Raw genomic sequence first — 56,860 nt, forward strand, 5'->3', positions numbered from 1 at the left:
TAGCTAAGTAGCTAAGTAGTTAAGTAAGCCGTGATCTCATAGCTAACAGCTGGAGCGACGCTGGTAAAAATACTCAGCACGAAGCGGTTTCAGGTTGTGATTGAGATAGTATTTTGCTACAAAACGCGCATAATCTCGCTATACAACATTTAAAGAAGAATTTACCTATGACTACCTTTCAATACTACTTTCACCAACTGCCTTGCTTCGACTGTAAAAAAACGACAGTAAGTACTGATCTTGGTTGGTTAACGCCTGCGATGAAAGACGATGCTATCGCACAAGTGACAGCGACACTTGCACAAGGCGAGGTTACTCCTGATCTTTCAGCAGACGTGGTTTGTACTAAAGATGAAGCGCGTGAGTATTTACTGCTTAACTTCTTTGGTTATTCAGAAGAAGAATTAGAAAGCGGAATCGAAGCGGATGATGAAAAAGAAGTGGCAGACGAAATCGCAGAGCTACTTGAAGAAGGTAAAGACACCATCACCTTCGAACATGAGATTGCTCTTCAGTGCTGCGCAGACTGCGATGTTGAAGACGAGTCAAACTAAGCTTTTGTATTAAGAATATTAAACTAAGTACTCTTATTAAGGTTCATCATGCAGCTATGATGTTCTAATGATGAAAGGCGTTAGCGAATTGAAGTTCGCTAACGCCTTTTTTGTCTCTCTGCTTCTTATATAAGCGACATTAAACCTTAAGATGTTGTGCCTTCTGTAATGCCTTGTTTGCTCAGTTGCGAAAGGATCTCAGCGGTTTTCTCTCTGAATAAATCTCTCAGTAGACGCACAGTAGGGGTGATGGATTGACGACTTGGACACACTAACCACAGCTCGGTAGGTGTCGGCTTAAATTCAGGCATAACTTTAACCACTTCGCCTGAAAGCAGGTGAGGAGACATGTCTAGACAAGATTTTATTGCCACCCCTTTACCTGCGATACACCAACGTCTTACAAGGTCTGCGTCGTTCGAAGCGCGATTTCCTTTTAGTTTCACTTTATGATCTTGAGTACCATCGTTAAACACCCACTCGTCTTGCAACATGTCATGGAGTTGGTAAAGCAAACCATTGTGCTGAGCTAAGTCACTCGGGTGTTTTGGTGTGCCCATTTCAGCCAAGTATTCAGGAGCCGCACACAATATCCTCGGCACATCGCATATCTTGAAACCATACATGTTCGCATCGGTCGGAGAGCCGTAACGCAGCGCCATATCGACGGAATCTCGGTAGAAGTCGATATTGCTATCGCTGATGCTAGTGCGAAGCGTCGCCTTTGGGTATTCAAGCAAGAACTCATCTAACCAAGGTGTGATTAGGTTGCGTCCTAGATCTGATGAAAGCGCTATGCGAATTTCACCGTCAAGAATACCAAGCTCTTCGCGCATGTTGAGCTTCGCTTGCTCCAACATCTTTAAGGCTTGTTCGCATTCCGGTAAATAACGCTCGCCAGCTGAAGAGAGCCTTAGGTGGCGCGTGGTTCTTACAAATAACTCCGCACCTAGTGCCGCTTCAACACGTTTTACCGCTGCACTTGCTGTGGCAGTGCGCATATCAAGGTTGGTGGCTGCAGCGGTGATACTGCGAAACTCCGCCACTTTCAAAATGACCTGTAAATCTTCAAGAAGCATGTTATCTACCTGTATTGAATTATGTTCTAAACATGGCGTTGGGATATTTCCCCATCACAATCTGCAAATGGGTTATCTCTACTTATCGCTTCTAAGTTAGCTTCAAATACTTAATTGTCAAAACTAATTTGATAATAATTCAAATATGAGGCTGTTTTTCATTAGTAATTTTCTCACTATCATTTCCCCATATCGACAACGTAGCGCAGTACACATCGTATGGACGAAACCTACGATCTAGGGGGATAAGATGACTAAGAAAATCACAATGGGTGTAACGGATTTGTCGTTCCACCGTACGACCGCATCATTGGTTGCCAATGTATTGAAATCCATGGGTTTTGAGGTAGAGCGTATTTTCTCTCCCCATCAGGAGAACTTTGAAAAGCTGAAAACAGGCCAAGTGGATATGCTTTCTTCTGCGTGGCTGCCATCAAGTCACGGTATCTACAAAGCGGGCGTTGAAGAAGTTGAGCCACTTATCAAGCTTGGGCTTCATTATGAACCTTATGCTTTGTGGGGCGTACCAGACTATGTGCCTGAAGAAGCGGTTTCTGAAGTCTCTGATTTATTAAAAGCTGAAGTGATCGAGAAAATGAACTCGACCATTCAAGGCATCAACCCCGGCGCTGGTATCACACGCTTCTCTATCCAGATGATGAAAGATTATGGCCTGAGCGATGCCGGCTACGAGTTCTTTCCTGGCAGTGAAGACGATTGTTTCAGTGCCTTTGAAAGTTCAGTCGCAAACAAAGAGTGGGTGGTAGTGCCACTGTGGAAACCTCAGTTTTTGCACTATCGTTACGATATTCGTGAGCTCAAAGAGCCAAAAGGCCTACTCGGAATAGTGGACAGAGCAGTGCTTCTTTTAAGAGACGACAAGAAGCATCTGTTCAGCGAACAACAGATTCAGAAGTTGGATTCCCTATGCTTCTCGAATGACATCATCGCAGAGCTGGATTACAAAGTTTGCCGTGAAGGTAAACCACAAGATCAAGTCACACATGATTGGTTGATTGAGAAAGGCCTGATTTAGCCTTTAAGCCGTTGGCAATGCAGTGAGACGTCTGCGTTACTCAGATAACGGCAATACCACTATCAAAAATTATTTGAGAATTATTCAAATATTAGGCGGTTTATCTAGAGTGAGAATTGACTAAGATTAACTCGTCTAATTCAAGGAGAAAGCACAATGTCAGTACCATCAAAAATGAAAGCTATCGGATTTACTCAATCACTTGCGATTACAGAGCAAGACAGTTTATTTGAGTTTGAAACGAGTCTGCCAGAACTAAAAAATAATGACTTGCTGGTAAAAGTGAGCGCGACTTCTATCAATCCTGCTGACGCTAAAATTCGTATTCGTAATGCCAAAGACAAAACTCTTGAGCAGCCAAAAGTGCTGGGCTATGACGCAGTCGGTGAAGTTGTTGGTAAAGGTGCTGACGTTGAAGGCTTCGAAGTCGGTGACCGTGTGTACTATGCGGGTGACGTAACACGCATGGGGGCCAACGCAGAATACCAAGCTGTGGACTACCGCATTACCGCTAAAGCGCCTAAGAGCCTTTCTGATGAAGCTGCAGCCGTTATGCCACTAGCAACGCTTACGGCTTGGGAAGCATTGTTTGACCGCCTGCGTGTTCGCTCTGAAGAGAAAAAGTCTATCCTGATTATTGGCGGAGCAGGCGGTGTAGGGTCGATCACTATTCAACTGGCTAAGCAACTCACCAACTTAAATGTTATCGCAACAGCTTCAAGACCTGAAACGGAACAATGGGTAAGGGATATGGGGGCGGATTATGTGGTGAACCACCGTAACCTTGTCGAGTCAGTGCGAGAGCAAGGCATTCAACATGTCGACTACATCTTCAATGTTGCTGATACCAAAGGGCACTGGGATGCGATGGTTGAGCTGATTGCACCGCAAGGCATGATCAGTTCGATCGTAGAGTTTGACGGTGGCATTGACTTATCAGCGCTGCAAGGTAAATCAGCAGGCTTTGTTTGGGAACTGATGTTTACACGTTCACTATTTAACACTGAAGATATCCAGAAGCAGCAAGACATCCTATTCCAAGCTGCGAACCTGATTGATGCGGGCCGTATTAAAACAACGCTAACCACGACCCTAAATGGCTTTAGTGTGGATACAATCAAAGATGCACACCAACGTATTGAAAGCAGTGCCTCGATTGGTAAAACAGCTATCAAATACTAATTGCTGATGTTTTAATCCGCCGTTGTTTTGAATTGTTGACGGTTTAAATAGAAGAAGCCCCTGATATCTGATTGCTAGTCAAAAGGTATCAGGGACTTTTGTTTGTTTTCAGTTTAGTCAGCTTCTGGTGATGTGATAGATTTCGATGTTTTGAAGTGAAGCTGTATTAGGTCTAGCTCAAAAAACGAGGGCTGTTTGTCTGCAATCAAAAAGCCGATTTGTTTGATGTCTTGTGCCTTAAGTTCCGGCGCATCGCTCAGTAGCCGACCTCTGAACACCGCTTGAAAATCATCGAAGTGGAACTCCTTGCTAAACTGCTCTCCCTTAATGGTATCAAAATCGTGCTTGTATTGAACTCGATGACCGTCCTTCGATGTTGTGAACCTCAGTTGGTAGGTGCGACCATCACCAACGAATACTAGTTCTACGCTATCTATTTCATGGGCCAGTGATTCAATGGAGCGCTTTACAGAACTGAAACCACCATTATTTTCTAACGATAGCTCACCCCTAAATCGACTCATATTATCAAGATAAATGAGCCCGCCCGTTGAGATGCCACCCATTACATCGTCGTTGGTCGCTGTCCAATTCTTGTGTTCGTTCGGTTGTATAAAATCAATCATACCTATGCCTGCTACAGATACTTGAGACCATAAAAAGGAGAGGCTGAGTACTAGCCAAAAAGGGTGTCTTCGCTTAAGCAATGAAGCCGTTTCGTTCATGATTGTCTCCGTTAGCCGTTAGCCGTTAGCCGTTAGTCTGTTCGCGTTTTATGGAGAAGGTTCAGTGGCAAGCATACCCAGACAACGCTCAATAAATTCAGAATAATTTGAAGCATTGTCGTACTCGATTTTCAATGAACCATGAAACATCAGCGTCACTGTTACGTCTTTATAGCTTAGCCAACAGGTGTAACCATCGTAATCGTGCCACGCTACCATCTCTCCCAATTGATATTTGCTATCCAATTGCTTGCCCGAGGAGCGAATGCAATCGAACACTCTGAGAAACTCTAAAATGGTGATTCTGTTGTCCATGTTTTGCTCCCGCTGAGTAGTCATTGATAATAGGCTGAATTTTGTTATCTAAACTTGTTACTGCTTGACCTCTGTCCCTACGGCTTGCCTCTATGTCCCGATCACTGAAAGGATCTTATCTTCTCGATAAACCTCTGTTTTCTAATATTTTCATCGTCATTCCATACATCCGATTAATCCTGAGCAAAACGGGTGTAACAAACTTGATAACGATGTTAACCCTCAAGATAAAGACGAGCTTAATTTGCGTTTATGGTGGTTAATTAAAATTAGAGTCGATAGGATAAATAGCGTCGGAGCCGGGTTATTGGCTGAAATAGAATCTACAGAAAGTGCGTGTCAACATGATAGAAAAACTTAAAAAGGAATGGTTTCTTGTAGGGATGTTGGTGGCTATAGTCGTTGCTGTTTTTACGCCAGATTGGGGTAAATCGGGTGGGGTACTTCACCTTGATAAGGTTACTGTTCTCGGCATCGCTTTGGTGTTTTTCTTACACGGTTTAGGCTTGTCTCCAAAAGCCATTCTTGAGGGGCTTTCGAATTGGAAGCTACACGTTTTTGTACAAAGCGCGACCTTCTTAGTTTACCCACTGCTTTGGGTTATATTTGGGCAAGGCTTTGTCGCTTATATGCCCTCAGCTCTGGCCTTTGGTTTCTGTTACCTCTTCGTATTACCGAGTACGATTTCGTCTTCGGTTGCGATGACGGTAATTGGAAAAGGAAACCTACCGGGTGCGATATTCAATGCATCACTTTCTAGTATTTTAGGCGTGTTCATTACGCCTCTACTGATCCAGCTCTTTATGGGATTGGAAGGTGCAGAGCTAAACCTGATGGAATCGGTGATCTCTATATCTAAAATGCTGCTATTGCCAATGATTGTCGGCCAGTTGATGCGCCCGTTACTGTTTGAATGGACTCAGAAACACAAGTCAGTGGTCAATAAGTTAGATAAATACGTGATACTTCTGATTGTCTACAGTGCTTTCTGTGACTCTATTGAACACGGTATTTGGAGCGACTTTTCACCAATGCTGTTGTTGCTGTCAGCGGTGATTTGTTTAGTGGTATTGATGGTGATGGTACACGGCATTCAATGGAGTGCCCGAAAGGTTGGATTCAATCATCAAGATGAAGTCGCGGCAGTATTCTGTGGTACTAAGAAGACCTTAGCGGCAGGTATTCCTATGGCTAAGGTGATCTTTGCTCACAACCCTAATCTAGGGATGATATTACTGCCAATCATGCTTTATCACCCGATTCAGATCTTTTACTGTGCAGTGCTAGCCAACCGTTACGCCAAGGTTGATACACAATCTAGTTAAACTTGTTTGTTGTTACAAGTACAACAGAAAAACGCCTTTCACTTCGCTGTGAAAGGCGTTTGTATTTGAATCTACTTCACTTTAACTAGAGTGCTTGAATCTGTATGAGCAAATGCGTTGTCGTAGATCTCTAAGCCTGTTGTTTGAGAGTACGTCAGCGTATCGTCTGAAATGCTAATGTTCATCGTGAAGCCTGTGGTGGTTGCGTTGTCCGTCATGTATTCAGACTCAGCGATGCCACGCTTTGACGCAACTAACGTCATTGTATCGCCAGCAGGGCCTTCTGCGGTGACACATGTGGTGCGTGGTACACAGTAAGAGTTGTAGACGATCTGATTTTTTTGATCGTAGATGAAGTAGCCACGTTGATCGTGGAATTTAGAGTCGTCGGCCTTTCTGAATACTTCTTGCTTGTAGTACAGAGCAACCAGATATTGATCGCTGGCGTTGGTTGCATCTGCCGCAACCTCAAATGTCATCACTTCATAAAATGGTGTGACCGCGGGGCCACCTTTGCCCACTTCTGTGCCTTCTTGACCTGGAGAAATATCAACGCCGCCAGTTTCGACTGATTTCCATGTGCCGACTAACTTTGCGAGTGGACCAAAATCCATACCATTGATTGTGCTGTGGTCGGCTACTGCTGGAGCCGAGATTACCGCTGCGATACCAAGTGCTAATAATTTTTTCACTTTAACTTCCTTTTTTGTAATTATCTGACCACATTAAAAGTAAGGTTATTGTGAAGCCAATTTATTAACCCAGATCAGTGTTCTTGGTTAATATGAAAGCGATTTGTAACTTGATGTATCAGTCAATAAGAGAATATTAATGCGGCTAAATATTGAACGAATAGCTGTGATTTGTTCATCGAGGTTTAATTCAAAATTGCATTAGTCTGAGCCTTATTAATTTTGCTATTACACATTTCAAATTCTCATGTATGATGTGCGCCCATAATTGTATGACAAATGTGTAATCTTACTTCTGTATGAATAAAGCTGTTAACCACGCCATTTTGCTTTTGGTGCTCGCAAACCTACTTGCGTCTTTTTCAGACGTATCATTGAAGATACTGAATGGCGAAGTCCCTACGTTCCAGTACGTGTTTATCCGTCAGCTATTGAGCGTGATCTTGTTGCTTCCATTTTGGTTAAAGTTACCGAGAGAGACGCGTATGAAAGGCGGTTGCCGAATCAACTTCTTAAGGGCTCAATTTATCTTAGTGGGGAGTGGCTGCGCGATGATCGCCATTACACACCTTACTTTGGCGACAGCAAACGCGATGTTCTACGTTGGACCAATCCTTATGCTGCCTTTGTCGATCGTGCTGTTGAAAGAAAGGCCGACATCTTCAAAAGTGATCGCGACCCTGATTGGTTTTGTGGGCGTATTAATAGTGTTACGCCCTGAACAATTTCATTGGGCGGCGATTGCTGGGCTAGGCAGTGCGCTTGCGATGGGCGTGGGTAATATCTTGATTAAACGCTTGAATGCAGAGCAACACATCATCTCAACTCTGTTCTGGACCAGCATTATGACTCTGCCACTTGCACTGGCATTAGCGCTGCCAACTTGGTCTGCGCTCGAATGGCGTCATGTTGGTTGGATCATGGCAATCAACTTGTTCGTACTTGGATACCATGCGCTTGTGGTGGTGGCTTACAAAAAAGCACCGGCCAACCAGATTGCGCTCGCCGAATATTCTGGGTTGGTGTTCGTAACATTGTTTGGTGTTATGTGGTTCGATGAGATTCCAGACATCCTGACGCTGGTGGGCATTAGTCTCATCGTTATTCCAATGATGCCGATTAAATGGAAGAAGGTTTTCAAGTGGAGAGACCGAGCCGCTTTAGAAGTTGAGGTTACTCCGCCTAAACCATAGCGGCTTGTCTCTCAGTCATTCTGGATTCCAAATAAACCACATCAGGGAAGGTCGTCTAAACTTAGGGTTTGTATCGCTTCAAAATACGACAATTTGGGCTCTAAAAACGTTCTCGAAATAAATGCAAATTAGTGCTTTACCTCAACTTAACTTGAGGTATTAGGATATGCAACGTTGCTTACGAGAATACTTTAAGGAGAGAAGAATGATCCAACTTGAACATGTGAATTTAGTGGTAAAAGATATCCCAGAAATGCTGGCTTTCTATAAAGCGGCGTTCCCTCATTGGTATGTCCGTGATGAGGGAAAAGGGGAGTGGTCAGGTAAGCCACGTAACTGGCTGCATTTTGGCGACGAGTACCAATACATAGCAATAAGTGATCACGGTGAAGGTGAAAATAGAGATTTGGCTGGGCATTCTGTTGGTCTCGCACACTTCGCTTATGTGACCAATAATATCGAAAGTGTCACTCAACGCCTTGTTGATGCGGGCTTTCCAATTGCCAAACCCGGTGCCGAAGAACCTTATCGAAAAAATGTCTACTTTGTGGATCCTGCAGGCTTTGAGATCGAGTTTGTTGAGTATTTGAGTGATGATCCTAAGTTACGAAATGCCACGAGTTAGTTACGTAATACGCCGCTTTGTTAAAGTTGGTTAGCTGAATGAAAGCGCGCTAGAGAGCATTTATAGAAAAGGGCATTGTGGAATAATCCGCAATGCCCTTTTTAGGTCTATGCAATAGCTGATTATTTAGCTGATGTTTAGCTCAGTTGTTGGGTTGTTTATTTAGCCTTAAAAGGCACCAACAGTTGTTTGCCAAACACATTAATCAGCGCGCCAGTCACAATCAGGCCACCGCCTAGATAAGTCCAAATTGATGGAATCTCATTGAAGATCCACACGCCTAACAGTGCTGAGAATACGATCTGAACGTAAGAGTAAGCTGAAGCCTTGCCTGCTGCTTGGGTTTGCATCGCTTTGGTCAAACCGTATTGGCCTATCTGAGTGAAAATACCGACTAACACGAGCATCACGGTTAAGAATAGACTTGGCCATACAAAGTCGTTCCAAATAAGGACTGTCGATATTGGCAGAGCAACCAGTGGGAAGTAGAAGATGATGACAGAGCTGTCTTCCGTCTGGCTCAGCTTTCTCACAATCACATAAGCAATTGAGCTACCAAACGCACCACATAACGCCACCATAATGCTGAATAGCGGTAACTCGCTGCTCGCGCCGCTGTTCATGCTTGGTTGAACCATCACCAATAATCCCGCTAGGCAGAATGCAATGCAGATCATGGTCGATTTCTGGACGCGTTCTTTCAGGAACAACACACCGAGCAACGCGGTAAAGACCGGATGTACGTATTGTAGAATGGTCGCTTCTGCTAACGGAAGAGTGGTTACAGCGTAGTAAACACACATCAGTGCTGCAGTACCTACTGCGCCACGAACAAACAACAAAGGTTTGTTATTACCCCAGATCGAAATGCCTTTTCGTTTTACGTCGATGTAGCTGATGATCAAAGACACCAACGCTCTTGCTGCAACGATTTCGAATACAGGAATGCCATAATTGCTGATGTATTTCACACAAGCTGACATCAGTGCGAATCCAAAAGCGGAGAGGATCATGAATCGAACCCCAACAGGGATTTGTGAAAAAGAGAAAGAAGACATAAAAATATCAATCGGTTGAGGGAACAGGAATCATAACTTAGTTTAGAAGAGCCGACCAAAGTCTTTGTCCTGTTCTATTACACCAAACCATTGATATTGCTGTGCGAGTACTTTCAGCAACTCGATCTCTTTTGTTGTCTCTTCTCTAAGCCATTCAATAAGGTCGTTGATGATAGGCGTGTGACTACGCTGGTGCATGAAGTAAGTCCAAGCACTGTGTTGGATTTTTGCATTTCTAGGGCAGTACAAGAAGCCTCGTTGGAGATCTTGTTGAACTAACAACAGATCCGTGACCGTAACCCCTTCACCGGATAGACAGGCACTGAGCGCCATATCTAAAGACAAGAAGCTGGTATTTCTGACAGGTTTCTTTGGTGGGAATTCAACATCGGCCAGCCACACTTTCCAGTCGTGATGATCTAAGGTTGGATGCAGCCTTGGCAAGGTTAAGATTGAATCAAGGTCGGTGTCTTTGGTGGTTAAACTAGTAGAGCAAACCGGCGCCATGAACTCTTCACGCAAGAAGGTAATGTCAGGTGCCTTGTCATAGCGTTTTTTGAAACGCGTGTGGAAGATCAGTAGATCATACTCACTACTATTAATCGATTCGTCTTCCTCAATCACAGGAACAATGACTATCTCATGATCTTGATAACGCTCGTTTAATTCCCGAACTTTGGAGATCAATACTCGCGTCGCGAAACTCAGAGTCGCTTTGATCACGATACGCTTCTGCTTGGGCTCACTCCAAGAGGCGATAACAGCTTCGATATTAACGTAGCTTTCTCGCAAAGCCACATACAAATCATGACCTTGTACCGTTAATTCTATGGCTCGATGCTTACGAATAACCAGTGATGCGTTTAACTCATCTTCAAGCTGTTTGATCTGTCGGCTGATCGCACTTTGTGTCACATGCAGCTCTTCGGCAGCCAGCGTAAAGCTCATCAGCCTTGCGGCAGCTTCAAAGGCTTTTAAGCCATTATGTGATGATGGCAAGCTAGGATATGGGGTCATAATTCGTTCGCATGAGTTTATGGAATGTTAGAGTCGCAAATTTATCAATTGAACGCTAGCCTCATCGATCGTATTTTGGGCGAAATTACCTGAGGCGCTCATGAAAAAAATACTCACTCTTGCATTCCCTTTGATCATTTCACAGCTGATCTCTATGGCTTTAGTCCTTACTGATGTTTGGATGATGTCGCGTATCAGTGTGTCAGCCCTTGCGGCTGGTGGCTTAGGTGCCTCAATCTACTTTTTCATCTTCATTATTGCGAGCAGCACCGTGGGTTGTGTCGCGAATTTGATTGCGATCGCTTATGGTCAGCGAGTAGCTCGCCCTGAGTTTGGTAATACACAAATCAGATTGGCGGTGAAAGGCGCAACCATGTTGGCATTCGTGCTCAGCGTGACCTTAATGGCCAGCTTCTGGTTTGCTCCGTTGGTATTAGAAGCAGCCAAACAGCCACCAGAAGTGATCACTTTAGCCATGGAATATGTCCATGCTTTGAAGTGGGTAATGTTGCCTTCGCTTATCTTGTTGGTACTTCGTGGCTTAACCAGTGCGTTTGGCAACGTGCGCTCCATTCTTGTGATGTCGATTATCACCGTAATTCTGAATGTGCCAGTGAGCTATTTTCTCACCTTCCAATTAGACATGGGCTTAACAGGTTTAGGGCTTGGTACGGCTATCGCGGCATTTATCGTGATGGTTGGATATACGGTTTGGGTATTTAAGCGTGACGAGTTTAAGCAGTTCGCCCCTTGGCTAAATACAGAAGAGTATTCAATCAAGTTGATGAGCCCATTGTTGTTGATGGGTCTACCTATCGGCTTGGCTGCTTTACTTGAGCATGGCTTGATTTACGGTGGCACCTTGATGGCGGGCACGATCAGTATTGCTTCGTTAGCCTTGCACCAAATCTTGCTGCAATGTTTAAGCTTTACTTGGAACTTCAATTTTGGTTTCTCACAAGCTGCGGCGATTTTGGTTGGCCGTGATTTTGGCGCGGGTAACTACGAAGGAATAAAAAGAACCTCGATTCAAAGCTTCATATTGGTGTCGGTGTTGAGTGTGGCGTTGTCGGCCGTGTTCATTATATGGCCTGAGATGATCGCTTCTATCTTCAAGTTAGACGATGGCACGGGTGCAATGACTTCACTACTGGCTTCTGTGATTTGGGTCGTTGCTTTGTGCTTTATTGTTGATGCTTGGCAGCTACTGGCGATTAACCTGCTAAGAGGCATGAAGATTGTCTCTATGCCAACCGTGATGACTGCCATCGGTTACTGGGTATTTGGCTTGCCTGCGGCTTGGTATTTGATGCCTAAGTTCGAATTGGCAGGGATTTGGGGCGGAATCGGTGTTGGCTTAGGCGTGACAGGTATTCTGCTGCTTATCCAATTGATGCGTGTCATTCAAAAGAACAACCAATCTCCAGATTTGTCGAATCATGCTTATACGTGATTTGCTTGTGATGCTCGCCTTTACCATGGAACCTTGAACGATAAACGTTGTATTGCTGACCGAGAACTATCAATTACCAACAATGACCTATAAGCCCTAAATTGCGTACTTCGTAATTTAGACCTTGGTCTTACAGAAACCGAGCTAAAAGGTGACTAGAATGATTTGAGTTGCTCACCGTTTTATCAAGGAATACACAAATGGAAGTTGGATTGTTCTGGGCTGAAAAAGGAATGTTAGTGCTTGGCGCACTGTTTGTTTTGACGAGCATGATGCAGTACGGAAGACGCAGTAGCGATTGGAAAGGCGTGATTACGATGTTCTACAAGCGTATCCCAATGAACATCGCCGAATACAAATGGTATCGCCTGGGGATCGCGTTGTTGGTATTTGCTGTGATCATACGTTTCGCATTACTGATTTTATGGCCTTCATATCAGTTCTAGTTCTCTTGCATTAGCTTTGTTGGATAGCTCTCTATCATGGCTACATAAAGCCGTTCAATGAATGAGTCAGTCGAGCCTTAATAAACCCGCTTGTTAAGGCTGCTGTTAAATATAATAGTGCTATTACTCAACAGCAAGGATTGGCTATTACCTTTGTAGCATATTGTTTTTCATGAAGAATAATGCGAAATAATAGCTTACCCACCTGTTTCATCATTCTTACTAATAATCTGCACATAAATCCATTCACCCCGTACCTGATACCATAATGTTCTGTTACACTCGGTCGAATTAGCTTTAATTTGTCAGTGGTGCATTTATGTCGTTCCCAGTTCTTATATGTGATGATTCTGCGTTAGCAAGGAAGCAGATGGCTCGGTCACTGCCTAGTTCTCTAAATGCAGATATAACTTTTGCTGTTCATGGGCTTAATGCACTTGAAGAGCTCGCTAAAAACCAATTCAAATTGATGTTCCTCGACCTAACCATGCCGGAATTAGACGGCTATGGCACATTGGAAGAGATGCAACGTTTAGGCGATACCACGCCAGTTGTCGTTGTTTCTGGTGACATACAACCAAAAGCACAACAGAAGGTGCTGGATCTTGGCGCCAAAGCATTTTTGAAAAAGCCGATTGATAAAGAAGCGTTAAAAGCGATTCTACGTGAGCATGTTGAGCCACCAAAACAGCCTCAACTTATTACGCCAGCACCGCTAGAGCTACCGATTCTGCGCCGACGTGACATCTATATGGAAGTTGCGAACGTTGCGATAGGTCGAGCAGCCGATGCATTGGCGCGCCATTTTAATGTATTCGTTCACTTACCATTACCGAACGTGAACATCTTCGAAGTGAGTGAATTGCACATGGCACTTCGTGACCTAGCGGATAACGACCAAGTGTCGGGTGTTTGCCAAGGCTTTAGTGGAGAAGGCATTGCAGGTGAAGCGCTAGTTTTGTTGAGTGATTCCAGTGTGAGCGATCTTAAGAAGCTCATGAAGGTGCCAACAGAAAGCGAGCAGCTAGAAGAATTAGAGTTGTTGATGGATGTATCGAACATCTTAGTCGGCTCTTTCTTGAATGGGTTAGGGGAGCAATCAGAAGTTCGTTTCTTTCAGAGCTCTCCTGTGCTGCTAGGTCAACACATCTCGATTGATTCGGTGATTGAAAATACCAGCGGCTCATTTAAAAAGACCATGACGTTCGAAGTCAGCTACAACATCGACGGCACGTCCATCCGTTGTGACCTTCTATTTATGTTTGTTGATGAGTCTCTGCCTCTTCTAGATAACAAATTGGCCTACCTAATGGAGGAGTTTTAATATGTTGAATCTTCCTGCTGAATTTGAACAGTTCCACTGGATGGTAGACATGGTTCAAAACGTCGATATGGGGCTGGTGGTCATTAACCGTGACTTTCAGGTACAAGTTTGGAATGGCTTCATGACGCACCATAGCGGTAAGCAATCGCATGATGCGATCGGTAAGTCGATCTTTGAGTTATTCCCTGAAATTCCTGAAGAGTGGTTTAGGCTTAAAACAAAACCGGTTTATGACCTAGGCTGCCGTAGCTTCATAACGTGGCAACAAAGGCCTTATCTGTTTAAGTGCCGCAACGTGAGGCCAGTAACTCAGCAAGCCGACTTTATGTATCAGAACGTCACGCTTAACCCGATGCGTTCTCCAACTGGGCAAGTGACATCCTTGTTCTTGTCGATTCAAGATGCGACTGCTGAAGCTCTGATGTCTCAGAAAAAGGCTTGACGTACCTTAAGGTGAAAATTGAATCGCCTTATAAGAGCACTCTGAAAACCAAATAAAAATGGCCAAGGTTAATCCCCTTGGCCATTTTTGTATCTGATCCTGTAGTAATGAGTTCGAACTAAAGAAAGGCGTTCCGTGTTCGTTAACTTTAGTCGAGTTGTTGTTAGGCTCTATCAACAGCGGCTTGTATCCGCTGGGTTCTCATAAATAAGCGCATCTAACCTGCCATATTTTGTGGACTTTACCCCGCTCATCCAAGTTTCGAACGTGCTAATCGATCTTGCCTTTGTACTTTATAAATTTCAGGGCTAATGAAAGAGGGCTGAGATCGGCACTCGAAGCGAAAAAAGTCAGAAAAAAATGAAATTATTTAAGAAAAAACGCATTTTTTGATTCAAGAAAAGTGTGATTTTTATGTGATTAAAGGGCACTTTTTTCACAAATTTGCCTTATCGAAGATTTTTTCGCCGAATTTGCAAGGGAAACGTTTGCGCAATAAACCGACAGCGTTTGCGTGAATATGTTGTTAAGTTATTAATTACTATGTATTTAGTAGGAAATGATGTGCGGGAAGCTTTTACCAGATATGGAATCTTTGAGAGGATAGCACAAAAAAAAATGAAATATCAGACTTGCTGTTAGTAAATCACAGCCTATAATGCTGAAAACCGGAGCGTCTGCCAACGCTCCGGTTTTTTTGTGTCCGAAACTCAGTAAAGCGTCTGCCAACGCTTACCGAAAACGCACGACACGTAATATGATTACAGGACAAATTATCATGCGTATCGAACAAGAACTTAAGTTAGGTTTCAAAGATGTACTCTTCCGTCCGAAGCGTTCTACCCTTAAAAGCCGTTCTCAAGTTGAATTAACCCGCGATTTTACATTCAAGCATAGCGGTCGTCAATGGTCTGGTACTCCAGTAATTGCAGCGAACATGGATTCGGTAGCAAGCTTTGAAATGGCAGCTGCTCTAGCAGAGCACGGTGTTATGACTGCAGTACACAAGCACTACACAGTAGAGCAGTGGGCTGAGTTCGCAAAAACAGCAGACAAGAAAACGCTGAACAACGTATTTGTTTCAACAGGTACTTCTGAAGCTGAGTTTGAGAAAACTAAGCAAATCATGGCGCTTAGCGACGAATTCGTATTTATCTGTATTGATATCGCTAACGGCTACTCAGAGCACCTAGTTGAGTATGTACAAAAAGTACGTGCTGAATTCCCGACTAAAGTTATCTCTGCTGGTAACGTTGTAACGGGTGACATGGTTGAAGAGCTAATCCTAGCTGGCGCAGACATCGTTAAGGTTGGTATCGGCCCTGGTTCTGTTTGTACTACACGTGTTAAAACAGGCGTAGGTTACCCTCAACTTTCTGCAATCATCGAGTGTGGCGACGCAGCACACGGCCTTGGCGGCATGATCATCGGTGACGGTGGCTGTTCATGTGCGGGTGACGTATCTAAAGCGTTCGGCGGCGGTGCTGACTTCGTAATGCTAGGCGGCATGCTAGCAGGTCACTCTGAGTCAGGCGGCGAAGTTGTAGAGCAAGACGGTAAGCAATTCATGAAGTTCTACGGCATGTCGTCACAGTCGGCTATGGACAAGCACTCAGGTGGTGTTGCTAAGTACCGTGCTGCTGAAGGTAAAACTGTTTTACTTCCGTTCCGTGGCTCTGTTCACAACACAATTTCTGACATCCTTGGTGGTGTACGTTCAACTTGTACATACGTAGGTGCAGCAAAGCTTAAAGAGCTAACTAAGCGTACGACTTTCATCCGTGTACAAGAGCAAGAGAACAACGTATTCGGTAAAGAGTAATCTGAACTGATTCGAATAGTTTGAAAATCAAGAGCCGCTAAAGCGGCTCTTTTTTTACGTGAAATTGATAAAATCAATGTCATTAAACCTGCGCGCTAATAATCTGTCTAATTTTCAGAAGACGCTGGATTTAGAATGTGACTAACAGATTTAATGATCGCAGGAACTATGATGGTTATTAGTACTAACGTGAATAATGATGCCTCAAACCAGTGCCAACCTAATATACTTGTAGTATAAAAGTAAGCGCCTAAAGAGAGTGGTAGCGTCAAATTAAACACGATTAAGACGATTAACGCAACTCCTGCCCATACCATACCAAACTGATTCTCAAGTCCTGAAAAACCTATAGATAGATAGCACGTACCAGATATTGTAACAAGTAAAGCACTAAGGCAGCCTGATCTCATTTTGTTGCCTAGAATATCAACGAAAAAAGCAAAACTATCAGAACGCCAATTATTTGAATTAGCATTCAAAAATTAATATTACTTTCAAATGCTATTAGTCTTTGTAAAACTCATTTATCGTCTCTTTAGTTGATTGTCACATGATTGTTTTTTCATTTGGTATCTTGAAAATAAGTTTATGCTTTGTAGTCGAAGTTTAATTCATGCCTAACATATGCTTTACAAATTCGCTGCGATCCAGAGTAACTGATTCAGGACTTTTCCCCGGCACGACCGACAGAGACACCATCGGATGTCGGTAAGGGTTCTTACAATAGCTATATCAATAGTATTGATATTTTAACTAGTGTGGTATCAGTTAATAGAAACAATACTATTGATTTTTAGATAGCTCGCCCAGTAATGAGCTTTCGCTCCACATCGTTTACTTCATGCTGAATTATTCGTTGATTGGGAAATTCGAAGGAAACAGTGCTCGTTTCGCTTCTTCATCACGTTCGGTTTTAAACTCAATGCCTTTGCCGATTTCGCGAGCACGCAGTGCAGCAGGGCGAGTGTTGATTGCGTTAAACCAACGCTTCAAGTTCGGGTAAGGTTCTAGGCCTTCTTCACCAAGCACGACTGGTGCTTTGTCAATCCAACCCCATGCAGCGACATCGACAATGGTGTACTCATTTCCTACGATAAATTCACGACCTTCCATATGCTTCTCTAACACTTCGTAGTGACGTTGTGCTTCACGTAGGTATCGGTTCACAGCGTAGTCTAAGCCTGCTGGTGCAGCATGGCGGAAGTGTACCGATTGGCCTGAATATGGACCAAGGCCACTCGCGATAAACATCATCCAAGAGAGTAGTTCAGCTCTGTCTTCTGGCTGACCGCCAAGCTTGCCTGTTTTCTCTGAGAGATACAGAAGGATAGCGTTAGAGTCGAATACACGTTGTCCTTCATCTTCAATCGCAGGCGTTTTGCCATTTGGATTGATTAAACGATATTCCGGTGAATGCTGCTCACCCTTTAAGGTATCGACAGGAACAAGTTCAAAATCTAGGCCTGTCTCTTCCAAAAACAGAGCGATCTTCATTGGGTTTGGTGTTTGGTGAAAATAGAACTTAAGCATGGGGTAACTCCTTGTATTGGTCATTTATTAAAGCACCACTTGAACGATCGTTCAATGTTTGATTTTGAATTATTTGAAGATCTTCTGACTCGCATTCCAACTCTATGTGTTGAAGACCTCGTTATTTGAGCGAGGGGTAAAATCGCGCGATTCAGTGTGTTGGATTTTAAGTTGTTGAAAAAATGAGCTTAAAGTGGTTTTTTTGATTCGTTGCTTTATGCGGAGTTCGGATTTGTGATGGGTGTTTTTTGGCGGGATAGGGCGTATGAAATCCGCAGTCAGATATTCCAACAAAAACGTTGAGCACTGGTTCAAACCAGAATTATCTGGATGCACAGGCTTATTGGTAAGTTCAAAATCGTGATCTGCTGCCACACCTTATGCAACAAATGAATATAAACGTTAGAGATTAAGGTGTGCTTCACGGTTTTTTAATCTTAGGGACTTACATTGGTGAGCAAATCTGATGTGAACACTTAACGACACAGGATCTTTCCATGAAAAAGAACATTATCGCCCTCGCTCTTGGTGGCATGCTGGCTTTTGGCGCAACACCTTATTCTTTTGCTGCTAACGATGGCGCAGTGCAGGCTTCTGCAGATTACGCGCAGTTGGTGACTAAGCGACAAGTTGTCGACCAATTACTTCTTGATGCGTTGCAGGCGTTTAAGTCTCCGGCAAGAATTTCTCACGCGGGCTTTACGGCTAAAATGCCAAGCAACATGGAAATTGTGACTAACCGATTGTTAGAAGCTTACCAACTAGAACCTTACCGTACTGATTTGCTTATCTCGGCAGCGAACGCTCAGATCTACAACAAGAATGCAGAGCGCGCTATTGAGCTGTTTGAGCAAGCGCTGACGGTTGCACCAGACGATGTTGATCTTCATGCTTACCTTGCGGTTTGGCAGCGATTTGAAGGCAATGAAAGTGAATCCAATAAGCACATGGAGAAACTGGAAAGCCTGAACAAAGGTAAAGCAGAAGACATCAAACGCATTTTTGCTACGGTCGACCGCGTGTTAGAAACACCGTTGAAAGAGTCTGCGGATAAAGGCTTGCTTGATCATCATGGCGCGATTGTCACTTTGGGCTATGCGCTTAATCCAGACGGCTCTATGCATCAAATTTTGATTGAGCGTCTTGAGACAACATTGGCGATGGCTAAAGCGAACCCAGACGCGATGATCGTGTTAACGGGTGGCGTGCCCAAGAACCACAAGACTGAAGGTAAGTTAATGGCGGATTGGCTTATCTCAAAAGGGGTAAGCAAAGACCGCATCATTGAAGAGAACTACGCGACCAGCACGGTAGGCAATGCCTTATTCAGTAGCTACGCACTTGCTCGCCATGATATTAAGCACGCGACCATTATTAGCTCGGCAAGCCATGTTCGTCGTGGTCAAACTCTGTTTGAAATCGCTAGCTGGCAAACCGGCCCTCAGGGCATTACTTTTGATACGGTTTCTTACCCAGACAAGCCACTCGCAGATCTTAAGAAGGCGAGTGATGGTGAGCTACTAGGTATCTACCGAGATGCGCTTAGAACCTATGGTATGTGGAGCTACCGCTCTTACCCATTAGAGTCTCGCTAGGCTTAGGGTTACTTCACAGTAGGCAAAGTATAAGTTGCTAGTACAATCGAGCACAGCTAGATGGTATGCTGTGCTCCTACTTAATTTAGTGTTTCAAAGGCAAAAAAATGAACCCGATTTTAGCAATGTTGAAAGAGAACAATATTAGCGACGAGCAGATCAGCGAGCTATTCAAGACGTTGACCGAGAACCCTCTTGCAGCAATGGCGACGATCAGCCAACTTGGCTTACCACAAGATAAACTTCAAATGCTGATGGGCCAGGTAATGCAAAACCCTGCGCTAATCAAAGAAGCAGTTGAACAGCTTGGCCTAGATTTTTCTAAGGTTGAAGCCGCTAAAGAGCAACTTCAAAAATAATAGAGTCTGAATGAGCGATTTTGTTAGGAAGTGATAGCCGATTCGGTTAACTGTTCTTGAGATTGCGAATTAGACTTGAGTAAAAAGCCGTTTGAGTATCAATACTTAAACGGCTTTTTTGATCCGACTTAGAAAGGCTAGAAAGAGATACGACAAAAATACTAGTCCGATGTGACTCCCTCGCTTAAATCATGTAATTTCTTTTTAACACTCATGTTTCAATAAACTGAATTCCGGCGTTGCTCATGAAATCTAGCCTAAGCATTCGATCTTACACCAAGCAATTTAATACTCATGCCCATGATGGCTACCATCAACTCGTGCTGCCTATTCAAGGGAGTATTAGTATTGAAATGGTGGGATATGTCGGCAAGGTGGCCGTGGGCGAATGCGTGGTGATTCCGGTAACCACAGCGCATGCGTTTAAGGCGGATGAAGCAGCGCGGTTTATTGTCGCAGATATGGCAGAGTTACCGCAGCACTTGTTAGAGCATGAGCTCTCGGTGTTTACTATCACGCCACCCTTAATGAGCTTCTTGCTGTTTGTTGAAAAGCAGTTGGAATACCAAGTGGACAGTGGCATTGAATCATCCATCTTGGATGTGTTTTCACTGTTATTAGAGCAACAAAAAGTCAGCAAGAGCATCGACCCTCGTATTCGAGCGGTCCAAAGGCTCATTGCGGATAATTACGCCCAGCCTCTCTCTATTTCTCAGCTTGCAGAAACGGCTTGCTTGAGCCCCACTCAATTTAAGAAGCGCTTTAAAGAGTGCATTGGAATCAGTGCGCTTAAGTACATCACTCGCTATCGTATGGAGAAAGCTCAAGCCTTGCTTAGCCATACCGATTTACCCGTTCAATTGGTCGCAGAAAATGTGGGTTATAGTGACTTGTCTGCATTCAGTCGACGCTTCTCTCAGCACTTTGGCATGTCTCCAAGGGCGTTTTTGGGCTCGATGAAAGAGAGTCTTCCAAAACAAGAATAGCGTCCTTTTGGCAAACTCAACTTAGTATATGTTCACTATTATCTATTTCAGAAATGAAAATAGACTAGGTAATAGAAATGAATCTTGCCATCAATCGCGTTAACGAATTCCAAACGGGCACTTTAGCCATCGTGTTTGCTTCTGTTTTATGGGGCACGACAGGCACCGCCGCAAGCTTTGCGCCTGATCTCAGCCCATTAGCGATTGGTGCTTTTTCAATGGGCGTCGGCGGCTTAATGCAAGCAGTCTTGGCGTATCGAAAGATCTTATCTTCACTTGATAAGCTTTTGCTCAACAAAAAGTTGTTAGCGGCGAGTGCGCTGGCTTTGGCGATCTATCCTCTGGCTTTTTACTCTTCGATGAAGTTATCGGGTGTCGCAATGGGCACAGTGGTGTCGATAGCTACTGCTCCTTTCTTTTCTGCACTTTTAGAGTGTCTTATTAGCAAAAAGAATAATATCAACAAACGTTGGTTAACGAGCTTTGCCATTGGCGTGGTTGGTATTGGGCTACTGGTATTTTCAGAATCATCATCAGCGAATGATTCTGGTGACGATCTGAAGCTTTTGGGCATTGGATTAGGGTTGATTGCTGGGTTGTGTTACGCCATTTATTCATGGGCGACAAAAGCTCTGATAGACGAAGGCATTAAGTCGCAAGCAGCGATGGGCAGCATATTTGGGCTAGGAGCGATGTTGCTACTGCCAACGCTTTGGTTTACGGGGGATAACTTGTTCGCATCGAATACCAATATATTGGTGGTGAGTTACTTGGTGTTACTTCCTCAATGTTTAGGCTATATCGCTTTCAGTTTTGGGCTACGCCATGTCACAGCGAGTAGCGCCAACTTGATTACCTTACTTGAGCCAGTCGTTGCCGCCGTGTTGGCCGTGTGTATTGTGGGTGAGCTTATTCCATTGGTTGGATGGCTAGGTATGTTCTTGATAGTGATGTGTTTATTCATCCAATCTCAGCCAACTAAAAAGCCATTATAAGTATTTGTTAAAACGGGATTAATTGAATTAAATTCATGCGTGATTCTTATAATTGAATAAAATGAGTATCTCAGTTGCGAGAGTGCTGTTACTATCGTTATCAATAGTCGGGGGGCATATACCTTAGTTGGTGTTTGCTGAGATCGTTATTCGAGACCCGTTGAACCTGATTCAGTTAACACTGGCGTAGGGAACTATGATTACTTTGCCTACGTGGTTCAACAATGATCTCTCATTGCTTTCACCTCCACACTCTCTTTGCGGCCAAAGTTCGGTTCTCTTACGTCTTTTAGACAGTAGGAGCGACCATGACACAGCATTCCAATTCTCAAGTATCACCTAACAGCACTCAAACACCAGAAAACCAATCTTCTTCGATCAATACTCCGATTGTTTTGACCATTGCGGGTTCTGACAGTGGTGGTGGCGCGGGCATTCAAGCTGATATTAAAGCCATGTCTGCAACGGGTAGCTTCGCTTGTTCGGTAATTACCGCGATTACATCTCAGAACACCCAAGGCGTGTCCGCTATATTTCCAATCCCACTAGAGCATGTCGCTAGTCAGTTAGATGCAGTGTTTACCGATTTGAATATCGTGGCGGTAAAAGTCGGCATGTTGGCGGATTCGCAAATCATCAAAGTCGTCGCGGACAAAATTAAACAATACCAACCTAAACACTTAGTGATTGACCCTGTAATGGTTGCGACAAGTGGCGATCTTCTTCTAGAAAACTCAGCTATCACGACGCTAAAGCAAGAGTTGATTCCGCTGGCAGACATCATTACTCCTAATTTACCTGAAGGCGCAGCATTAACAGGCAAGCCAGTACCTGAAAGCGAAGCTGAAATGCAGGACATGATTGAAGATCTGCGCGCTTTAGGTGCTAAAGCCATTCTGCTAAAAGGTGGTCATCTAGAGAAAGATGAAAACAGCAATGACTTACTGATTCTACCAACTGCATCTGCTGTGATTAGCGCGAAGCGTTTTCCTACCAAAAACACTCATGGCACGGGCTGCACGCTCTCTTCTGCTATTGCTTCTTTCTTGGCTCAAGGCAACACGCTCCCAGAGGCTGTAGACCTGGGTAAACAATACATTTCACGCGCGATCGCCCATGCTGACGAGTTGAAAGTCGGTCAAGGTCATGGCCCAGTAAATCACTTTTTCGCTGGGCACGGTAATGTCCGTTAATACGGTTGGCGTTCAACTTAGCAATGCGACGTTGCGTTACCGAGATAGCGAGCACGCGACCCTGTCGGGGCTGTCACTTAACTTAAGCGCAGGTAAGTGGACAGTGCTACTTGGACGCAGTGGTTGTGGGAAAACGACGGTATTGTGTTATTTGGCAGGTTTGTTGGAAGACAAGGTGGAGTGGCAGGGTACATTGGCAACGTCTGATGAACTGCCTCTAACTGATCGTATCGCATACATGGCACAGCAAGATTTGTTACTGCCATGGCTATCGGTTATCGACAATGTATGCCTGAGCCATCGCTTCCAGAACACCACGAACAAGCATCAAAACGCAGAGCAAAGGAACCGAGCGTTCGAGTTACTCGCTTCAGTTGGTTTGGCCGATTACGCGGATACTACGCCGGATCAGTTGTCTGGTGGTATGCGCCAGCGTGTTGCTCTGGCTCGCACCTTAATGCAAGACAAACCTGTCGTGTTGATGGATGAGCCTTTCTCAGCACTGGATGCAGTAACAAGACACAAATTACAGACCTTAGCGTGTGAACTGTTGAGAGATAAAACCGTTGTGTTGATCACCCATGATCCGCAAGAAGCGGTGCGTCTGGCGGATAACTTGTATGTGTTGCAAGGCATGCCTGCGAGTGCTCACTCTTTACCTGTGCCTCACACCTCAACGCCACGAGTGCTCGATGGTGAGTGTGCCGAGTTGCAACAGGCGATCTTAGATCAGTTGGAGCGTGATTATGAATGATCTAATGCGAAGTGAAGCTGTGACTCAGTCAACGAACGTGCAGTCTAGCACTGAACGTTCAAGTCAGATGAATCCCGTTATGCGTTTGCTTATCAGCAGTGTTGTGATTCTTGGCTTATGGCAACTTGTGGTCGTTGTTTTCGAAATGCCGAGCTTCATTCTTCCGGCCCCCGCAGAAGTCTTTCTCAAGCTTATTGAACGCTACGATGTGTTACTCAAACACACTTGGGTGACTGCGCAAGAGATCTTACTTGGCTTGCTACTCGGTTTGTCGATGGGGCTATTTTTCGCCCTGCAGATGTTGATGTTCGAACCACTAAAACGCTGGCTGTTACCTATCTTAATCGCTAGCCAAGCGATTCCTGTGTTTGCGATTGCTCCAGTATTGATGTTGTGGCTTGGCTATGGCATCGCCTCAAAAGTGGTGATGGCGGCGATCATTATCTTCTTCCCTGTAACTACCTGTTGCTACGACGGTCTGCGCAATACACCGACAGGCTATCTCGATCTTGCCAAAACGATGGGTGCATCGAAATGGCAATTGCTGCGTTATATCCAACTGCCTGCTGCGCTGCCAACATTAGCGTCTGGCATTCGTGTGGCTGTGGTGATTGCGCCAATTGGAGCGGTTGTCGGCGAGTGGGTTGGTTCGAGTGAGGGGCTGGGTTACTTAATGCTGCAGGCCAACGCGCGCATGATCATCGATGAGATGTTTGCTGCCTTGTTCATCTTGGCGGTGCTGTCTATCTCGCTCTACTTCGTTACAGATAAATTACTCAAAAAAGCTATCCCTTGGGAAAACCAATGATGGCTTCGCTCAACACAATAATAATATTCAAAAGGAAAGGTTAACCGTGAAAAATACAAAATTGATAGGTGCAGTGGCACTGCTTGCTTCGTTGGTTTCAGGTCAAGCTACAGCGGACTCTGAACAAAAGAAACTGACGCTGATGTTGGATTGGTTTGTGAACCCGAACCATGGCCCAATTGTGATTGCTCAAGAGCGTGGCTACTTCGCTGACCAAGGCTTAGAGGTTGAAATCCAAGAACCAGCAGACCCAAGCACGCCAGCGAAACTTGTCGCAGCAGGTAAGGTCGATTTAGCGGTAACTTACCAACCAAGTTTAACCATGGACGTGGCGGCAGGTTTACCTCTCGTTCGTGCATCAACTCTTATCGCAACACCATTGAATACGTTGATGGTTTTGGATAATGGCAAGAACGATTCGCTAGCTGATCTGAAAGGTAAAAAGATTGGTATCGCGGTTGCGGGTAACGAAGAAGCGACTATCGGAACCATGCTAGCTCAAGAAAACGTTGCATTTACAGACGTGCAAACCATCAATGTTGGTTGGGCACTTTCATCTTCATTGGCATCGGGCAAGGTAGACGCAATCTGGGGTGGCTTACGTAACTTCGAAACCAACCAATTAGCCCTTGAAGGCTTTAAAGCAAAAGCGTTTTTCCCAGAAGAACACGGTGTGCCAGCTTACGACGAGCTGATCTTTGTTGCGAACGCAAAGCAGCACGATGATGAAGCGACCAAAGCGTTCAACAAAGCATTGGAACAAGCAACAACTTACATTGTGAACCACCCACAAGAGTCATGGAGCGAGTTTGTCGCGTATTCACCAGATACGTTGAACAACGAACTTAACCAACGCGCATGGAACGACACGCTGACTCGTTTTGCACTTCGTCCTTCTGCTGTTGACCTGAAACGTTACGACGATTATGCACAGTTCATGTTCGACAAAGGCATCATCAAATCACTACCAAAAGCCGCTGATTACGTACCGACTTTTGACTAAGGAATCTCATGAAATACCAAGACTTAATCCAAGCCTGTCAACAAGATTGGCAAGACTACACCGAGCATGATTTTGTTAAAACGCTGGCAAACGGCACACTCGCTCAGCCGTGTTTTCTGCATTACTTGAAGCAAGATTTTCTGTTTTTAAAGCAGTATGCCCGCACTTATGCATTGGCAATTTACAAGGCTAAAACCTTGGCTGATATGCGTCGTGCACTGCCAAGTGTTCATGCGTTGCTAGATTCTGAAATCTCTCACCATGTGACTTACTGTGGTCAGTGGGGTTTAACCGAATCGGATTTAGAAAACGAACCTGAAGATTTCGGCACTGTTGCCTATACGCGCTACGTTCTAGATGCGGGTATGACGGGTGATCTTGTCGACTTATATGCGGCACTGGCTCCGTGTTCAATCGGTTATGCCGTGATTGGTAAAGCGCTGTTAGAAAGCAGTGATACTGTTTTGGAAGGCAACCCATACGCAAGCTGGCTGCAACTGTATGGCAGTGAAGAGTTCCAGTCTGGCGTAGCAACGGGCGCGGAATACTTCAATCAGTTGCTTGCTGAAATTGATATCAACAGCGAACGCGGTCAGAACATCGTTCATATCTTCAAAACCGCAACGCGTATGGAAGTGGCTTTTTGGCAGCAAGGGCTGAACGCTCTTGATGATTCAACAGCGGCTTAAAAGCGACTTTCACGAATAAAGATTTACCCATGCTTACTGAACAAATTATTCAATCGCTACGCGCAGTACGAGAGCAAAAACCACTGGTTGTGAACATCACTAACTATGTAGTGATGAACAACACGGCCAACGCGTTATTGGCGATTGGCGCTTCGCCTATTATGGCGCACTCGCAACAAGAACTGGCAGAGATGATGTCTTTCTCTGGTGCTTTGGTGATTAACATCGGCACGCTCGACAGTGTTTGGACGCCAAGAATGTGTTTTGCTGTTGAGCAAGCGAACGCGAACAATAAGGTTGTGGTTCTTGACCCTGTGGGTTGCGGTGCAAGTACGCTGCGTACTGAGACTTCTCGTGAAATTGCACGTTTAGCCGATAAGCTAATCATTCGTGGTAATGCGTCTGAGATTATCGCGCTAGCGGGTGAGCAAGCACAGAGCAAAGGCGTTGATGCGTTGGATAGCAGTGATGCTGCATTAGGCGCTGCGCAATGCTTAGTGGCTGAATACGGCGCGAATGTAGTTATTTCTGGTGAGACGGATTACGTTGTCACCAAAGACAGCGTGGTGACGTTAAACAATGGACACCAAATGATGCCGTATGTGACGGGTATGGGGTGTACTTTAACTGCATTGACGGGTGCTTTCGCGGCTGTTGGTGATGATAGTGGTTTAGCTGCAGCAGCGGTATTAGGCGTGGTTGGTGAAATCGCGGCTGAAAACTCTCGCGGCCCAGGTAGCTTGCAAATTAACTTGCTTGATGAGTTGTATCAGTTAGACGAAGAGACTCTGATTCAACGCTTGAAGATTCAGTAGGGCTAATCTAACTCTAAGCCACAAGTTAGAGTTAGATTAACTTAAAAAAGCCCCCGACACTTATGTGTAGGGGGCTTTTTATTACTGGTTTGGAACTGTGTCAGCTGTGTATAGACTGGCTGGCTAGGTTCTAAATCGGTTAACTTGGCTCTCTAGGTGATGAGCAACCTCGGTTAAGTCGCTCGCTGCACCTGAAATGCTGCTTACCGACTCTTGGTTGCTTTGAGCAATAGTGTTTGCACCTTGCGCGTTTTCACCCAGTGATTTGGTAAGACGATCCTGCTCATCAACCGACACCGCGATTTGGCTGTTGGCTTGGTTCAGATCTTGGATGTGTTGATTAATCACATGTAAGTTCTGAGAAGCTTGCTGCGCCTGCGTTGAAGCGTCTGAAACCGTGCTGTGGCTCTCTTTGATAGACTCTAACGCATCTTTAGCGCCACGTTGTAGTGAGGTGATGAGCTCATCAATCTGGCTAGCAGAGTCTTGGGTACGTTTAGCGAGCGTTCTTACTTCATCGGCTACTACTGCAAATCCGCGACCTTGTTCACCTGCGCGCGCAGCTTCAATAGCCGCATTCAATGCCAACAGGTTGGTCTGCTCAGAAACGCCTTTGATTACTTCAAGAATGGCACCAATGTTCATCGACTCTTTATGTAGGTCGGTCACTTTTTGGCTGCTTACCTGCATGCTTTCATCGGCGCTACCAATTTCATGCAGTGTCTTATCTACTTCTTTCAGTCCCATCGCCACATTCTCGGTGGCTTGGTTGGCAACTTGAGACGCGTGGTTAGCACTTGCCGCAATTTCTGATGTGCTGGAAGCTAATTGATCAACGGCAGAAGAGATATTGATCATTTCACTGTTCAATTGTGTTGCGTTGGTCGAGCTGTTATTTGTCACTTGATTGAGTGACTCCGACATCTCACCAATACGCACGCTAGAACGGTTCACTTGGCCAACAATATCGCGCAGAGATTCAATGGTGATCTCCATATTAGTCAGCAGTTCGCCAATCTCATTTTTGCTCTCAATGTTCACTTCCACATTCAGGTTGCCCTGAGAAAGCTCGTTGGTGATCTGTTTAACTTGTGCGATGCCTTTAGTAATAGAGCGAGTCACCAACACGGCGCTCGTCATGCCAATAACTAAAGCCACACCCGTCAACAATATGATGATTTGAATCGAGCGCTTTTCGCTGGCTTGCAGTTCTGGTGTTAATGCTTGTTTCTGTTGTTCTAGAATGCTCTGAGCATCAGCTACCGAAATCGCTAAGCTGTCACCAATAGAGGCGAGGGTAGCGGTTCTTTGCGTGTTCTCAATCATCTGTTGATGAACTTGCTCAAAGCCTTTCGCGTACGCTTCCCGTTGGTTAGAGAAATCTTCAATCAATTCACTTTGATAAGGAGATGATTTAAGAGATTCAATATCGCCTTCTATACCTGGCAGAGCATATTCAAAAATGTCTTTACCAGCTTCATAGGTTTTGAGGTCGTTGTTGTTTGAGTAACTCAGCACTGTGATCTTGGCTGCGAGGAAGTTCTCCATCAACATGCCTGCGTATAAGCTCGCGTTTGGATCATTGTTATTGTAAGACTCATACAATAAGCTCTGAGCCGCTTTCAGTGCGTTGGTTTCTCGTGTGACCATCTCCACGTTCACTAACTGGTCAATGAGCAGTTGGCTCTGTTTCATTGATCCATAAGCCGCATCAAAAGCTGCAACGCTGTCTTGCACTAATTGCAGGCTCGACAAGCTATCAGTATTGGTGGTGGTTTGGATTAAGTTGTTCAGCAGTTCATCAATCGCAAGTTTGCTCGATTGATAATTCGCTTCGTATTGATCATCCAATGACTCTAAGTAACGTTCAGAAGCTAAACGCATCTGAAGAAAGTGCACTTGAATATTGCCTGACAATGTCGCCTTGTGGCTGAGGTCACTGTACTGGCTAAAGCCGTTCGACAAGGTTTGAATACCTTTGTAACTCACAAGGCCTGAAATGACGAAAAAGAGCAAGCAGATGGCATAACCCAGCTTGATCTTGAGCGCTATAGAAAGGTGGCGCATAACTATCCCTATATTTACCTGATTCCTTCATAGGGGAGTATTTCATAAAACAGCATTCTGGGCATGCTAAAGCGAATAGTTTGTGTAATAAGTAACGCTTTTGTTAGAAAAATCGGGTTTTTCGACATGCTTTCAACGAGTTGCGTATTTGAATTCAACCGCCTAACTTAAGGAATTAAGTGCTAACTTCCATGCATAGGATGTGATTTGTCGGTAAAATGGCAGAAAACCAATTTTAGAAATCGACTTCAAAGGTACGCGATGAACCCTTATAAACTTTATCTGGTGACTGACGACCAACAAGATCTAGAAACGCTTAAATTCGTGGTTGAACAAGCGGTTGCTGGTGGCGTCACTATGGTTCAAGTAAGAGAAAAACATGGGGACGTAAGAGCCTTCATTGAACGAGCACAAGCGGTTAAGTCGATTTTAGCTGGCTCAGGTGTGCCGCTGATCATTAATGATCGAGTCGATGTGGCATTAGCCGTTGATGCCGATGGTTTGCATTTGGGGCAATCGGATATGCCTGCGGAGTTAGCACGTCAGTTGATTGGTTCAGACAAGATTCTTGGGTTATCAATTGAAACTGAACAGCAGCTACAAGAAGCAGATAGTTTGCCGATCGATTACATTGGTCTCAGTGCGATTTTTGCCACACCGACCAAGACGAATCTAAAGAAACATTGGGGTTATGAAGGCATTCAAATGGCTTTGGAAACAACGAAGTTGCCGATTGTGGGTATCGGTGGAATCAACGAATCGAACATTCCGCAGTTGGTTAACACAGGTATTCATGGATTAGCCTTGGTATCAGCGATATGTCACGCAGAAAGCCCAAAACAAGCGACGCAGGAACTGCTATCTCTGATGGGAGAGTGAAGGGGAGTAGAACTAGAAAACAAATGAGGTTGGTCATCTGTTTTCTAGTGAAAGCACAAGCACGGAGTCGTGCTAGATGTGCTTATCGATAGAGTATCTAAGCTGCTCTATCTAACACATCGTTTGGTCTATTGAATGCAAAGCGCAACCGTGCCGATGACCATAAGAACGATCGCAGCGTACCAACCGTATTGTGCTGTTTTATCAGCCACAAACACCTTAATGTAGTTGATCTCTTCATGCGCCATTGCGATGAAGTCCGTGTAGTTAATCGATAACTCACGGCTAGCTTCTTTTAGGTCTTGTTGAAGCTTGTTGAAAGACTCATCGATGAAGCCCTTTGTTTCCGAAGCAGACGGAGTAGCAGTTAACGCTAGGCTATTCCAAACCGCCATACGCGATTCATATTCGCTTTCACTGACACAATTAAGTACGCGTAAATCATACTCTCGTTTGTTACGCTCTTTACCCATTTTCTCAGGGCAAATATTTCTTAAAACGTTCACGACAAATTTTCCAAAAGGTTCATTTAGATATAAAAAAGCACTCAAAGAGCGCTCATAAACTGGGTGCGAATTAATATTCAAAAAGTGATCTATTTGAAACCGATATAAGCAACGGCAAGGCTGAGCGCTTATCTGGGAGATTTGAAGTTGGGTCAGTGGTGTTAAAGAGCGATTTGGGCCTGTCTATATTCGTTTGAAAAGACAAACCCGTTGGGATCGCATAGTAGTTATGTCACTTTGGGACATCAACTAGGGTGTTTTATCCACACGACAAAGATATTTATCGGCAAGATAAGCAGAAATGAGGTAGCGGTGGTGTGTTCCATGCCGATATTGAATCTCTGAATTGACGATGTTTTGAAAATAGAGATGTTTTGTAAACAGGGGAGGCTAGTTGGCTTGCCATTGATTGTACTGCAGTGAGTGCCCCTTAAGCTGCTCAATAAGGCTGGTGAGAACTGGGCCGTTGATGTGGCTGCGAGACACCAAACATCCCACTGGAGTAATCCAACCACCATGCTCGTGCGAAACAGGCAACGCCACAAGGTCGCCTTTTTGAATGCCTTCCATCACCATCATCTCGGGCACATTAGCCCAACCCACGTTCTGTTCAACGAGATCAACAATGGTCTTGTGGTTGTTGGCGTACCAAAGCATCGAGCTAATACCGTAGGTGAACCACAGTTCGCGTTGTTTTGAGCTGCGATGCACACATTGGCGATAGCGCTTTAGGTCTGAGTCTTGTACAACGGACATGCGACTCAGTTCGTGAGTGGCAGAGCTAACAGTTAGGAAACGCGCTTGGCCCAGCAAAAAGAAATCCATATCGACCTTCAGTTCGCCATCCGCGTAGATGATGCCAATCTGTGCTTTTCCTCGTCTTACTAGGTCTTCAACATCAAAGGTTGAGGTGGTAATGATATCGAAGTGTGTGATTGGAAATTGATCGGCGAGTGAGCTGATTATCTTAATGAAGTTCTTATCTATGATGCTTTCATCAACCGCAATGATCAGTTCGTGCTCATCTTCTTGGGTCAGCGATTCTACTTTTTGATCGAAGTACTTTTGCTGGTCAAGAATGGACTTAGCCACAGGCAATAACGCTTTACCTTTGCTGGTTAAAACGGGGATGTTTTTCTCTCGGTTAAACAGCTCTTGGTCAATGGCAATTTCGAGGTTGGCTATCGATTGGCTTACCCCAGACTGAGCGCGTTTCAGTTTGCGAGCGGCGGCAGAGAAAGAGCCACTTTCACACACCGTGACGAAGACTTTTAGTTGCTCAAAACTGTACATGTTATCTCTCGCTCAATACAAAATGGGGTACTTATACTTAAGCTATCACTAAACGTGATGGCTGTTAACTTTCTCATATTGTTTTCGGTGACATAATTTCGGTAAGTCCACCATGTTATAAATTGCTATAGGAATGTATGAGTACGTTAGAGAGAGTTTTCCACTCGGTGTTGTTTGAAGTATTGGCCGTCACACTGTCAATTATAGGTTTAGCGATATTTACTGATCACGATGTGAATGCCTTATCAGGAACCATGATAGTTGTTGCGACTATCGCGATGATTTGGAACTACTGTTTTAACCGTATTTTTGATCGTTATTTCACGGGTGAAAAATCAAAGCGTTCGCTCAAGTTACGTGTTTTTCATGTCGTGCTATTTGAGGCAGGCTTGCTGGTGGCGACGATCCCAGTTATGGCTTACTTACTTGATGTGGGGATTTGGCAGGCATTTTTAATGGATATCGGCGTGACCATTTTTATTACCATTTACGCGTTTGTGTTTAATCTGATTTATGATCATATACGAGCATTCTGGGTACGCAGAGCGGACTTAGCCGTTCAGTAATCTACCAAGTCAGTAAACACGAGTTTGGCTACTAACCGTTTGTTTATCCGTTATTTTGACGGAGACATCCGGTTAGTAGGTCTAGGTAACGCGGCGTTTGTTCTGCTATCTTAAAAAAGGTGATAATTTGAGTTCGTGAACGAATAGATAAGGGAAAGGATGCCAAATACCCCTCAGATAATGACAGTTGTCGATAAGAAAGAAGTCGAATTGTTCGCGGAACTGTTCAAACATATTGATGGTGATATCTACACCTTACTACGCAGTGCCCAAATCCCTAATGATATTCTCACCAGTAATGACCATTACGATTATCTCCCTGAGACAACGGTTAAGAACGTGGTCAAGATTATGGGGGAATCTGCGTCGAGAGAAGAGTTTTCGCTGTTTATGTGGAGTTTTTGCAAGCAAACCTATGTGCCAAGGTTTGTGGCTAAGCTAAGCCAGCAGGATTCATTGAAAAACGCGCTAGACCAATTTGGTGAGCAATTGAAGCTCGTATCCAATGGTGCGAATGTCTATACCAAGCAATCCGGAGGCAAGTGGTGGTTGGTTCGCGAGAAGCCGTTTACTAACGCACCGTGGTTTAAGTTCGCTGAACTGTTCTCTGTTATTTTCATCAACGAGCTACTTTCAGTATTAACACAAGGTCGTTGGAAGCCGTCTGAGGTCGGAATTCAAAATGGCGATCTCGAATGTTTTCAATCTCTACCACAAATGGGCAGTGCTCAGTTTTATACGCATAGACCGGTCACTGCCTTTGAGATCCCTGAAGACATCATGCTTGCACCGATTGTTTTACCCAAAATTGCTCAAGTATTAGATCTCACTAAGCCTTTACCTAGCTCATTCTTGAGCGCTTTTAAGCTTGTTATTAAACCTTATCTCACGATGGGGAAACTCCCAATTAGCTTAGCTTCTGAGATTCTGAATATTCATATCAGAACAATCCAGCGTCGGTTGGAAAGTGAAGGGGTGGTCTACAAAACCTTGATTGAAGAGATGGTTCTTGAGCAGGTTTTAGAATTGCTTAAGCAGTCAGATCTATCGATCACGCAAGTAGGTGCGAAAATGGGCTATTCCGATTCTTCCCACTTTACCCGAGCCTTTAAACGACAGATGAACATGACGCCAAGACAGTATCGAAAAGAGCACAGCTAACCTCGGTAAGCAGCAGTACAAAGCTACCAGTAAGAGCTTCGGCAATAACAGCTCCGCAGCGAAACTCTAGCCAGTAAGTAAAAACTCCAGCCAGTAAGCAGAAACCGGAGCCTGAACGCATAATTATTTATTGTCACCAAATGGCCATTTATCAACCTTGAACACTGGCAGTATCACTACTAAGTTATTGAATGTTGATGAGTTGTTTTTGCCTCGATTTTTTCCCGGAATTTTGATTAGATTTTTGTGATTATCGCGGCTGACAAAAACACCTTTGAAACCTCATGACACTCATTAGTAGTTACGGAATCGTTATGGGAAGTGGACTCCACTCATAAACGGAATCAAGGTGTATAAATGAAAAATGCAGGCTTAAAACTCTCTGTTGTTGCTCTTTCGTGTTCATTTGCTCTTTCTGCAAATGCTGCATCAACGCTATTTACTAACGTCGATGTATTCAATGGTACTGAAAACAAATTGTACGAAGACCATCATGTATTAGTCGAAGATAATCTTATCAAACAAATCTCTGCAAGCCCGATAGAGGCTGGTGATGCTGTAGTGATTGACGGCGAAGGCAAAACGTTAATGCCGGGTTTAATCGAAGGCCATGGTCACTTATTGCTGAATGGCGGTAATCTAAGTGACCACGAAAACAACCGTACGATTGAAGAACTGGCTGCTCGAGCAACAGTGAACGCGAACGCCGCGTTTCAATCAGGTTTCACCACGTGGCGTGATGCTGGTGGCTTGAATACTGGCTTACGTAAAACAATCGATTCTGGCATGTTGCCGGGCCCACGACTTTACACATCAGGCGCATTTATTGGCCCGACGGGTTCGCATGCCGATTTCAGTAACCTAACCACGGCTAACCAACACTTCTTTGGTTCATCGACCAGTATGGCTCGAAATAGCGTGAGCTTTAATGCCGATGGTATTACAGAAATCAAAGCCGCTGCTCGTCAAAACTTCAAGCAAGGCAATACTCAAATTAAGATCATGTCTTCGGGTGGTGTGGCTTCAACATTTGACCCTTGGCAGCTGAATGCGATGTCTGCGGAAGAAATTGAAGCTGCCGTGGAAATTGCTGATGCGTATGGCTCTTACGTGATGTCGCACGCCTACAGTAAAAAAGCGATCATGCGTAACTTGGATGCGGGTGTTAAAACAATCGAACACGGTTTCATGTTCGATGGCGATATCGCCGACAAGATGGAAGATAAAGACGCTTACATCACAACTAACATGACCGCGTTTTCACCTTACCTGACGCAGATCGAAGCGATCAACTCGAACCCTGCCTCTAAGCGTAAAGCGGAGTCGGCAACCAAAGCATTCAAAGACTACATCTCGAATGTAAACAAGTACCAACCGAAATGGGGTTTCCACACAGACTGTGTCGGTGACGTGGTTTCTTGTATCAAACAAACCGACCACACGATCTTCCTTGCAGGTAAAGAGTTAGGCAACTTCTTCACTTTGAAAGGGATGACATCGGTAAACGGTGAGATCGTTAAGTTATCTGGCGTGATGGACCCATACCCAGAGGGTAAGTTAGGCGTGATTGAAGCGGGCGCATACGCCGATATCATTATTGTTGAAGGCAACCCACTTGAAGACTTGTCAGTGATTGGGGCAAACGAAAAATGGTTTGATGCAGAGCCGCGCAGCCCTGAAATCGACACCATTAAAGTCATCATGAAAGATGGTAAAGTCTACAAAAACACGCTGTAACTCAGTTCGACAACTCAGTTAAAAATTAAGCTTAATGGGTGACCTATTTGGGTAGGTCACCTCTCTTCAAGGTGTTCCTTATGCAAAAAATGCTTTCTCTTATCCTGTCGGTGGTATCACTGACGACCGTTGCTTTTCCTACTTTTGCTGAAACAGCGATGAATCTTGAGTGGCAAGACCTGAACTCAGAGTCTCACGAAATGAAAGCAGAAATGCCGGATCTCACCGATCAACAAATGCGTCTATTACAAGGTGTGATAGCAATGAGTGCATCAGAGGAGAAGCAAGCTCAACAACAGGCTTTATTATTTAAACAAACGCTAAAAGAGCAGGGCGTGGACGCAGACGAAATGATCGCACTGCGTGATGAATACATGCAAACCATGAAAGCAAACGCCGAAGCTATTACAACAGAGTTTGATGGCAAGAAAGTACGAGTTCCCGGTTTCATCGTTCCACTGGAGTTCTCAGAGGGAATGACTGCAACAGAGTTTCTGTTAGTGCCTGTGGCGGGTGCGTGTATCCACATGCCGCCACCACCTGCAAACCAGATTGTGCGCGTGTCTTTCCCTGAAGGCTTTCAGGTACAGAACGTTCAGTATCCAGTGTGGGTAGAAGGTGACTTTAGCTCCAACAAAGTGACTGAAGAGGTCTTCCTAGTCGATGGTAAAAGTAACCTCACCATGGGTTATGAAATGAAAGCTTCGATGATCGAAGACTATTATGAAAAAGAAAATTAATGGTTGTCATCAAATGACAATTTTCAATGTGAGTAATAACTAAAATAAAACTAACTTAAAAAGCACTGGTGACATGATGAACTCAAGATTTTCTAAAGTAAGTATCGCAATTGTGATGGCGGCTAGCCCAATGAGCGGCGTTGTTTACGGCGCTAACTTTGAAGGCCCAGATTCTGTTGAAAATACAATTGCAGAGCAGAAAGCACAAAAGAAATCTTGGAGGGAGTCATTAGCTGAGGATGGTTTTACATTTGGTGCAGATTACTTTGCTTTGGGGCTGACCTCAGGAGATGGGGTTGGCGGCGATAGCGTTGATGCATCGTCGGGTGTGGCTCGATTATACGGTTCATGGCATCTATTAGGTAAGGACACACAGAACTCAGGTAGCCTGGTTTGGAAGGTGGAACATAGGCATGCCTATGGTGATACTGCGCCAAAAGACTATTCATTCGGCCCGCTTGGCTATGTTGGTGCAATTGGCCCTGCATACAGTGACCAAGGGTTTCGTGTTACGGACTTAAACTGGAAGCAAAAAATCAATGATGGCAAAGGGACTATTGTTGTCGGTTGGCAGGATGTAACGAACTATGCGGATGTTTACGCTCTAGCAAGCCCGTGGTCTGGCTTTACTAACTTGGCATTCTCGACAGGCTCCGGTGCGATGGGCTTGCCGGATGACGGTGTATTGGCCCTTTCTGCCGGTCATATGCTAGGCGAAAACTTTTATGTGGTCGGTGGTATCGCTGATGCAAATGGTCAGTCAGATGATATTTTTGATGGCTTTGATAGCGCTTTTGGTAGTGATGCGTCTTACTTTACAACACTTGAATTAGGTTGGACGGCTTCACAAGAACTGATTTATACCGATAACTTCCATGTGACGTTCTGGGACTTTGGTGACGATACTCGCCACAGTAATAGCCTTGCTGCGGAAGGTGGCTCGGGCGTTAACTTCTCATGGAGTCAGTTCATGACTGATCAAGTTATGCCGTTTGTACGTGGTGGTTTCTCTGAAGGGGACGTTGCCCTTTACGATAAATCGATTTCTGTTGGTATGGGTTACTTTGGATTAGGAAAACCAACCAACAATTTAGGCGTGGCACTTAATTGGTCAGAAGTGAATGGTGATTCTTTTGCAGCTGATGCGAAAGCAATAAGTGGTAATACAGAGCAATGGACGGCTGAAATTTACTACAACATGCAACTCAACGATTTCATCCAAGTGACACCTGATATTCAATACATTAAAGATCCTGCGTTCTCCAATGAAAGTAGCGCTTGGGTGTTTGGTGTTAGAGCGAGAGTCTTTATCTAACTTCTCTGTTTGTTAATCGCTGAAACGTAAAGAATAGATGTAAAAAGTGAGCCTGTTCGGCTCACTTTTTTTGTCTTAGGTCTGTATCAAAAGCGGCTATGCTTTTTCGGCTTTGGGCGTGTCATCGAGTGCGAAGTAGATCTTTGAAACAATAATCTCTGCGACCAAAATAGTGAATACCACAGCGAAGAACGCTACGACACCATTCCATGGGCCTGTAAAGTCTACCTTGTCGCCAAACAAGATATTGATGGCTTCCAACATTACAAACTTAGAACCTACTAAGATGACGTAACTGGATAAACCACGATAAATCTTAGGCGCAGTGCCGGGTTTAGACTTGAAGTAATCTGCGAGCTTATGCTCTAAGCCAATAGACAGTTTGAGCAGGAGTTGTAGCAGAATCGCAGCTGCAAATGAGATGGTGAAAGACTCGATATTGACGAAGTCCCAGTATTCATCAAAAAAATTAAGAACGGTTAAATCGACGAGTACCGCAAGCGTGTATCCGACAAAGAGTCGTTGGGGCGTATTAAATCCATATACTTTTTCTATATTGCTCATCTACTTCTTCCTGAGTAAAGTGTTATAAAAAACTTAGGAGTTAATCTTATAATTTTCAAACGCTTATTGTTTTATATGCGAAACAGGTCTTAAAGTCAGTTTGGCGCATTATGGTAAGTAAGGGTTTTAAGAATGATCCAAGATAAGACTCCAATTTAGACAGAGGCGCATATGATTATTCATTTTAGAATCCAAGACGTAGAAGAACTTTGGGGAGCCATCGATTTAGCAACGCTCTTGCAGTTGGAACTGAGAGCAGTATCAACCACACCGTTAACTCTCTGATTGAATTAGTTAAGTTACCAATTACACTTGAAGCATAAGTTTGAATGGAGTCAACTTAATGCTTTCACCCCTATCGCACTATCCCCGTTATATTATTCTGCTCTTAATGGGCCTCAGTTCTTCCTCGGCCTATGCATCCAATGAATTGATTCAGAACCGCTTAGAGAAGATATTTTCTGTGTCAATTGCGCTGACTGACAGCGATGCCATTTCAATTGGCTTTGTGGATTTTGATCCTAATTCGTTTATCAATTTAAACGACAGTGGTTTTGGCTCCGATAAAACCATCGATACTCGAAGCCAAGTGAGTGTGGGCTCCATCCCTTACTCTTCCGTGATTAAAACGGATGACCCTGACTTTGACCTTATTTGGTCTGTGCGAGGGTCTTATGCGCTTTCTGAACAGGATATTGAGATCTCATCAGATGTGACTCCTGACCGTCGTGTTAACCCAAATGAAGACTCGGTATTGGGCCTGTATGGCTTTTTCGGAGGGCAAAACCATTTAAACCAACATTGGTCTATCGCCTATGGATTAGGCACTCACTTGCTCTATTACCGCAATAAATACGAATACAACAACAGCTACTCTCAAGCATTTCAATCTCAGCTAGACGGTTACGCGTTGAATACATCAGCATGGGCGCTTGTTGCAGAACCTTCAGTCAAACTTCAATACTTGCAACCAAAGGAGTGGGGCAGTTGGAATGTGTCTTCAAGAGTTCGTTACTTTTATGGAACAGGCTGGGGCGAAGCGAACGATGGCGATATCGGTAACCCAGAAGGGATGCGATTCATTAATGAACTAGAGTTTAGGCAAAATGTAGCGCTCGATGCTTGGTCGCTTAATAACCCTCAAATCCACTATAACTTAACAAGAATCGATGTCGCGGGTGATTTGACTGCTCCTTTAGATACGCACTATTACTATGAATTCGGGGCCGGATTAGTATTTGATGTGCCTTACGATTCTTACTTTTTTGACAACTTCGGGATTGGAATTAACTTCAATTATGGCAGCTCACTCAGTGGCGGTAGCTTGCTATTCTTACTCAATAATTAGCATAAGTTGTTGATCTTAATGGTACTCATATAATTTGAATTTGTATGTGTCGTAAAATGGTAAATATCTTAGTGAAAACTTAGCCATCATAGTCATTCGCCCATCACTAGAGCAGACTATGAATAAGTTAAGTTTGGACCGAAAAATGCCGCTATACGTGGTGTCTACACTTGCCCTTAATATGGCAGTTAGCTTGTGGTTATTGAGTATGGCTTCTTCGGCAGTCATGGCTTTTTCTGTGTGCGCGTTGTTTTTGCTCAGCACCCTCATTACTGCACGCCTATATCGACATGAAATGGCTCAAAGCAAGAATAGCTTGTCTGAAGCGATCATTGATGGCGTCGCTGGCTTTATCATCCTCGATAGTCAATTGAGGGTAATACAAGTTAATCAACAATTCTCTAGAGTTTCAGGTTATGCCTTTAATCAAGTCGAGTCTCGCCCGATTTCTGATCTCTGTTTTATGAATAACAGCAGTTTAATATCGACCATTACTCGCTCACTCAAGGAAAACCAGAGATGGAAGGGTGAGTTGAGTGGAGTCAGTCGACTTGGTGAACATTTTACTGTGAATGTGGTTGTCGAAAAGTTAGTTGAAATACTGTCGCACAATAATAAATATGTGGTGACCTTTACGGATATTAGTCGACGCAAAGTATTAGAACGTCGATTAAGAATGTTGGTGGACACAGATTCTCTCACAGGGTGCTGGAACCGCCGCCGTTTTGATAAAGATCTTAATCATTATTCAAACTTAGCGGAGCGTTATGGTTACACGCACTCTTGTTTGGCGTTGATCGATTTAGATCATTTCAAGGCCATCAATGATAATCATGGTCATGACCAAGGTGATTCAGCGCTGAAAGAGGTCGCTGAACTGTTGAGAAATAACAGTCGAGACACCGACATCGTCGCGCGAGTAGGCGGCGAGGAGTTCGCGATCTTGATGCCCGAAACCAATTTAGCAGAAGCGTTTGAGGCGATGTATCGATTGAAAGAAGTGATAACCAAAGGGACTACATTGAACCTGACCGTGAGCAGTGGTGTGTCTGAAATACAGGCGCAAGCCGAAGCGACCTATCGCAGTGCAGATAAGGCACTTTACCGCGCTAAAGGTAACGGGCGAAATAGAGTGTGTAGCTCTAGCCCAGGCTGTGCTACTCCAATTGCCCTTGGTTAGATGTAGGCCGTGCTTGGTTAATCAATCGAGCGAAGCCTAAGCCGAGATTGAGCGTTGGTAAATCTTCGGCGTAAGGCCAGACACACGCTTAAATGCACGAGAAAAATGAGAGATGTTGGTGTAACCGAGCTGGCTAGAAATGTAGGTCAGCGTGTGGCCTTCTTCCATCAATTCGCAAGCTACCGAAAACATCAGGTTCTCTTTGATTTTTCGATAAGTGGTGTTTTCGTTCTTGAGTTTGCGTTGGAACGTTCGCACCGAAAAGTTGAGTAGCTCAGCGGCTTCTTCAAGAGAGAGATCTTGTTCTTTCATGTACGGCTTTAGAAGCTCATAAACGCTATCGGTAAAGCTGGTATGCCACTCAATAAGTGTCGGTTTAGCACTGAGTTCTTTAGAGGTTAGGCGAATTGGGAGTTGTAATATTTCTTCAGGAATAAGTACAGCCGTCGACGATTGATCAACAAACAGTTGGCAGCTACTTGGCACCAGTGTTTTGACGACATCGATGTCATGTCCTTGCAGACGCACCTTATTAGGTAACCATGGCGATTGGGATAAAATAGTTATTAATTCAATGATATACGTAATAGCAAAAGCTTCTCCCCATTGAAACATAGGGGAATTGTCTTCCGGGGCAGTACGGCAAAACCAGCTCTGACCGTGTTCTTGAATAAACTCGACTTTGCTGCCTGGGGAGTCGTAGGCAAAGATTGAATTGATCTGTTTTAGTGCATCACCAATGGTTTCGAATTCGGTAAATTGATGCAAGACATTTGGGATGATTCGACGTCGAAATGCGAGTCCAAGAATATCGGTGAACCGAGATACGCCGAGTTGTGCCGATGTAAGATAAATCAAACGCTTAATGGATTCCGATGGCACAAAATCACTTTCTGATTCGATAAGGTCGGGTGGTAAACCGGAATCTTTCAGCAACAGATGTAAATCAAGACCATAGTCAGAAAAAACCTGAACCAGAATTTTAGCGTAGTTCGTTTGAATTACCGGGACTTGGTAGTGACTAGAGGTCATTGGAATACAATCCTGTATATATTGTTGCATTATTAGACGTGCATATCATTTGCAACGTTTTGTTTACTAAATCTAACCCTATTTACTTGAGTTTTCCATCGCTGGGTTTATTTTTAAAGTATTAATTTTGTTGATGTTAGTTATCTAGAAGGGAGTCCCATGTCAGAAGTCAAAGGGAATAAGCAAGAAGCCAATGAAGAAGTTGGCCAGCAAGAAAATGGAAAAGACAAAGTAAGAAAGGTCACAAACTACCTATTGTTGTTTGTTGCATTCATGTTGATCTTCAGTGTCATTTCAGACCGAATCATCCCTATTACTGATAATGCTCGTGTAAAAGGTTATATCGTTCCAATCAAGCCAGAGGTGTCGGGTAAAGTACTCGATATACTGGTTCAACCTAACCAACTGGTTAATCAAGGCGACAAGTTAGCCATTTTAGATGAGTCTGATTACAAAATTGCAGTACAACAAGCCGAGCAAAATTTAGAGATTGCAGGCCAAAATGTCGGTGCTCAAACCGCGAGCATTGCTTCAGCTCAAGCGAAACTCACTTCAGCGATTGTTGAAAGACAAAACACCAAACTGCAAGCCAAGCGTGTTTTAGAGATGGCAGACAAAGGTGTGGTTTCTAAATCAGATGCAGATAAAGCGCGAGCATCATTAGCGACCTCTCGAGCAGCTGTTGTGAATGCAGAGGCTGATCTTGAAGGTGCGAAGCAACAAATGGGCAAAGAAGGCCAAGAAAATAGCCAAGTGAAAGCGGCGTTGCTGGCACTTGAACAAGCTCAATTGAACCTAGAGCGCACCGTGATTACCGCGCCGACACAAGGTGGTGTTTCTAACTTTAGCCTGTCTGAAGGGTTTTATGCATCGGCAGGGCAAGCAATCATGACCTTTGTTTCAACCGAAGATATTTGGATTGAAGCTTATTATCGAGAGAACAGCCTAGGTAATGTAACGGTCGGTGATGAAGTTGAAGTGGCGTTAGATTTCGCACCGGGCAAAGTGGTTAAAGGGCGCGTAAGTAGTATCGATTGGGGTGTTGATTGGGGGCAAAATGACCAAGCAGGTAAGCTTGCTCAAGCTAGCCAACAAACGGGTTGGTTGCGCCAAACACAGATGCTTCCTATCACCATTGAATTTGATAATGAAGAAGTGACAGGCATGCTCCGAGTGGGTGGCCAAGCGGATGTGATTGTTTATAGCGGTGACAACTTTGTGTTCAACGCGATAGGCAAAGTATGGATTCGTCTGATTAGCGTATTGTCTTATGTCCGATAAGCCGATTCCTGACCAACAAACACAGCAACGGATCCTGCGATTTACGGTCGGGGTCACGTTGGCTGTTTTCTTGGCGGCGTGGATAAACTGGCCGCTTGCGTTTGTGGCGCCAGTGTTCACAGCTAAGTTCTTAATTGATAAACCAAATCTCCATAAAGAAACGGTCTACGAATTGCTCTTGGCCGTTGTGGTGACAATGGGGTTAGGTTTATTACTGTCGCGAGGAATTACCCATTATCCAATCCCATTGCTGATTTTAGTGGGGTTAATGATGCTGTGGGGTTACTACTTGTTTGTCGACCCAAAATGGAACCTGTTTGCCACCATACTGTTGATTGCGGTTTTGATGTTGCCATTCATGGCGATTGATAACCCCGGCGTGTCAGTAATGCTGGCCTCTGGCTTAGCGACCTCTGGTGTGGTTTCAGTCATGCTTTTTGCGTTAGTGCATGTATTTTTCCCTGAGCCAAAATCGGCGTTCTCAGGCTTCGCTGCTGCGCCACTCGAAAAGAAACAGCGTTGGTATGCGGCCTTTAGGGCGATGATTATCTCCTATCCTGTGGTGTGTTTTTTCTTTATTTTTCAAATATCTGAAGCTTTACTGACAATGATGTTCATTGCGTTGTTATCGTTGATGATTACGTCAGAGAAGTCGATAAAGTTGAGCGCTTTTTTGGTGATAAGTAACGGTATCGGGGGATTGCTGGCGATTGCTGCTTTTTCAATTCTTTCTATAGTACCCAACATTGTCTTCTATTCTTTGTTTATAGGACTTATTGCCATTCTTATGGCTACCAAGATCTACACGGTTCCCGAAAAAGCACATATTTTCGCCACTGCATTTAGTACGTTGCTCGTACTGGTTGGTAGCACGTTGATGAGCTCCGGTGACATCGATAGCAACACTCTTATACGCATATTCCAATTAGTGTTAATTGGCATATATATGATTTTGGCTTCTCTATTCCTAGAAACACGGAATTGGAAGTTTCTACAAAATCAGCCTTAATTTTGTCTAACAAGGACGTCTCATGAAGTTAACCGATGATTTTTCAAAACAGGCGATAGACGCTGCCATCAAGATCGCAGCGATTGCCATGCTCGTGTATTGGTGTTTTTCGATTTTGCGCCCATTCATTCTTCTGGTGATATGGGGTGCGATCATTGCGACTGCGTTGTATCCAGTGGCGGTCGCAATTTCAAATAAAACCGGGATGTCGAAAGGTAAAGCCAGTGCATTGCTGAGCTTTATTGGTGTGATTCTTCTATTTATTCCTTTGGCGGCGCTTTCTTCTGGTATCTACACCAGCGCGACTGACCTGATGACAGGGCTTCAAGATGGCACATTGTCATTGCCTAAACCGAAAGAGTCCTTACAAGATATTCCATTCATAGGTGAGAAGGTTTATTCAACCTTGGTTGCCGCCTCCAACAATATTGAAGGCACTTTCATAAAGTATGCGGATGAACTTAAACAGTTTGCGACGAAAGCGGCTTCTGTTCTTGGCTCGTTAGGTGGCGGCTTTATTCAGTTCATCATCTCTACCATCATTGCGGGTGCATTCATGAGTAATGCCGATAAATGCAAAACCGGCGTGACTCACTTAGTGGCGCGTTTAACGGGCGGTAAAGGTGAAGAGTTGGTAGAGCTCTCTAAATCGACCGTGCGAAGCGTTGTGCAAGGTGTGATTGGTGTGGCTGTGATTCAATCCATGATGTCGGCAATCGGTTTGGTGATTGCAGGCGTTCCAGCAGCTGCGTTTTGGGCGCTAGCTGTGCTGCTCATTGCGATAATCCAACTTCCACCGATTCTCGCTCTATTACCGGCGATTATCTACATGTTCAGCGTTGAATCGACACTGGCGGCGAGCTTGTTCTTAGTGTGGTGTATTTTGGTGAGCGGCAGTGACGCTATCTTAAAGCCAGTATTGCTGAGCCGTGGCTCTCACATTCCAATGTTGGTAATTCTATTGGGTGCACTGGGCGGAATGGCGATGTCAGGCATCGTCGGTCTGTTTGTCGGTGCTGTGATACTGAGTTTAAGCTATGAGCTGATGATGGCGTGGCTTGGACTTGAAGAGAAAAACCAACAAGAAACTGAGAAAAAACCTGCAGAGGTCGAGGGAAAATAGATGAAGCCAGTCTCTAAAGACGACAACTTCTACTTCTTATTCTATGCACTGTTGGTGTTGTTTCTTGGTTGCGCGGTGATGCAGCAGTTTTATCCGCAAGGCCAGAAAACAATCCTATTTCTTATCATTATTACGTTGGCGAGTTCAATTGCCGGTATTCATAAAGAGCGAGCCTTGTATCGCTCTTGGTATGGGCTTTTATTGATTACGGCGCTCGTGTCTGGCGTGTTTTCATTTTTGGAAGGCTATAACCTGTCGATAGTGACGCTATCGGCGTTGGCTGTGTTCTTGTTTTCACACATTTACTCGGCGTTGAAGCAGGTGATGAAAGCCAAAACGGTGACACCCAATCACATCATCGGCTCCATCTGTATTTACTTGTTGCTAGGGTTTGCTTGGTCGACCATCTACTTGTTAATTTTAGAGATATTTCCTAATGCCTTTAACGGGTTAGAAGAGCAAGTCTGGCTGACGAACTTGTTTAATGCGATGTACTTTAGCTTTATCACCTTGACTACGGTTGGTTACGGCGACATATCACCAGCTCTGCCTATTGCTCAATTCTTTGTGTTTATGGAATCCATTATCGGCAGCTTTTACTTAGCTATCATGGTGGCGAGTTTGGTGAGCATTCGACTTGCACAGTCTCAGTCCCAATAGAGCATTTACAAATAATAGAGCACATACAAACAAGCCCGGCAATCGCCGGGCTTGTTCTATTTTATGAGCTCAAAAGTCTCTTTAAGTTTGAACTCTGTGTGGGCGATGAACCTTAAGCTTCAGTGCCTTGAATCTTCTCTAATTCAGCGATAGTTGTTTGCGATACAAGCTGACCATCCATGTAATAGGTAACGTTTTGACCGTCTTTGATGCCCGTTAGAGTCGCTGTTTCACCAGATGTATAGACGATGTCCATTTGAATCGTGTTTTCGTCGATCTTAATCATCTCACCCGTTTCAATGGTGCGATTGTTAGAAATTGGGCCGACAGGGGCTTCTTTCAGGCTTGGGTCCAGCTCATCGTTCACTTTGAAGTGCGTGTCTGTTTTTGTATCAAATACGTGTGGTGAACCGCTGATAGGGTTTTTACCTGTCCAGAATTCAAGTGAGTTGAATACCACATAGTCTGCTGCGGTAGTAATACCGTATACAGGCGCTAATAAGAAGTTTACACCTGCACGGGCATAGCGGTTATCGACAACTTCAACGTTAAATTTCATCACTTTCCCTGTTACGGCGTTGCTGCCGATACAACCAGTTAGCGCAGAAGCCAAAACCGTTAGTCCTACAATTTTAAGTGCAATCTTTTTCATTTTAGTACCTGTATAAGTTAGAAGTCTGTTTCGTTGGAACAGGTGTAGTATGGTTTTTATTCGATGGTCAGTTTTACCATTTAGCGCCACTGACAATATAAAATGTCCTCGGGTTTTTGCCATAAAGCTAGGTATAAAACTGGGCACAAAAAAAGCGCGACCTAATAGGGCGCGCTTTTGGGTATTTGGATAAGTCGTAATGAAAACAACGACTCCAATATAGAATTACTTCATCACATAAGAATAGGCCGATACGACAAGCCAACGGAAAAATCGAAATAAAAGGGTCGAGGCTCTAAAGGCAAACTTAGCGACTGATACCATTGCTTCTGCACCAATACTCACGCACTTATGCAAATCGGATTCTTTGTATTCTGAATAGGTCATGTGTTTTCTCACTTCTGGCTGTTATCTTTCATATGTAAGTAACGACTCCTGTCTGGCGATATACCCTGAGCGCGTAATGTACGAACTTTCCCCGAATGAGATTTACCATTTCATGCCAAGTAGTGTGAAAACTAGTCAAAAGATAACGAGTTGAGAGAAATTAAGTACGTACCTAGGTGTAACTGAGCAAGTTACCGAAAAAGCGAGGGTAATAGTGGTATGATCCCGGGCTCAGCACCATAAGTGATAAAGAATAGGAAACCAAATGACTCACCTTACCGAACAGCAAGAAGCCGCAATGGCGACGTTTAAAGAAAACTTACACCTGCCAAATGGTGGTTTTCATAAACTGATTATCGAGCTAAGTAAGGAATATCAACTGCCTTTCCAAAAGGTGCGTGCGGTTTTAAAGAAAGCTCAAAAAGATGTGGAACGACAGATACGAGAAGACTTTATCAACGTTGATGACACAGTACTGAGCCAAGCGAACTGGATAAATATCATTAAGTCGAAACTTGTTGAGTTAGCGGAAGAAAACCAAACGGTTATGGATAAGCTGCAACAAAACCTGAAGTATCAAAAAGTGTTGTCGGCAACCGAGGGTTCAATCGCAAGTGAAGACGAACGTGACGAGTTGATTGAAGAGTTGATTCAAGCTTATGAGAAAGAGGTATTCAAACCTTTACTGGCGATGCTGCATACAACAAAGCTGTATTGGAAGTTAATGCTGGTGGATGAGACATGTAAGATGAATGAAGAGAATCGTGAGAAATTCAGTGATTACCCTCAACACATGCAAGCTGCAGAACACTTATATACTCTTGATCAGAAGTTAAGGTCGATGCCGTTAACTTATTAGTCCATGAATGCACTGATAATGACTCAATGGTGATTTAGAGTTTGATATAAGTTGGTTTCAATAGAAGTACGATAACCTAGCTAGCGTTAGCCGCGTGTGAAATGCAAAAAGGGCTAGGTTTCAGATCTGTTTTACTTCTACTCTATTTTGTTCTGCTAGAGCGAATTGAGGGTGACATCTTTTACATCTTTGGGACTAGATGGTGTTTCTTTTGTAGCCTTTGGGAAATGCTATAGGAGTGTGAAATGTCCTAGGGTGTTTCCGTTGCCTGAAACGATAGTTCCGATGCTTTCTCGTTCATTAAATTCAAAGTCGATGAGATAGCTGTGATGTTGTAGCTTGGGCAATATGTGGCGGTGGAGTATATCGCTATTGAGCTGTCGAATCTCGGTGACCCATGAAATCTCTTCTTTGTGTAAATCTATTTTAATCTTGAGCATTTATTACCTTTTAGTTTATTGACTGTTTTTTCGCGTGATAGTTGGTACCAATGGGTTTGTCGTGTTGTTCTGCGTGACATAACTGTGCCTTGTGTTTATTACATTTGTATTTAAGTGCTCGATCTATTCTGACTTCGCTGACAAAAGAGCAAATGACGATAGATCGGTAGTAGGATCGAATTTAAAAGCTATTGAATGACTATCTGGGTGAAAGCTGACGCAGAGATGGTGTAACGAGGGAATCGAGAACTGTCTATGTGGAACTTGGACTTACTTTAGCATTAACAGCTCTATAGATTAGAGCCAGGTGGCGAACTATACGCCTAGTTTTCAAAATTACAACCCTATTTTCAATTAAATTCAAAAATATTTTTGGGTGATTTACCATCGGTTACTGAAGGTTAAATGAGCGAAGGTCAGGGATTTGACCATGATATCTGACTGAGTCTTGGCTTTTCAGCTGTTCGTATTCGTTGTCATTAGTGGGTTTAATTGATCAGCTAATTTGGTGATGATTAAGTCTCTGTTGTATATGATCTTTACATTGTAAATTACAATCCATGATTTTGGGGTTCAGCGTTGTAATTACAGGGTTTTTGGGTGCTTTCCCCATCTGTTTTTTTCTTCAGGTTGATGAGTATTTTCCTCTTCGCGTCTTTTTGATATTTCTGATTCCTAATACCTCTCCTGACTACGCAAAATATGAATACTCACTTTTACATTTCTGAATAATAAAGTTGTTGTATCGCCAATTTAGTGCAAATATAATTGATAATAGTTCTCACTTGCGTTACAAGTTTGTTGTCAATCCAATGACAGACTTTAAATTATCGTTATTTAGCAGTTGTGTACGCCCCATGCTCGTCTATGAGTAATGTGACTTTCATTGTCATGAGTGGTGGTTTGTATCAATGGCAAAGGAAGAAACATGAAGAAAACAATCAATTCAGTTCGCCAGTTATTGAGCGGGCTTGCCATCGTTCTAGCATCATCATTCATGATGACCGCGCATGCGGAAACCGTCACCATTGAGCATGTGAAAGGCACAGCGCAGTTTACTGAAGTACCACAGCGAGTGGTGGTTCTAGGTCACGGTAGCTTAGACGTGCTCGATAAAATTGGTGTACAGCCAGTTGGCGCGCCTCATAGCTTGCTGCCTGATTACCTAGCTTCGTACAAAGATACGACGGCAAATACAGGCTCTTTAAGCGAACCTGATTTTGAAGCTATCTACATGTTGAAGCCTGACATCATCATCGCGGAAAACCGCATGCTTAAGGTTTACGACAAACTGGCACAAATTGCTCCTACTGTCATGTTTTCTATTGAAGGCGACAAGTACTGGGCTGATGCTCAGCAAAACTGGCGTGTGCTAGGCGACATCTTTGGTAAGCAAGCTGAAGTCGAAGCGATCATTAAAGAGACTCAAGCTTCTATCACAGCGGTAAACGACAAAGTAGCGTCTGACGAAACTTCAGCAATGATGCTAATGAACAACGGTAACAACATTGCGATGTTCAACAAAGGCAGCCGTTTCTCAATCATCTTTGATGACTTTGGTTTCGTGGAATCAAAGAGTGCAACCGTGGCTCCGATTAAAGGAACACACGGCAACCTAATCTCTTTTGAATACATAGCTGATGCAAAACCTGAAGTGCTTTACGTGCTTGACCGCGAAAAAGCGATTGGTAAATCAGAAGGACGCGCACAACAACTGTTTGATAACCCACTGGTTGCGGCAACACCTGCAGCGCAGCACGGCAATATCGTTTACCTTGATTCAAGTGCTTGGTATTTGGCTGGTGGCGGTGTGACAGCGATTCATAGAATGCTTAGTGACATTGAACGTACGATTCAATAGTTACTAACCATCAGATTTTCGGGCTTATAAGAGTGTTCTTATAAGCCCTTTTTCACTTTTTTATACGGGCTACCCGAGACCTATCTTTAGTATTATTCCTATGTTGAAACCCATTGCAGCTGCTGTATTTCTTGTTGTGTTATGCGTTGCGTCATTGATGATTGGAGTCGCTGAAATCAGTTTTAGTGACTTCTTCAATGGCAACCAACACGCCAATTCTATTTATATTGTTAGTCGGATTCCTCGACTATTCGCGATCGTGCTTGCCGGAGCGGGATTGAGTGTTTCTGGCTTGATCATGCAGCAAATCGTACAGAACAAGTTTGCCGCGCCTTCGACGATGGGCACCATTGACTGTGCGATGTTGGGTTACATTGTCGGCATTCTAGTGCTAGGCAATGCTGCGCAATGGAGCTACTTAGGCTTTATCTTCGCGTTTGCAGTGTTTGGCACCATGCTATTGGTTCGCTTCCTACAACACCTCAAGTTTAAGAACGCGGTATTGGTGCCTTTGATTGGCATTATGTATGGCAACGTTGTTTCGTCTCTAACAACCTTTATTGCTTATAAGTACGACTTAGTACAAACCATGTCGGCATGGACTATGGCGAACTTTGCGAGCGTGTTGCAGGGCAGCTATGAAATCCTTTATCTCGCGGTGCCTGCTTGTGTATTAGCTTACTATTTCGCGAGCCAGTTCAGTGCGGCGAGCATCGGTGAGAGCTTCGCGAAAAACATCGGTTTGAATTATCAGAAGATCGTCTTCATTGGTGTTGCGTTAGTGGCTATCAGTGCCTCCTCTGTGGTGATGATCGTTGGTGTTATCCCATTCCTTGGCCTTATCGTGCCGAATATCGTGTCGCTGATGATGGGCGATAACATGAAGAAGATTCTGCCTTGGACTGCCTACTGGGGGGTGATCTTGGTGTTGGCTTGTGACCTGCTAGCTCGAATCGTCATCTTCCCTTATGAGATTCCAATCTCGATGGTAATCAGCATCTTTGGTGGCATGATTTTTATTTACCTAATCATGAGAGACAAGTCGAATGCGTGATTCAGTAAAAATTGCGATTCTGGCTATCGCGTCTTTGGGTATGACAGCGCTATTCATCGGGCAGGGGCTGACGTGGGATAACTACGAGTTCTTCTTGTCTCTGCGACTACCTAAACTACTGTCAATTGTGTTGGCGGCGGTGGCGATTTCTGCATCGTCATTGGTGTTCCAAACCATTACTAATAATCGAATTTTAACCCCATCCATCTTGGGCTTTGATAGCTTGTATATGCTGGTTCAAACGGTACTTCTGTTTGTGTTTGGCAGTACCAGTTTCTGGGTGATTGATTCAATCGCAAACTTTTCGATGTCTGTAACTGTGATGATCTTGTTCTCGTTTGCTTTGTTCCATTTCTACTTTAAGAGCAAGCGAAATAACGTTTTCACACTGCTTTTAATAGGCATCGTGTGTGGCAGCGTATTCTCGAGCTTAGCGAACTTCCTTGCGATGTTGATTGATCCCAATGAATTCGCGGTGCTGCAGAATGTGATGTTCGCAAGCTTCAATAATGTGAAAGGCGAACTGGTTTACCTCAGCCTTATTCCATTAGGTTTGAGCTTGCTTGGCCTTTGGTTGTTAGCGCCTAAGCTTGATGTACTTTGGCTTGGTGTTGATAACGCGACAAGCCTGGGTGTGAACACCAAGCGATTGACTCAGATTACCTTGGTGATTGTGTCAGTGATGGTCGCGGTGTCTACGGCTCTGGTTGGCCCTGTGCTGTTCTTTGGCTTGATCACCGTAAGCTTAGCTCGCCAGATATTCCGATCTTATCAGCATCGTGTGCTTATCATCGCAAGCAGCTTACTAGCGATCGTGCTATTGGTTTCTGGCCAATGGTTTATCGAAAAAGTGATGGCGTTTGAAACCACTGTGAGTGTGATTATTAACTTGGTCGGCGGTTTGTATTTTATGTTCTTGTTGTTACGCACCAGAATTCAGTAAAGGTAGTAAGTAGTGATTAAATTAACAGGTTTAAGTAAGAAGTATGGCAAGTCACTCGTGGTTGATGATGCCAGTGCTATGTTCCCGAAAGGCGAAGTGACTTCTATCATTGGCCCAAATGGTGCGGGTAAAAGTACACTGCTTTCAATGGCGAGCCGCTTAACAGACAGCGACGCGGGTGAAGTGGTCATTGGCGATAAGTTACTGGCTGAGTGGGATACCAAAGAGCTAGCGAAGCACCTTGCCGTGTTAAGACAATCAAATAACATCAACATGCGATTTACGATTCGTGAATTGGTCTGTTTTGGTCGTTTCCCACACTCTCAAGGTCGCTTGAAAGACGAAGATCATAAGATCGTCGATACAGCACTAGAACACCTTGGCATTATTGACATCCAAAACAAATACCTTGATGAGTTGAGTGGCGGTCAGCGTCAAATGGCGTTTATCGCGATGGTTGTGGCGCAAGATACGGATTATGTGTTCTTAGATGAGCCACTGAACAATCTTGATATTAAACACTCGGTCGAAATTATGCAGACGTTGCGTCGTTTAGCGCATGAGTTCAATAAAGCGGTCGTTATCGTGATTCATGACATCAACTTCGCTTCTTGTTACTCAGATAACATTGTTGCGATGAAGAAAGGCAAAGTGGTTAAGTCGGGTAAGGTTTCGGAAGTGGTTGAAAAATCAGTGATGGAGTCTATCTACGAGATCCCATTTGAGATTCGTGAGTTCGACGGTGTTCGAATCTGTATGTATTACTCAGGTCGTTAGGCTACTGAATAATCAAAGCTGTTTGTTTTCTAACTGTTCAATAAAAGAGCTCCCCTATGAGGAGCTCTTTTCGTTTCTCGTTGTAGGCGCTTTGTAGGTTTGTTTAGTTTTAGAAAACTCAATGAGTTGATCTATGTACATAGAGTCTGCGGAGTCAGATGTACGTATAACTGACTACAAATTATGAATTAAGTGTGCTGTTAATCAGTTATTAGCTCATATTCAAGCTTGGTAAGAATTGCAGGGGCGAGTGATTCTAAATCGACCGTCGTATACCCATAAAAGTTTGGCTTGATTTCACTACGTAGTTTAGTTAGAGAATCTTTTGTATTCTCTTCCATCATCAATTTGTCATTAAAATCAGCGAGTAACTTGAGTTGTTGCGCAGAGAGAGGGGATAGGTATTCGCTGTAACCACCGACAGAGCTGTATAACAGTTCATAGCGACCACCTTCTGCTTCTTCAATGTAATAATTCCCTGAACGCGCAATATTGGATATGGCAGCATGTTCTGTTGTCGAGTTAACGAAGTTGGTTTCCAAATAAGTGGCGCTGCCTGCGTGGTAGTTCACATCAGCGACAAACCCCGGTTTAGGGAAAATGAGAAAAGCATCTATTGTGTCGTTGGATGTTATTGCAGAAAGAATAAACTTACTGTCTTTGTAGTATTTTATCTGTACCTCACCATTCGACATCTTGGTATAAACCGGAGAGCCAAATGTCTCTTCTAAAATGCCACTGGAAGCACGAATATAGACTTTAGAAAGACGCTCGTTAGATGGAGCATCTGAAAAGTTAGAAATTAGGAGATCCCAACCTTTGCTTCCCATATCAATAGCATCGTTGAACTGACCACCTGCGATGATCAGCGCAATGATGGCAAGGATAGAGTTTGGTGTCTTCTCTCTCATTATTTCAAGAAAATCTTTTTGATCTTCATTGGGAGCTTGTTGAGTTAAAGACATGTCTTCTTCTAGTGCTGCTTTATCAACAGATGAAGGTAGAGCTTGTTCTGACATGATAAAACCTTATTCAGCAACAATTTGAGGTGCTCGTGCAACCACACGGGTACATAAATATTCTTCGACATCTTTTTCTACAGAAACGCTTTCTGTTACCCAGGTAAACTTCATTAGCTGGTTGGTTAGTTGTTTTGTGGTCGATTTAGCGGTTACGGTTGTAGTTACAACATTGTCTTTACGATCGGCTGTTACAATCTTCTTTTTCTCCGAGGTTCGATTTGTATCGAGCTCTTTTTGCACCATGGCTTCGAGAGACGCAGCTAGTGATGCTCTCGCCTCCATTGAAGCGATGTCCATATCAAGCGTCATATCTCCCATACTTTCAACGCAAGCAACACCCGCGATTAAGCCTTCAGGCAAATCAGATTGTGGGTTCATGCGCCAACTAGGAAATTCGGAGTTAGCGGCTGCTTGAAATGACAATGTAGTAATTGCAGCGATAATTAGAGTCTTTTTCATGTTTTATCCTTAAATCATATTCTTTTCGTAATTAACTTCTGCTTTACTTACTTTTTTCAAGTAGTTACGAGTTTCCGCAGCAGAATGCTTTTGTTGGATAGTTTGGAATACTTGTTGTGGTTGAAGCTGGTTAATATTCTTGATTGCAACTGAGCGTTTGCCACCGAAAATATGATAGATTGGCCCCATGCCTCCGTTGTAAGCCGCTGTTATGCAGTACTTTAAGCTCTCTTCATTGGTAACGCCTTTGAAGTAGCGAGATCGCAGTAAGTGCAAATAAGCGGTACCGACCTCAATATTTTTTTCGGGGTCGAATAAGTATTCTTTATTCAGTAACTGTTGTTCACCAAATAGGAAGTTTGTCGCATCTAGTCCTGCGGAACTTGGGACAATTTGCATCAGGCCAAAGGCAGGAACATGTGAGGTTGCTGTAGGATCGAAAGCGCTTTCTGTTTTGATGATAGACAGTATAAATTCAGGCTCAAGTTTGTATTTTTCTGCGTAAACTTCAACGGTATCAAAAAAGCGTTGTTCTTTACGATTAAGCCAACTTGGCGGAAAAGAAATAACGGCTTTGAGAACGGTATTGCCTTTACTGTCTTTGGCTTTGGTCACGGCCACATTTTCAAGAGCTTTGTCTAACTCTTGAGCCTGAACCTTTGGTGTTTCGGAAACGGGTAAGAATGTCTTATCACTGAGTTTCTCAACATTTGTTGCTTCAATCAGTTCAGAGGTATAAGCATCGGCTTGTTGGGCTTCGCCAATGGTCAGCTGAGATGTACGCACGATCTCTTCTTTGAGTTCTTCTACTGAGGTTGTTTCACCTGTAATAGTGGTGACTTGAATCGTATTTTTCTCGAAGTTAACTTCACGCTTTATTTGTAGAGAGGGGCTGTAGCTGACCCACTTAAATTGGTCGCTAAAGGTAGGATTATCCCAAGATTCTGAAACTTTGGTTTTAAACTTATCAAACTCTTGTTGAGCTTGTGCCACATATTGATCGAATTCGCAGTTCTTTTGTACTTTGTAAAGATCAAATTGGGCTTCACTGCAGAGTTTGTATTTTTCAAACTCATCTTTCGCTTCAAAAGGTTGATTGACAAAATGTTCGACGCTAGGGCAACTTTGTTCGGTAATTGAAAGTTCACACGCTTGCTGCAGCGTATCTGCAGACGCCCATCCACTAGAGATAAGTATCGCTAAAGGGGATAGCTGGCAAATTATTTTCTTCATATCTGTTCCTTGACCGAGGGGTTAACCTTTCTCTATCGAGAGTCGTTCCATGACAAAATCACAGTGCTCGAAATAGTTCAGGATCAACCCAAACCCTGGAGTGTCTGTTGATAAACGCGATTCATCCAATCGCTCAAATCGAGAGGTGTCTATTTTTGTAGGGCAGAGCAATGCGATATTGGTATCGTATGTCTCTTGTCCGTTGTTGAGCAGCGCTTCGATTCCGTCATACTGATTTCTATCTGGAAACTCGATAGAGGCGCCATCTGTGACTTGATGGTTTTCAACTAACACGCCGGTACTGCCATCTTCATAAACTTGAAACAAAGAGAGGTAACCCGCTTGATTTGAGTGGAGTTGAATAAAGTAATGGTCGCCAGCATTGAGTCGTCGCTTGGATGATTGAATATCTATACTTTCATCTGAATAGTTGAAAAATAGGTGGTTATACTTTGTTTCGGGTAGTATTAACTGGCCACTACTGCTAGAGAGCATCCAGCCCCCAGCAAACCGCTCGATATCTATATGCGGTAGGCATTGGTGTTGTTCCACCCAATTTTTTAGCATGGTCGTTGTTGACCAGTATGGGTGTAATTCACGGTGACATTGTGATTTCTTTAACCAAGCAGAGAGCTTTTGTGCAAATGACTCGGGGTCATATTGGACTTGAACATAAAACTGGTTTTGCGATTTTTCACTGTTGATAATGGTGACGTTGTTTCGGAAAACTACATTGGATATGGATTCTTTATGAGAAGCCGCAGATGTTTTCAACTCGCCATTTTCGAAGGTTTTAGTACTAGTGATCTTACTGACTATTTGGTTTTCAACACCTTTAGCCAGATCATGATAAGCCGCGTCTTTGGCTTGTTGGTAAGTGTTGCCTTTGCCGAACCCATAGCTCAAAGTTGAGTCCAATGGTACTTCCCCGTACCAAGACGGGGAAGCGAAAGCACAAGCACTCGACAGTGAGATGATTAGCGCTAGGATTTTCATTAGTCTTCCGGTTGTGGTACAGGAGCTGAACGAAGGCTCCAACTATCATAAGGTTCACCTTTTGAATCATATCTTACAATAGAGATCATTTGTCCAGATTGGGCTGCACTTATCAAATCGTCGCCCCTAGCAATCCCATAATTAAGCGCAGAAGCGTTTTTTAGTACTTCTTTGAATCCATCAGCGTTGGCAGCTAATTCATTGTTTTTGAGGGTTCCACTCATTACTTGACCGCCGGCAGAGCCACCACTACTGTACCCGTTTGCTGTTTGAATACTCCATATTTGGCGGCCATCCGCCCCAACAGATGGTCCATCTACATACCAACTGCGACCCTTACTATCAGAGTAATGTCCTGATATCAGTTGATTTGCACTTGCAAAAGCAACTGATTTTATTGAACTCATATTTTTGAATATCAGGTTGCCATTTTTATCTGCTGCGAATTCTGCGCTCATATCGAAAAATTGAGTTGTTCCTGTATCTTTGTTGGTTACCGGAACTCGCAGCATGGTGATTTGATTCCCTGCGCCTTGGAAGTGAGCTCCTTGGAACGCGATATCTAGATTCGAGTTTTCTACGTCTGCAGCGAAGGCTGTTGATGAGATTAGAAGAGCTGATGTTGCTAAAAGTGTTTTCTTAAACATGGATATAAGCCTTAATCAATGTTTCAAATAGGTTGTAAATTGAAATAGTTTTAA

Annotated in this window: 58 protein-coding genes and 1 riboswitch; of the genes, 38 read left to right on the forward strand and 20 right to left on the reverse strand. The window is 43.9% G+C overall.

Annotation, left to right across the window (positions count from 1 at the left end):
• The first annotated feature begins 167 nt into the window (after positions 1-167).
• A complete protein-coding gene (locus AB4329_RS11505) occupies positions 168-554 on the forward strand; it encodes a hypothetical protein (protein WP_017064374.1) in 387 nt (128 codons plus the stop codon).
• Positions 555-700: 146 nt separating this feature from the next.
• Here AB4329_RS11505 and AB4329_RS11510 read toward each other — a convergent pair whose 3' ends face one another.
• A complete protein-coding gene (locus AB4329_RS11510) occupies positions 701-1,633 on the reverse strand; it encodes a LysR family transcriptional regulator (protein ID WP_137002266.1) in 933 nt (310 codons plus the stop codon).
• Between the two features lie 268 nt (positions 1,634-1,901).
• On the opposite strand from AB4329_RS11510, the gene AB4329_RS11515 reads away from it, so the two are divergent.
• Both AB4329_RS11515 and AB4329_RS11520 read left to right on the forward strand, forming a co-directional pair.
• Positions 1,902-2,669 carry a glycine betaine ABC transporter substrate-binding protein gene (locus AB4329_RS11515; protein ID WP_372138388.1) on the forward strand — a complete coding sequence of 256 codons (768 nt, stop codon included), beginning with the start codon at positions 1,902-1,904 and terminating at the stop codon, positions 2,667-2,669.
• A gap of 156 nt (positions 2,670-2,825) precedes the next feature.
• Positions 2,826-3,851 (forward strand): zinc-binding alcohol dehydrogenase family protein, encoded by a 1,026-nt coding sequence (locus AB4329_RS11520; protein ID WP_372138351.1) that lies wholly within the window; start codon positions 2,826-2,828, stop codon positions 3,849-3,851.
• 113 nt (positions 3,852-3,964) lie between these two features.
• Here the strand turns inward: AB4329_RS11520 and AB4329_RS11525 are convergent, their stop codons facing one another.
• Together AB4329_RS11525 and AB4329_RS11530 are read right to left on the reverse strand one after the other, a co-directional pair.
• Positions 3,965-4,576, reverse strand: a complete 612-nt coding sequence (locus AB4329_RS11525; protein ID WP_372138353.1) for a CIA30 family protein — start codon at positions 4,574-4,576, stop codon at positions 3,965-3,967.
• Positions 4,577-4,624: 48 nt separating this feature from the next.
• Positions 4,625-4,891 carry a DUF3081 domain-containing protein gene (locus AB4329_RS11530; protein WP_372138355.1) on the reverse strand — a complete coding sequence of 89 codons (267 nt, stop codon included), beginning with the start codon at positions 4,889-4,891 and terminating at the stop codon, positions 4,625-4,627.
• Between the two features lie 344 nt (positions 4,892-5,235).
• Between AB4329_RS11530 and AB4329_RS11535 the strand changes: the two genes are divergently transcribed.
• Positions 5,236-6,216, forward strand: a complete 981-nt coding sequence (locus AB4329_RS11535; protein WP_372138357.1) for a bile acid:sodium symporter family protein — start codon at positions 5,236-5,238, stop codon at positions 6,214-6,216.
• 71 nt (positions 6,217-6,287) lie between these two features.
• Here AB4329_RS11535 and AB4329_RS11540 read toward each other — a convergent pair whose 3' ends face one another.
• Positions 6,288-6,908, reverse strand: coding sequence for a heme-binding beta-barrel domain-containing protein (locus AB4329_RS11540; RefSeq protein ID WP_372055985.1), 621 nt, complete (start codon positions 6,906-6,908; stop codon positions 6,288-6,290).
• 299 nt (positions 6,909-7,207) lie between these two features.
• On the opposite strand from AB4329_RS11540, the gene AB4329_RS11545 reads away from it, so the two are divergent.
• Positions 7,208-8,101: a DMT family transporter gene (locus AB4329_RS11545; protein WP_017065985.1), complete on the forward strand. Its 894-nt coding sequence runs from the start codon at positions 7,208-7,210 to the stop codon at positions 8,099-8,101.
• A 205-nt stretch (positions 8,102-8,306) separates the two neighbouring features.
• Complete coding sequence (locus tag AB4329_RS11550; protein WP_017072063.1) at positions 8,307-8,726, forward strand: VOC family protein; 420 nt, start codon at positions 8,307-8,309, stop codon at positions 8,724-8,726.
• Between the two features lie 158 nt (positions 8,727-8,884).
• On the opposite strand, the gene AB4329_RS11555 is transcribed toward AB4329_RS11550, so the two are convergent.
• Together AB4329_RS11555 and AB4329_RS11560 are read right to left on the reverse strand one after the other, a co-directional pair.
• Complete coding sequence (locus tag AB4329_RS11555; protein WP_372138358.1) at positions 8,885-9,784, reverse strand: DMT family transporter; 900 nt, start codon at positions 9,782-9,784, stop codon at positions 8,885-8,887.
• A 42-nt stretch (positions 9,785-9,826) separates the two neighbouring features.
• A complete protein-coding gene (locus AB4329_RS11560; RefSeq protein ID WP_372138360.1) occupies positions 9,827-10,801 on the reverse strand; it encodes a LysR family transcriptional regulator in 975 nt (324 codons plus the stop codon).
• 100 nt (positions 10,802-10,901) lie between these two features.
• On the opposite strand from AB4329_RS11560, the gene AB4329_RS11565 reads away from it, so the two are divergent.
• The 5 genes from AB4329_RS11565 to AB4329_RS11585 all read left to right on the forward strand — a co-directional run bounded on the left by AB4329_RS11565 (position 10,902) and on the right by AB4329_RS11585 (position 16,288).
• Entirely contained in the window at positions 10,902-12,254 is a 1,353-nt protein-coding gene (locus tag AB4329_RS11565; protein ID WP_017062432.1) for an MATE family efflux transporter, read from the forward strand.
• A gap of 200 nt (positions 12,255-12,454) precedes the next feature.
• Positions 12,455-12,700 carry a hypothetical protein gene (locus AB4329_RS11570; RefSeq protein WP_010430578.1) on the forward strand — a complete coding sequence of 82 codons (246 nt, stop codon included), beginning with the start codon at positions 12,455-12,457 and terminating at the stop codon, positions 12,698-12,700.
• A gap of 319 nt (positions 12,701-13,019) precedes the next feature.
• Positions 13,020-14,024, forward strand: a complete 1,005-nt coding sequence (locus AB4329_RS11575) for a response regulator (RefSeq protein ID WP_372138361.1) — start codon at positions 13,020-13,022, stop codon at positions 14,022-14,024.
• A 1-nt stretch (position 14,025) separates the two neighbouring features.
• Positions 14,026-14,466, forward strand: a complete 441-nt coding sequence (locus AB4329_RS11580; RefSeq protein WP_017062430.1) for a PAS domain-containing protein — start codon at positions 14,026-14,028, stop codon at positions 14,464-14,466.
• Positions 14,467-15,244: 778 nt separating this feature from the next.
• The gene (locus tag AB4329_RS11585) at positions 15,245-16,288 is read left to right on the forward strand and encodes a GMP reductase (RefSeq protein WP_017062429.1); all 1,044 of its coding nucleotides are present in this window, start codon (positions 15,245-15,247) and stop codon (positions 16,286-16,288) included.
• Between the two features lie 849 nt (positions 16,289-17,137).
• On the opposite strand, the gene AB4329_RS11590 is transcribed toward AB4329_RS11585, so the two are convergent.
• Positions 17,138-17,818, reverse strand: coding sequence for a glutathione S-transferase family protein (locus AB4329_RS11590; RefSeq protein ID WP_017061920.1), 681 nt, complete (start codon positions 17,816-17,818; stop codon positions 17,138-17,140).
• Positions 17,819-18,315: 497 nt separating this feature from the next.
• On the opposite strand from AB4329_RS11590, the gene AB4329_RS11595 reads away from it, so the two are divergent.
• The 10 genes from AB4329_RS11595 (at position 18,316) to thiM (ending at position 27,015) form a co-directional block, all read left to right on the forward strand.
• Positions 18,316-19,413 (forward strand): ElyC/SanA/YdcF family protein, encoded by a 1,098-nt coding sequence (locus AB4329_RS11595; RefSeq protein ID WP_372138362.1) that lies wholly within the window; start codon positions 18,316-18,318, stop codon positions 19,411-19,413.
• 107 nt (positions 19,414-19,520) lie between these two features.
• On the forward strand, positions 19,521-19,772 hold the full coding sequence (locus tag AB4329_RS11600; protein WP_137002141.1) for a DUF2999 family protein: 252 nt from the start codon (positions 19,521-19,523) through the stop codon (positions 19,770-19,772).
• A gap of 245 nt (positions 19,773-20,017) precedes the next feature.
• Entirely contained in the window at positions 20,018-20,758 is a 741-nt protein-coding gene (locus AB4329_RS11605) for an AraC family transcriptional regulator (RefSeq protein ID WP_017061918.1), read from the forward strand.
• Positions 20,759-20,835: 77 nt separating this feature from the next.
• Positions 20,836-21,753 (forward strand): DMT family transporter, encoded by a 918-nt coding sequence (locus AB4329_RS11610; RefSeq protein WP_017061917.1) that lies wholly within the window; start codon positions 20,836-20,838, stop codon positions 21,751-21,753.
• A 98-nt stretch (positions 21,754-21,851) separates the two neighbouring features.
• A riboswitch (TPP riboswitch) is annotated at positions 21,852-21,963 on the forward strand.
• Between the two features lie 98 nt (positions 21,964-22,061).
• Positions 22,062-22,946, forward strand: a complete 885-nt coding sequence (gene thiD, locus AB4329_RS11615) for a bifunctional hydroxymethylpyrimidine kinase/phosphomethylpyrimidine kinase (RefSeq protein WP_372138364.1) — start codon at positions 22,062-22,064, stop codon at positions 22,944-22,946.
• Positions 22,936-23,700, forward strand: coding sequence for an ABC transporter ATP-binding protein (locus AB4329_RS11620; protein WP_104216410.1), 765 nt, complete (start codon positions 22,936-22,938; stop codon positions 23,698-23,700). The genes thiD and AB4329_RS11620 overlap by 11 nt, the downstream gene beginning before the upstream one ends.
• A complete protein-coding gene (locus AB4329_RS11625; RefSeq protein WP_372138365.1) occupies positions 23,693-24,508 on the forward strand; it encodes an ABC transporter permease in 816 nt (271 codons plus the stop codon). Before AB4329_RS11620 ends, AB4329_RS11625 begins: the two co-directional genes overlap by 8 nt.
• 46 nt (positions 24,509-24,554) lie before the next feature.
• Positions 24,555-25,511 carry an ABC transporter substrate-binding protein gene (locus AB4329_RS11630; RefSeq protein ID WP_372138367.1) on the forward strand — a complete coding sequence of 319 codons (957 nt, stop codon included), beginning with the start codon at positions 24,555-24,557 and terminating at the stop codon, positions 25,509-25,511.
• Between the two features lie 8 nt (positions 25,512-25,519).
• The gene (gene tenA, locus AB4329_RS11635) at positions 25,520-26,200 is read left to right on the forward strand and encodes a thiaminase II (protein ID WP_372138368.1); all 681 of its coding nucleotides are present in this window, start codon (positions 25,520-25,522) and stop codon (positions 26,198-26,200) included.
• 29 nt (positions 26,201-26,229) lie between these two features.
• On the forward strand, positions 26,230-27,015 hold the full coding sequence (gene thiM, locus AB4329_RS11640) for a hydroxyethylthiazole kinase (protein ID WP_017064406.1): 786 nt from the start codon (positions 26,230-26,232) through the stop codon (positions 27,013-27,015).
• 123 nt (positions 27,016-27,138) lie between these two features.
• On the opposite strand, the gene AB4329_RS11645 is transcribed toward thiM, so the two are convergent.
• Positions 27,139-29,082, reverse strand: coding sequence for a methyl-accepting chemotaxis protein (locus AB4329_RS11645; RefSeq protein WP_017071986.1), 1,944 nt, complete (start codon positions 29,080-29,082; stop codon positions 27,139-27,141).
• Positions 29,083-29,343: 261 nt separating this feature from the next.
• Here AB4329_RS11645 and thiE point away from each other — a divergent pair, with 261 nt between their 5' ends.
• Positions 29,344-29,961: a thiamine phosphate synthase gene (gene thiE / locus AB4329_RS11650; RefSeq protein ID WP_372138369.1), complete on the forward strand. Its 618-nt coding sequence runs from the start codon at positions 29,344-29,346 to the stop codon at positions 29,959-29,961.
• Positions 29,962-30,089: 128 nt separating this feature from the next.
• Here the strand turns inward: thiE and AB4329_RS11655 are convergent, their stop codons facing one another.
• Positions 30,090-30,434, reverse strand: a complete 345-nt coding sequence (locus AB4329_RS11655) for a hypothetical protein (protein WP_017064409.1) — start codon at positions 30,432-30,434, stop codon at positions 30,090-30,092.
• Positions 30,435-30,857: 423 nt separating this feature from the next.
• A complete protein-coding gene (locus AB4329_RS11660; protein ID WP_229647329.1) occupies positions 30,858-31,760 on the reverse strand; it encodes a LysR family transcriptional regulator in 903 nt (300 codons plus the stop codon).
• 137 nt (positions 31,761-31,897) lie between these two features.
• Between AB4329_RS11660 and AB4329_RS11665 the strand changes: the two genes are divergently transcribed.
• From AB4329_RS11665 to AB4329_RS11685, 5 genes are all read left to right on the forward strand, one after another.
• Positions 31,898-32,326, forward strand: a complete 429-nt coding sequence (locus AB4329_RS11665; RefSeq protein WP_017077482.1) for a PACE efflux transporter — start codon at positions 31,898-31,900, stop codon at positions 32,324-32,326.
• Positions 32,327-32,506: 180 nt separating this feature from the next.
• Positions 32,507-33,487: a helix-turn-helix domain-containing protein gene (locus AB4329_RS11670; RefSeq protein WP_372138390.1), complete on the forward strand. Its 981-nt coding sequence runs from the start codon at positions 32,507-32,509 to the stop codon at positions 33,485-33,487.
• A gap of 357 nt (positions 33,488-33,844) precedes the next feature.
• A complete protein-coding gene (locus tag AB4329_RS11675; protein ID WP_017071981.1) occupies positions 33,845-35,224 on the forward strand; it encodes an amidohydrolase family protein in 1,380 nt (459 codons plus the stop codon).
• A gap of 80 nt (positions 35,225-35,304) precedes the next feature.
• Positions 35,305-35,964 (forward strand): DUF3299 domain-containing protein, encoded by a 660-nt coding sequence (locus tag AB4329_RS11680; protein ID WP_372138370.1) that lies wholly within the window; start codon positions 35,305-35,307, stop codon positions 35,962-35,964.
• Positions 35,965-36,079: 115 nt separating this feature from the next.
• The gene (locus AB4329_RS11685; protein ID WP_136978332.1) at positions 36,080-37,279 is read left to right on the forward strand and encodes a carbohydrate porin; all 1,200 of its coding nucleotides are present in this window, start codon (positions 36,080-36,082) and stop codon (positions 37,277-37,279) included.
• Positions 37,280-37,375: 96 nt separating this feature from the next.
• Here AB4329_RS11685 and AB4329_RS11690 read toward each other — a convergent pair whose 3' ends face one another.
• Complete coding sequence (locus AB4329_RS11690) at positions 37,376-37,843, reverse strand: hypothetical protein (RefSeq protein WP_004731619.1); 468 nt, start codon at positions 37,841-37,843, stop codon at positions 37,376-37,378.
• 343 nt (positions 37,844-38,186) lie between these two features.
• On the opposite strand from AB4329_RS11690, the gene AB4329_RS11695 reads away from it, so the two are divergent.
• Together AB4329_RS11695 and AB4329_RS11700 are read left to right on the forward strand one after the other, a co-directional pair.
• Positions 38,187-39,191, forward strand: coding sequence for a Solitary outer membrane autotransporter beta-barrel domain (locus AB4329_RS11695; protein WP_048606130.1), 1,005 nt, complete (start codon positions 38,187-38,189; stop codon positions 39,189-39,191).
• Between the two features lie 118 nt (positions 39,192-39,309).
• Complete coding sequence (locus AB4329_RS11700) at positions 39,310-40,371, forward strand: sensor domain-containing diguanylate cyclase (RefSeq protein ID WP_102571613.1); 1,062 nt, start codon at positions 39,310-39,312, stop codon at positions 40,369-40,371.
• Positions 40,372-40,407: 36 nt separating this feature from the next.
• Here the strand turns inward: AB4329_RS11700 and AB4329_RS11705 are convergent, their stop codons facing one another.
• Positions 40,408-41,403, reverse strand: coding sequence for an AraC family transcriptional regulator (locus tag AB4329_RS11705; RefSeq protein ID WP_004731614.1), 996 nt, complete (start codon positions 41,401-41,403; stop codon positions 40,408-40,410).
• A gap of 159 nt (positions 41,404-41,562) precedes the next feature.
• Here AB4329_RS11705 and AB4329_RS11710 point away from each other — a divergent pair, with 159 nt between their 5' ends.
• Genes AB4329_RS11710 through AB4329_RS11725 form a run of 4 tightly spaced genes read left to right on the forward strand, consistent with a single transcriptional unit; the run spans position 41,563 to position 45,476 of the window.
• Positions 41,563-42,684, forward strand: a complete 1,122-nt coding sequence (locus AB4329_RS11710; protein WP_136979931.1) for an HlyD family secretion protein — start codon at positions 41,563-41,565, stop codon at positions 42,682-42,684.
• On the forward strand, positions 42,674-43,693 hold the full coding sequence (locus tag AB4329_RS11715) for a DUF2955 domain-containing protein (protein WP_372138372.1): 1,020 nt from the start codon (positions 42,674-42,676) through the stop codon (positions 43,691-43,693). The genes AB4329_RS11710 and AB4329_RS11715 overlap by 11 nt, the downstream gene beginning before the upstream one ends.
• A 22-nt stretch (positions 43,694-43,715) precedes the next feature.
• Positions 43,716-44,816 (forward strand): AI-2E family transporter, encoded by a 1,101-nt coding sequence (locus AB4329_RS11720; RefSeq protein WP_017068458.1) that lies wholly within the window; start codon positions 43,716-43,718, stop codon positions 44,814-44,816.
• Positions 44,817-45,476, forward strand: a complete 660-nt coding sequence (locus AB4329_RS11725; RefSeq protein WP_017061900.1) for a potassium channel family protein — start codon at positions 44,817-44,819, stop codon at positions 45,474-45,476.
• Positions 45,477-45,588: 112 nt separating this feature from the next.
• On the opposite strand, the gene AB4329_RS11730 is transcribed toward AB4329_RS11725, so the two are convergent.
• Both AB4329_RS11730 and AB4329_RS11735 read right to left on the reverse strand, forming a co-directional pair.
• Positions 45,589-46,128: a DUF3332 domain-containing protein gene (locus tag AB4329_RS11730; protein WP_017061899.1), complete on the reverse strand. Its 540-nt coding sequence runs from the start codon at positions 46,126-46,128 to the stop codon at positions 45,589-45,591.
• A 225-nt stretch (positions 46,129-46,353) separates the two neighbouring features.
• Positions 46,354-46,515, reverse strand: a complete 162-nt coding sequence (locus tag AB4329_RS11735; RefSeq protein ID WP_181359903.1) for a hypothetical protein — start codon at positions 46,513-46,515, stop codon at positions 46,354-46,356.
• A gap of 265 nt (positions 46,516-46,780) precedes the next feature.
• On the opposite strand from AB4329_RS11735, the gene AB4329_RS11740 reads away from it, so the two are divergent.
• Positions 46,781-47,374: a hypothetical protein gene (locus AB4329_RS11740; protein WP_372126847.1), complete on the forward strand. Its 594-nt coding sequence runs from the start codon at positions 46,781-46,783 to the stop codon at positions 47,372-47,374.
• 230 nt (positions 47,375-47,604) lie between these two features.
• Here the strand turns inward: AB4329_RS11740 and AB4329_RS11745 are convergent, their stop codons facing one another.
• Entirely contained in the window at positions 47,605-47,814 is a 210-nt protein-coding gene (locus AB4329_RS11745; RefSeq protein ID WP_004731601.1) for a hypothetical protein, read from the reverse strand.
• Between the two features lie 928 nt (positions 47,815-48,742).
• On the opposite strand from AB4329_RS11745, the gene AB4329_RS11750 reads away from it, so the two are divergent.
• The 4 genes from AB4329_RS11750 (at position 48,743) to AB4329_RS11765 (ending at position 52,449) form a co-directional block, all read left to right on the forward strand.
• Positions 48,743-49,675, forward strand: coding sequence for a siderophore ABC transporter substrate-binding protein (locus tag AB4329_RS11750; protein WP_017061897.1), 933 nt, complete (start codon positions 48,743-48,745; stop codon positions 49,673-49,675).
• A 100-nt stretch (positions 49,676-49,775) separates the two neighbouring features.
• Positions 49,776-50,729: an ABC transporter permease gene (locus AB4329_RS11755; protein ID WP_102320323.1), complete on the forward strand. Its 954-nt coding sequence runs from the start codon at positions 49,776-49,778 to the stop codon at positions 50,727-50,729.
• Complete coding sequence (locus AB4329_RS11760) at positions 50,722-51,672, forward strand: iron chelate uptake ABC transporter family permease subunit (protein WP_017061895.1); 951 nt, start codon at positions 50,722-50,724, stop codon at positions 51,670-51,672. The genes AB4329_RS11755 and AB4329_RS11760 overlap by 8 nt, the downstream gene beginning before the upstream one ends.
• 12 nt (positions 51,673-51,684) lie before the next feature.
• Positions 51,685-52,449, forward strand: coding sequence for an ABC transporter ATP-binding protein (locus AB4329_RS11765; protein WP_372138374.1), 765 nt, complete (start codon positions 51,685-51,687; stop codon positions 52,447-52,449).
• Positions 52,450-52,649: 200 nt separating this feature from the next.
• Here the strand turns inward: AB4329_RS11765 and AB4329_RS11770 are convergent, their stop codons facing one another.
• Genes AB4329_RS11770 through AB4329_RS11790 form a run of 5 tightly spaced genes read right to left on the reverse strand, consistent with a single transcriptional unit; the run spans position 52,650 to position 56,806 of the window.
• Positions 52,650-53,468, reverse strand: coding sequence for an ETEC_3214 domain-containing protein (locus AB4329_RS11770; protein WP_372138376.1), 819 nt, complete (start codon positions 53,466-53,468; stop codon positions 52,650-52,652).
• A gap of 9 nt (positions 53,469-53,477) precedes the next feature.
• Complete coding sequence (locus AB4329_RS11775) at positions 53,478-53,930, reverse strand: hypothetical protein (RefSeq protein WP_136978263.1); 453 nt, start codon at positions 53,928-53,930, stop codon at positions 53,478-53,480.
• Positions 53,931-53,939: 9 nt separating this feature from the next.
• Complete coding sequence (locus AB4329_RS11780; RefSeq protein ID WP_372138378.1) at positions 53,940-55,163, reverse strand: murein transglycosylase domain-containing protein; 1,224 nt, start codon at positions 55,161-55,163, stop codon at positions 53,940-53,942.
• A 21-nt stretch (positions 55,164-55,184) separates the two neighbouring features.
• Positions 55,185-56,159 carry an LPP20 family lipoprotein gene (locus AB4329_RS11785; protein WP_372138380.1) on the reverse strand — a complete coding sequence of 325 codons (975 nt, stop codon included), beginning with the start codon at positions 56,157-56,159 and terminating at the stop codon, positions 55,185-55,187.
• Complete coding sequence (locus AB4329_RS11790; protein ID WP_372138382.1) at positions 56,159-56,806, reverse strand: hypothetical protein; 648 nt, start codon at positions 56,804-56,806, stop codon at positions 56,159-56,161. Before AB4329_RS11790 ends, AB4329_RS11785 begins: the two co-directional genes overlap by 1 nt.
• Positions 56,807-56,860: the final 54 nt, after the last annotated feature.

This window comes from Vibrio sp. 10N.261.54.A5 (assembly GCF_041471145.1).
GTDB lineage: Bacteria > Pseudomonadota > Gammaproteobacteria > Enterobacterales > Vibrionaceae > Vibrio > Vibrio crassostreae_C.

Excerpts from the sequence above, each read along its gene's own strand:
- AB4329_RS11730 (WP_017061899.1), bottom strand. The coding sequence starts at position 46,128 with ATGAAAAAGATTGCACTTAAAATTGTAGGACTAACGGTTTTGGCTTCT.
- AB4329_RS11610 (WP_017061917.1), top strand. The coding sequence starts at position 20,836 with ATGAATCTTGCCATCAATCGCGTTAACGAATTCCAAACGGGCACTTTA.
- AB4329_RS11790 (WP_372138382.1), bottom strand. The coding sequence starts at position 56,806 with ATGTTTAAGAAAACACTTTTAGCAACATCAGCTCTTCTAATCTCATCA.
- AB4329_RS11625 (WP_372138365.1), top strand. The coding sequence starts at position 23,693 with ATGAATGATCTAATGCGAAGTGAAGCTGTGACTCAGTCAACGAACGTG.
- AB4329_RS11735 (WP_181359903.1), bottom strand. The coding sequence starts at position 46,515 with ATGACCTATTCAGAATACAAAGAATCCGATTTGCATAAGTGCGTGAGT.
- AB4329_RS11505 (WP_017064374.1), top strand. The coding sequence starts at position 168 with ATGACTACCTTTCAATACTACTTTCACCAACTGCCTTGCTTCGACTGT.
- AB4329_RS11675 (WP_017071981.1), top strand. The coding sequence starts at position 33,845 with ATGAAAAATGCAGGCTTAAAACTCTCTGTTGTTGCTCTTTCGTGTTCA.
- AB4329_RS11550 (WP_017072063.1), top strand. The coding sequence starts at position 8,307 with ATGATCCAACTTGAACATGTGAATTTAGTGGTAAAAGATATCCCAGAA.
- AB4329_RS11740 (WP_372126847.1), top strand. The coding sequence starts at position 46,781 with ATGACTCACCTTACCGAACAGCAAGAAGCCGCAATGGCGACGTTTAAA.
- AB4329_RS11560 (WP_372138360.1), bottom strand. The coding sequence starts at position 10,801 with ATGACCCCATATCCTAGCTTGCCATCATCACATAATGGCTTAAAAGCC.
- AB4329_RS11670 (WP_372138390.1), top strand. The coding sequence starts at position 32,507 with ATGACAGTTGTCGATAAGAAAGAAGTCGAATTGTTCGCGGAACTGTTC.
- AB4329_RS11510 (WP_137002266.1), bottom strand. The coding sequence starts at position 1,633 with ATGCTTCTTGAAGATTTACAGGTCATTTTGAAAGTGGCGGAGTTTCGC.
- AB4329_RS11520 (WP_372138351.1), top strand. The coding sequence starts at position 2,826 with ATGTCAGTACCATCAAAAATGAAAGCTATCGGATTTACTCAATCACTT.
- AB4329_RS11620 (WP_104216410.1), top strand. The coding sequence starts at position 22,936 with ATGTCCGTTAATACGGTTGGCGTTCAACTTAGCAATGCGACGTTGCGT.
- AB4329_RS11600 (WP_137002141.1), top strand. The coding sequence starts at position 19,521 with ATGAACCCGATTTTAGCAATGTTGAAAGAGAACAATATTAGCGACGAG.
- AB4329_RS11595 (WP_372138362.1), top strand. The coding sequence starts at position 18,316 with ATGAAAAAGAACATTATCGCCCTCGCTCTTGGTGGCATGCTGGCTTTT.
- AB4329_RS11655 (WP_017064409.1), bottom strand. The coding sequence starts at position 30,434 with ATGGGTAAAGAGCGTAACAAACGAGAGTATGATTTACGCGTACTTAAT.
- AB4329_RS11685 (WP_136978332.1), top strand. The coding sequence starts at position 36,080 with ATGGCGGCTAGCCCAATGAGCGGCGTTGTTTACGGCGCTAACTTTGAA.
- thiD (WP_372138364.1), top strand. The coding sequence starts at position 22,062 with ATGACACAGCATTCCAATTCTCAAGTATCACCTAACAGCACTCAAACA.
- AB4329_RS11720 (WP_017068458.1), top strand. The coding sequence starts at position 43,716 with ATGAAGTTAACCGATGATTTTTCAAAACAGGCGATAGACGCTGCCATC.
- AB4329_RS11585 (WP_017062429.1), top strand. The coding sequence starts at position 15,245 with ATGCGTATCGAACAAGAACTTAAGTTAGGTTTCAAAGATGTACTCTTC.
- AB4329_RS11525 (WP_372138353.1), bottom strand. The coding sequence starts at position 4,576 with ATGAACGAAACGGCTTCATTGCTTAAGCGAAGACACCCTTTTTGGCTA.
- AB4329_RS11580 (WP_017062430.1), top strand. The coding sequence starts at position 14,026 with ATGTTGAATCTTCCTGCTGAATTTGAACAGTTCCACTGGATGGTAGAC.
- AB4329_RS11780 (WP_372138378.1), bottom strand. The coding sequence starts at position 55,163 with ATGAAGAAAATAATTTGCCAGCTATCCCCTTTAGCGATACTTATCTCT.
- AB4329_RS11725 (WP_017061900.1), top strand. The coding sequence starts at position 44,817 with ATGAAGCCAGTCTCTAAAGACGACAACTTCTACTTCTTATTCTATGCA.
- AB4329_RS11695 (WP_048606130.1), top strand. The coding sequence starts at position 38,187 with ATGCTTTCACCCCTATCGCACTATCCCCGTTATATTATTCTGCTCTTA.
- AB4329_RS11665 (WP_017077482.1), top strand. The coding sequence starts at position 31,898 with ATGAGTACGTTAGAGAGAGTTTTCCACTCGGTGTTGTTTGAAGTATTG.
- AB4329_RS11755 (WP_102320323.1), top strand. The coding sequence starts at position 49,776 with ATGTTGAAACCCATTGCAGCTGCTGTATTTCTTGTTGTGTTATGCGTT.
- AB4329_RS11645 (WP_017071986.1), bottom strand. The coding sequence starts at position 29,082 with ATGCGCCACCTTTCTATAGCGCTCAAGATCAAGCTGGGTTATGCCATC.
- AB4329_RS11705 (WP_004731614.1), bottom strand. The coding sequence starts at position 41,403 with ATGACCTCTAGTCACTACCAAGTCCCGGTAATTCAAACGAACTACGCT.
- AB4329_RS11760 (WP_017061895.1), top strand. The coding sequence starts at position 50,722 with ATGCGTGATTCAGTAAAAATTGCGATTCTGGCTATCGCGTCTTTGGGT.
- tenA (WP_372138368.1), top strand. The coding sequence starts at position 25,520 with ATGAAATACCAAGACTTAATCCAAGCCTGTCAACAAGATTGGCAAGAC.
- AB4329_RS11745 (WP_004731601.1), bottom strand. The coding sequence starts at position 47,814 with ATGCTCAAGATTAAAATAGATTTACACAAAGAAGAGATTTCATGGGTC.
- AB4329_RS11770 (WP_372138376.1), bottom strand. The coding sequence starts at position 53,468 with ATGTCAGAACAAGCTCTACCTTCATCTGTTGATAAAGCAGCACTAGAA.
- AB4329_RS11575 (WP_372138361.1), top strand. The coding sequence starts at position 13,020 with ATGTCGTTCCCAGTTCTTATATGTGATGATTCTGCGTTAGCAAGGAAG.
- AB4329_RS11700 (WP_102571613.1), top strand. The coding sequence starts at position 39,310 with ATGAATAAGTTAAGTTTGGACCGAAAAATGCCGCTATACGTGGTGTCT.
- AB4329_RS11690 (WP_004731619.1), bottom strand. The coding sequence starts at position 37,843 with ATGAGCAATATAGAAAAAGTATATGGATTTAATACGCCCCAACGACTC.
- AB4329_RS11570 (WP_010430578.1), top strand. The coding sequence starts at position 12,455 with ATGGAAGTTGGATTGTTCTGGGCTGAAAAAGGAATGTTAGTGCTTGGC.
- AB4329_RS11710 (WP_136979931.1), top strand. The coding sequence starts at position 41,563 with ATGTCAGAAGTCAAAGGGAATAAGCAAGAAGCCAATGAAGAAGTTGGC.
- AB4329_RS11530 (WP_372138355.1), bottom strand. The coding sequence starts at position 4,891 with ATGGACAACAGAATCACCATTTTAGAGTTTCTCAGAGTGTTCGATTGC.
- AB4329_RS11565 (WP_017062432.1), top strand. The coding sequence starts at position 10,902 with ATGAAAAAAATACTCACTCTTGCATTCCCTTTGATCATTTCACAGCTG.
- AB4329_RS11605 (WP_017061918.1), top strand. The coding sequence starts at position 20,018 with ATGAAATCTAGCCTAAGCATTCGATCTTACACCAAGCAATTTAATACT.
- thiE (WP_372138369.1), top strand. The coding sequence starts at position 29,344 with ATGAACCCTTATAAACTTTATCTGGTGACTGACGACCAACAAGATCTA.
- AB4329_RS11775 (WP_136978263.1), bottom strand. The coding sequence starts at position 53,930 with ATGAAAAAGACTCTAATTATCGCTGCAATTACTACATTGTCATTTCAA.
- AB4329_RS11785 (WP_372138380.1), bottom strand. The coding sequence starts at position 56,159 with ATGAAAATCCTAGCGCTAATCATCTCACTGTCGAGTGCTTGTGCTTTC.
- AB4329_RS11535 (WP_372138357.1), top strand. The coding sequence starts at position 5,236 with ATGATAGAAAAACTTAAAAAGGAATGGTTTCTTGTAGGGATGTTGGTG.
- AB4329_RS11680 (WP_372138370.1), top strand. The coding sequence starts at position 35,305 with ATGCAAAAAATGCTTTCTCTTATCCTGTCGGTGGTATCACTGACGACC.
- AB4329_RS11545 (WP_017065985.1), top strand. The coding sequence starts at position 7,208 with ATGAATAAAGCTGTTAACCACGCCATTTTGCTTTTGGTGCTCGCAAAC.
- AB4329_RS11715 (WP_372138372.1), top strand. The coding sequence starts at position 42,674 with ATGTCCGATAAGCCGATTCCTGACCAACAAACACAGCAACGGATCCTG.
- AB4329_RS11750 (WP_017061897.1), top strand. The coding sequence starts at position 48,743 with ATGAAGAAAACAATCAATTCAGTTCGCCAGTTATTGAGCGGGCTTGCC.
- AB4329_RS11555 (WP_372138358.1), bottom strand. The coding sequence starts at position 9,784 with ATGTCTTCTTTCTCTTTTTCACAAATCCCTGTTGGGGTTCGATTCATG.
- AB4329_RS11660 (WP_229647329.1), bottom strand. The coding sequence starts at position 31,760 with ATGTACAGTTTTGAGCAACTAAAAGTCTTCGTCACGGTGTGTGAAAGT.
- AB4329_RS11515 (WP_372138388.1), top strand. The coding sequence starts at position 1,902 with ATGGGTGTAACGGATTTGTCGTTCCACCGTACGACCGCATCATTGGTT.
- AB4329_RS11590 (WP_017061920.1), bottom strand. The coding sequence starts at position 17,818 with ATGCTTAAGTTCTATTTTCACCAAACACCAAACCCAATGAAGATCGCT.
- thiM (WP_017064406.1), top strand. The coding sequence starts at position 26,230 with ATGCTTACTGAACAAATTATTCAATCGCTACGCGCAGTACGAGAGCAA.